General features: G+C 66.4%; 58 protein-coding genes (2 of these 58 cut by a window edge). 27 read left to right on the forward strand and 31 right to left on the reverse strand.

Annotated elements, in window-relative coordinates:
* Positions 1–184, reverse strand: partial view of a zinc-binding metallopeptidase family protein gene (locus tag E2K76_RS12930; protein WP_136684732.1) — the 5' portion only. It extends 815 nt beyond the left edge of the window; the window shows 184 of its 999 coding nt (coding positions 1–184); it begins with the start codon at positions 182–184; the stop codon falls past the left edge of the window.
* A 65-nt stretch (positions 185–249) separates the two neighbouring features.
* Here E2K76_RS12930 and E2K76_RS12935 point away from each other — a divergent pair, with 65 nt between their 5' ends.
* The 3 genes from E2K76_RS12935 (at position 250) to E2K76_RS12945 (ending at position 4,911) form a co-directional block, all read left to right on the forward strand.
* A complete protein-coding gene (locus E2K76_RS12935; RefSeq protein WP_136684733.1) occupies positions 250–600 on the forward strand; it encodes a winged helix-turn-helix domain-containing protein in 351 nt (116 codons plus the stop codon).
* Between the two features lie 73 nt (positions 601–673).
* Complete coding sequence (locus tag E2K76_RS12940; RefSeq protein ID WP_169053302.1) at positions 674–1,795, forward strand: efflux RND transporter periplasmic adaptor subunit; 1,122 nt, start codon at positions 674–676, stop codon at positions 1,793–1,795.
* A 41-nt stretch (positions 1,796–1,836) separates the two neighbouring features.
* Positions 1,837–4,911 carry an efflux RND transporter permease subunit gene (locus E2K76_RS12945; protein ID WP_246032960.1) on the forward strand — a complete coding sequence of 1,025 codons (3,075 nt, stop codon included), beginning with the start codon at positions 1,837–1,839 and terminating at the stop codon, positions 4,909–4,911.
* 1 nt (position 4,912) lies between these two features.
* Here the strand turns inward: E2K76_RS12945 and metG are convergent, their stop codons facing one another.
* On the reverse strand, positions 4,913–6,622 hold the full coding sequence (gene metG / locus E2K76_RS12950) for a methionine--tRNA ligase (protein WP_136684735.1): 1,710 nt from the start codon (positions 6,620–6,622) through the stop codon (positions 4,913–4,915).
* 64 nt (positions 6,623–6,686) lie between these two features.
* Positions 6,687–7,646 carry a Bug family tripartite tricarboxylate transporter substrate binding protein gene (locus tag E2K76_RS12955; RefSeq protein ID WP_136684736.1) on the reverse strand — a complete coding sequence of 320 codons (960 nt, stop codon included), beginning with the start codon at positions 7,644–7,646 and terminating at the stop codon, positions 6,687–6,689.
* A 185-nt stretch (positions 7,647–7,831) separates the two neighbouring features.
* Here E2K76_RS12955 and E2K76_RS12960 point away from each other — a divergent pair, with 185 nt between their 5' ends.
* Both E2K76_RS12960 and E2K76_RS12965 read left to right on the forward strand, forming a co-directional pair.
* Positions 7,832–8,869, forward strand: coding sequence for an aldo/keto reductase (locus E2K76_RS12960; RefSeq protein ID WP_136684737.1), 1,038 nt, complete (start codon positions 7,832–7,834; stop codon positions 8,867–8,869).
* Positions 8,866–9,342: a lipocalin family protein gene (locus E2K76_RS12965; protein WP_136684738.1), complete on the forward strand. Its 477-nt coding sequence runs from the start codon at positions 8,866–8,868 to the stop codon at positions 9,340–9,342. The genes E2K76_RS12960 and E2K76_RS12965 overlap by 4 nt, the downstream gene beginning before the upstream one ends.
* Here the strand turns inward: E2K76_RS12965 and E2K76_RS12970 are convergent.
* Positions 9,329–9,697 (reverse strand): DUF983 domain-containing protein, encoded by a 369-nt coding sequence (locus tag E2K76_RS12970; RefSeq protein ID WP_136684739.1) that lies wholly within the window; start codon positions 9,695–9,697, stop codon positions 9,329–9,331. The two genes, E2K76_RS12965 and E2K76_RS12970, sit on opposite strands and share 14 nt — an antisense overlap.
* Before the next feature lie 147 nt (positions 9,698–9,844).
* On the opposite strand from E2K76_RS12970, the gene E2K76_RS12975 reads away from it, so the two are divergent.
* From E2K76_RS12975 to E2K76_RS12990, 4 genes are read left to right on the forward strand one after another with little or no spacing between them, the layout of a single operon-like run.
* Positions 9,845–10,306, forward strand: coding sequence for an EF-hand domain-containing protein (locus E2K76_RS12975; protein WP_136684740.1), 462 nt, complete (start codon positions 9,845–9,847; stop codon positions 10,304–10,306).
* Between the two features lie 39 nt (positions 10,307–10,345).
* On the forward strand, positions 10,346–10,930 hold the full coding sequence (locus tag E2K76_RS12980) for an RNA polymerase sigma factor (protein WP_169053303.1): 585 nt from the start codon (positions 10,346–10,348) through the stop codon (positions 10,928–10,930).
* Positions 10,923–11,234: a dihydroorotate dehydrogenase gene (locus tag E2K76_RS12985; RefSeq protein WP_136684741.1), complete on the forward strand. Its 312-nt coding sequence runs from the start codon at positions 10,923–10,925 to the stop codon at positions 11,232–11,234. The genes E2K76_RS12980 and E2K76_RS12985 overlap by 8 nt, the downstream gene beginning before the upstream one ends.
* Positions 11,235–11,288: 54 nt before the next feature.
* Complete coding sequence (locus E2K76_RS12990; protein ID WP_169053304.1) at positions 11,289–11,696, forward strand: periplasmic heavy metal sensor; 408 nt, start codon at positions 11,289–11,291, stop codon at positions 11,694–11,696.
* On the opposite strand, the gene E2K76_RS12995 is transcribed toward E2K76_RS12990, so the two are convergent.
* On the reverse strand, positions 11,693–13,057 hold the full coding sequence (locus tag E2K76_RS12995; protein WP_136684745.1) for a diguanylate cyclase: 1,365 nt from the start codon (positions 13,055–13,057) through the stop codon (positions 11,693–11,695). The genes E2K76_RS12990 and E2K76_RS12995 overlap by 4 nt on opposite strands.
* A 90-nt stretch (positions 13,058–13,147) precedes the next feature.
* Between E2K76_RS12995 and E2K76_RS13000 the strand changes: the two genes are divergently transcribed.
* The 5 genes from E2K76_RS13000 to E2K76_RS13020 all read left to right on the forward strand — a co-directional run bounded on the left by E2K76_RS13000 (position 13,148) and on the right by E2K76_RS13020 (position 18,897).
* Positions 13,148–13,444, forward strand: coding sequence for a DUF3572 domain-containing protein (locus E2K76_RS13000; protein WP_136684747.1), 297 nt, complete (start codon positions 13,148–13,150; stop codon positions 13,442–13,444).
* A 1-nt stretch (position 13,445) separates the two neighbouring features.
* The gene (locus E2K76_RS13005; RefSeq protein WP_136684748.1) at positions 13,446–14,132 is read left to right on the forward strand and encodes an HAD family hydrolase; all 687 of its coding nucleotides are present in this window, start codon (positions 13,446–13,448) and stop codon (positions 14,130–14,132) included.
* Positions 14,133–14,347: 215 nt separating this feature from the next.
* On the forward strand, positions 14,348–16,309 hold the full coding sequence (gene acs / locus E2K76_RS13010; RefSeq protein WP_136684847.1) for an acetate--CoA ligase: 1,962 nt from the start codon (positions 14,348–14,350) through the stop codon (positions 16,307–16,309).
* Entirely contained in the window at positions 16,306–16,983 is a 678-nt protein-coding gene (locus E2K76_RS13015; protein ID WP_136684749.1) for an adenylate kinase, read from the forward strand. Before acs ends, E2K76_RS13015 begins: the two co-directional genes overlap by 4 nt.
* Before the next feature lie 123 nt (positions 16,984–17,106).
* Positions 17,107–18,897, forward strand: coding sequence for an MFS transporter (locus tag E2K76_RS13020; RefSeq protein ID WP_220432234.1), 1,791 nt, complete (start codon positions 17,107–17,109; stop codon positions 18,895–18,897).
* Here the strand turns inward: E2K76_RS13020 and E2K76_RS13025 are convergent, their stop codons facing one another.
* Positions 18,898–19,215: a hypothetical protein gene (locus E2K76_RS13025; protein WP_136684750.1), complete on the reverse strand. Its 318-nt coding sequence runs from the start codon at positions 19,213–19,215 to the stop codon at positions 18,898–18,900.
* A gap of 3 nt (positions 19,216–19,218) precedes the next feature.
* Positions 19,219–19,995 (reverse strand): tRNA pseudouridine(38-40) synthase TruA, encoded by a 777-nt coding sequence (gene truA / locus E2K76_RS13030; RefSeq protein WP_136684752.1) that lies wholly within the window; start codon positions 19,993–19,995, stop codon positions 19,219–19,221.
* Between the two features lie 79 nt (positions 19,996–20,074).
* Between truA and E2K76_RS13035 the strand changes: the two genes are divergently transcribed.
* Both E2K76_RS13035 and E2K76_RS13040 read left to right on the forward strand, forming a co-directional pair.
* Positions 20,075–21,484, forward strand: coding sequence for a YcjX family GTP-binding protein (locus tag E2K76_RS13035; protein WP_169053306.1), 1,410 nt, complete (start codon positions 20,075–20,077; stop codon positions 21,482–21,484).
* On the forward strand, positions 21,481–22,467 hold the full coding sequence (locus E2K76_RS13040; protein WP_136684753.1) for a YcjF family protein: 987 nt from the start codon (positions 21,481–21,483) through the stop codon (positions 22,465–22,467). Before E2K76_RS13035 ends, E2K76_RS13040 begins: the two co-directional genes overlap by 4 nt.
* 52 nt (positions 22,468–22,519) lie before the next feature.
* Here the strand turns inward: E2K76_RS13040 and E2K76_RS13045 are convergent, their stop codons facing one another.
* Together E2K76_RS13045 and E2K76_RS13050 are read right to left on the reverse strand one after the other, a co-directional pair.
* Positions 22,520–23,416, reverse strand: a complete 897-nt coding sequence (locus tag E2K76_RS13045) for an MBL fold metallo-hydrolase (RefSeq protein ID WP_136684755.1) — start codon at positions 23,414–23,416, stop codon at positions 22,520–22,522.
* A 10-nt stretch (positions 23,417–23,426) separates the two neighbouring features.
* On the reverse strand, positions 23,427–23,858 hold the full coding sequence (locus tag E2K76_RS13050; RefSeq protein ID WP_246032961.1) for a metallopeptidase family protein: 432 nt from the start codon (positions 23,856–23,858) through the stop codon (positions 23,427–23,429).
* Between the two features lie 50 nt (positions 23,859–23,908).
* Here E2K76_RS13050 and glpD point away from each other — a divergent pair, with 50 nt between their 5' ends.
* The 4 genes from glpD (at position 23,909) to purU (ending at position 28,234) form a co-directional block, all read left to right on the forward strand.
* A complete protein-coding gene (glpD, locus tag E2K76_RS13055) occupies positions 23,909–25,468 on the forward strand; it encodes a glycerol-3-phosphate dehydrogenase (RefSeq protein WP_136684757.1) in 1,560 nt (519 codons plus the stop codon).
* Positions 25,416–26,861: a glycerol kinase GlpK gene (gene glpK / locus E2K76_RS13060; RefSeq protein WP_394343935.1), complete on the forward strand. Its 1,446-nt coding sequence runs from the start codon at positions 25,416–25,418 to the stop codon at positions 26,859–26,861. Before glpD ends, glpK begins: the two co-directional genes overlap by 53 nt.
* Positions 26,862–26,904: 43 nt before the next feature.
* A complete protein-coding gene (locus tag E2K76_RS13065; protein ID WP_136684760.1) occupies positions 26,905–27,255 on the forward strand; it encodes a DUF1428 domain-containing protein in 351 nt (116 codons plus the stop codon).
* Between the two features lie 94 nt (positions 27,256–27,349).
* Positions 27,350–28,234, forward strand: a complete 885-nt coding sequence (gene purU / locus E2K76_RS13070) for a formyltetrahydrofolate deformylase (protein ID WP_136684762.1) — start codon at positions 27,350–27,352, stop codon at positions 28,232–28,234.
* Between the two features lie 70 nt (positions 28,235–28,304).
* Here the strand turns inward: purU and E2K76_RS20360 are convergent, their stop codons facing one another.
* Positions 28,305–28,457 (reverse strand): hypothetical protein, encoded by a 153-nt coding sequence (locus E2K76_RS20360; RefSeq protein WP_169053307.1) that lies wholly within the window; start codon positions 28,455–28,457, stop codon positions 28,305–28,307.
* Positions 28,458–28,549: 92 nt separating this feature from the next.
* The gene (gene ychF / locus E2K76_RS13075) at positions 28,550–29,647 is read right to left on the reverse strand and encodes a redox-regulated ATPase YchF (RefSeq protein WP_136684764.1); all 1,098 of its coding nucleotides are present in this window, start codon (positions 29,645–29,647) and stop codon (positions 28,550–28,552) included.
* A gap of 118 nt (positions 29,648–29,765) precedes the next feature.
* Between ychF and E2K76_RS13080 the strand changes: the two genes are divergently transcribed.
* On the forward strand, positions 29,766–30,170 hold the full coding sequence (locus E2K76_RS13080) for a VOC family protein (protein WP_136684765.1): 405 nt from the start codon (positions 29,766–29,768) through the stop codon (positions 30,168–30,170).
* Between the two features lie 63 nt (positions 30,171–30,233).
* The gene (trpA, locus tag E2K76_RS13085) at positions 30,234–31,022 is read left to right on the forward strand and encodes a tryptophan synthase subunit alpha (protein ID WP_136684766.1); all 789 of its coding nucleotides are present in this window, start codon (positions 30,234–30,236) and stop codon (positions 31,020–31,022) included.
* 45 nt (positions 31,023–31,067) lie between these two features.
* On the opposite strand, the gene E2K76_RS13090 is transcribed toward trpA, so the two are convergent.
* The 10 genes from E2K76_RS13090 to E2K76_RS13135 form a co-directional block, all read right to left on the reverse strand.
* Positions 31,068–31,829, reverse strand: a complete 762-nt coding sequence (locus tag E2K76_RS13090) for a TIGR02186 family protein (protein ID WP_136684768.1) — start codon at positions 31,827–31,829, stop codon at positions 31,068–31,070.
* Positions 31,826–32,746, reverse strand: a complete 921-nt coding sequence (locus E2K76_RS13095) for a sulfite exporter TauE/SafE family protein (RefSeq protein WP_136684770.1) — start codon at positions 32,744–32,746, stop codon at positions 31,826–31,828. The genes E2K76_RS13090 and E2K76_RS13095 overlap by 4 nt, the downstream gene beginning before the upstream one ends.
* A gap of 41 nt (positions 32,747–32,787) precedes the next feature.
* On the reverse strand, positions 32,788–33,579 hold the full coding sequence (locus E2K76_RS13100) for a purine-nucleoside phosphorylase (protein WP_136684772.1): 792 nt from the start codon (positions 33,577–33,579) through the stop codon (positions 32,788–32,790).
* Entirely contained in the window at positions 33,579–34,547 is a 969-nt protein-coding gene (locus E2K76_RS13105; protein WP_136684851.1) for an ABC transporter permease, read from the reverse strand. Before E2K76_RS13105 ends, E2K76_RS13100 begins: the two co-directional genes overlap by 1 nt.
* Positions 34,547–35,629 (reverse strand): ABC transporter permease, encoded by a 1,083-nt coding sequence (locus E2K76_RS13110; protein ID WP_136684774.1) that lies wholly within the window; start codon positions 35,627–35,629, stop codon positions 34,547–34,549. The genes E2K76_RS13105 and E2K76_RS13110 overlap by 1 nt, the downstream gene beginning before the upstream one ends.
* Positions 35,629–37,131 carry an ABC transporter ATP-binding protein gene (locus tag E2K76_RS13115; RefSeq protein WP_136684776.1) on the reverse strand — a complete coding sequence of 501 codons (1,503 nt, stop codon included), beginning with the start codon at positions 37,129–37,131 and terminating at the stop codon, positions 35,629–35,631. Before E2K76_RS13115 ends, E2K76_RS13110 begins: the two co-directional genes overlap by 1 nt.
* Complete coding sequence (locus tag E2K76_RS13120) at positions 37,131–38,120, reverse strand: BMP family lipoprotein (RefSeq protein ID WP_136684777.1); 990 nt, start codon at positions 38,118–38,120, stop codon at positions 37,131–37,133. The genes E2K76_RS13115 and E2K76_RS13120 overlap by 1 nt, the downstream gene beginning before the upstream one ends.
* Before the next feature lie 92 nt (positions 38,121–38,212).
* Complete coding sequence (locus tag E2K76_RS13125) at positions 38,213–38,602, reverse strand: GNAT family N-acetyltransferase (RefSeq protein WP_136684779.1); 390 nt, start codon at positions 38,600–38,602, stop codon at positions 38,213–38,215.
* Complete coding sequence (tsaB, locus tag E2K76_RS13130) at positions 38,592–39,164, reverse strand: tRNA (adenosine(37)-N6)-threonylcarbamoyltransferase complex dimerization subunit type 1 TsaB (protein WP_136684781.1); 573 nt, start codon at positions 39,162–39,164, stop codon at positions 38,592–38,594. The genes E2K76_RS13125 and tsaB overlap by 11 nt, the downstream gene beginning before the upstream one ends.
* Positions 39,154–39,717 carry a NifU family protein gene (locus E2K76_RS13135; RefSeq protein WP_136684783.1) on the reverse strand — a complete coding sequence of 188 codons (564 nt, stop codon included), beginning with the start codon at positions 39,715–39,717 and terminating at the stop codon, positions 39,154–39,156. Before E2K76_RS13135 ends, tsaB begins: the two co-directional genes overlap by 11 nt.
* Before the next feature lie 143 nt (positions 39,718–39,860).
* Here E2K76_RS13135 and E2K76_RS13140 point away from each other — a divergent pair, with 143 nt between their 5' ends.
* A complete protein-coding gene (locus E2K76_RS13140; RefSeq protein WP_136684785.1) occupies positions 39,861–41,159 on the forward strand; it encodes an MFS transporter in 1,299 nt (432 codons plus the stop codon).
* Here the strand turns inward: E2K76_RS13140 and E2K76_RS13145 are convergent.
* The 6 genes from E2K76_RS13145 to trpS form a co-directional block, all read right to left on the reverse strand.
* Positions 41,156–41,419, reverse strand: a complete 264-nt coding sequence (locus E2K76_RS13145) for a hypothetical protein (protein ID WP_136684787.1) — start codon at positions 41,417–41,419, stop codon at positions 41,156–41,158. The genes E2K76_RS13140 and E2K76_RS13145 overlap by 4 nt on opposite strands.
* Positions 41,420–41,468: 49 nt before the next feature.
* Entirely contained in the window at positions 41,469–42,581 is a 1,113-nt protein-coding gene (locus E2K76_RS13150; protein WP_136684788.1) for an MFS transporter, read from the reverse strand.
* A 1-nt stretch (position 42,582) separates the two neighbouring features.
* Complete coding sequence (locus E2K76_RS13155; protein WP_136684789.1) at positions 42,583–43,038, reverse strand: universal stress protein; 456 nt, start codon at positions 43,036–43,038, stop codon at positions 42,583–42,585.
* A 21-nt stretch (positions 43,039–43,059) separates the two neighbouring features.
* On the reverse strand, positions 43,060–43,914 hold the full coding sequence (locus E2K76_RS13160; protein ID WP_136684791.1) for a branched-chain amino acid aminotransferase: 855 nt from the start codon (positions 43,912–43,914) through the stop codon (positions 43,060–43,062).
* Between the two features lie 156 nt (positions 43,915–44,070).
* Positions 44,071–45,090 carry a hypothetical protein gene (locus tag E2K76_RS13165; protein WP_136684793.1) on the reverse strand — a complete coding sequence of 340 codons (1,020 nt, stop codon included), beginning with the start codon at positions 45,088–45,090 and terminating at the stop codon, positions 44,071–44,073.
* Entirely contained in the window at positions 45,087–46,130 is a 1,044-nt protein-coding gene (gene trpS, locus E2K76_RS13170) for a tryptophan--tRNA ligase (RefSeq protein ID WP_136684795.1), read from the reverse strand. Before trpS ends, E2K76_RS13165 begins: the two co-directional genes overlap by 4 nt.
* 73 nt (positions 46,131–46,203) lie before the next feature.
* On the opposite strand from trpS, the gene E2K76_RS13175 reads away from it, so the two are divergent.
* The gene (locus tag E2K76_RS13175) at positions 46,204–46,875 is read left to right on the forward strand and encodes a rhomboid family intramembrane serine protease (RefSeq protein ID WP_136684797.1); all 672 of its coding nucleotides are present in this window, start codon (positions 46,204–46,206) and stop codon (positions 46,873–46,875) included.
* On the opposite strand, the gene murJ is transcribed toward E2K76_RS13175, so the two are convergent.
* From murJ to E2K76_RS13190, 3 genes are read right to left on the reverse strand one after another with little or no spacing between them, the layout of a single operon-like run.
* On the reverse strand, positions 46,866–48,392 hold the full coding sequence (gene murJ / locus E2K76_RS13180) for a murein biosynthesis integral membrane protein MurJ (protein ID WP_136684852.1): 1,527 nt from the start codon (positions 48,390–48,392) through the stop codon (positions 46,866–46,868). The genes E2K76_RS13175 and murJ overlap by 10 nt on opposite strands.
* Positions 48,393–48,397: 5 nt before the next feature.
* Positions 48,398–51,178, reverse strand: a complete 2,781-nt coding sequence (locus E2K76_RS13185) for a [protein-PII] uridylyltransferase (RefSeq protein WP_136684800.1) — start codon at positions 51,176–51,178, stop codon at positions 48,398–48,400.
* On the reverse strand, positions 51,138–52,301 hold the full coding sequence (locus E2K76_RS13190) for a penicillin-binding protein activator (protein WP_136684802.1): 1,164 nt from the start codon (positions 52,299–52,301) through the stop codon (positions 51,138–51,140). Before E2K76_RS13190 ends, E2K76_RS13185 begins: the two co-directional genes overlap by 41 nt.
* Before the next feature lie 87 nt (positions 52,302–52,388).
* Here E2K76_RS13190 and rsmI point away from each other — a divergent pair, with 87 nt between their 5' ends.
* The 3 genes from rsmI to gshB are packed head-to-tail and all read left to right on the forward strand — an operon-like array spanning position 52,389 to position 54,514.
* Positions 52,389–53,216: a 16S rRNA (cytidine(1402)-2'-O)-methyltransferase gene (gene rsmI / locus E2K76_RS13195; RefSeq protein ID WP_136684804.1), complete on the forward strand. Its 828-nt coding sequence runs from the start codon at positions 52,389–52,391 to the stop codon at positions 53,214–53,216.
* Complete coding sequence (locus E2K76_RS13200; protein ID WP_136684806.1) at positions 53,213–53,554, forward strand: YraN family protein; 342 nt, start codon at positions 53,213–53,215, stop codon at positions 53,552–53,554. The genes rsmI and E2K76_RS13200 overlap by 4 nt, the downstream gene beginning before the upstream one ends.
* Positions 53,555–53,581: 27 nt before the next feature.
* Positions 53,582–54,514, forward strand: coding sequence for a glutathione synthase (gene gshB, locus E2K76_RS13205; protein ID WP_136684807.1), 933 nt, complete (start codon positions 53,582–53,584; stop codon positions 54,512–54,514).
* On the opposite strand, the gene E2K76_RS13210 is transcribed toward gshB, so the two are convergent.
* Positions 54,483–55,150 carry the 3' end of a YifB family Mg chelatase-like AAA ATPase gene (locus E2K76_RS13210; RefSeq protein ID WP_136684809.1) on the reverse strand. 844 nt of this gene lie beyond the right edge of the window, so 668 of the gene's 1,512 nt are visible here — the last part of the coding sequence; its start codon lies off the right edge, out of view; it ends in the stop codon at positions 54,483–54,485. The genes gshB and E2K76_RS13210 overlap by 32 nt on opposite strands.

Raw genomic sequence — 55,150 nt, forward strand, 5'->3', positions numbered from 1 at the left:
AGCCGCCGTCGCCTGCGGGCCAGTTGCAGGCGATCTGGTCGCGGTTGAGGCAGGGCGCGCTGCCGTCCAGCGGGGTCATCGTCGCCGCGAACGGGTCATAGACAAGGTCGGTCTGGCAATTCAGGCAGATCGTGTTTGCGAAATGGACCTGCTGCTGGCAGACCGGGCAGACGAGGCGCTTCATGGGGCAATCCTTAACGGGGGGACGGTGCCGAACGCCCCGCTCCGATAACGGTTCCGCGAGGGGTGATGGAACGTCTGCATCTGCGTATCGAGTTCGACGGGCTGCGCCTTGGCCCCGGCAAGGCCCGGCTGCTGGAGTTGATCCGCGACGAGGGCTCGATCTCGGCCGCGGGGCGCGCGATGGGCATGAGCTACAAGCGCGCCTGGTCGCTGGTGGAGGAGATGAACGCGGCGTTTGCCGAGCCCTTGGTGGCGTCCGCGCGGGGTGGGGCCAAGGGTGGCGGGGCAGAGGTGACCGCGGCGGGGCTGGCGGTTCTGGCGGCATACCGGCGGCTGGAGGCGATCCTGCTGGCCGAGGGCAAGGACGAGATCGCGCTGATCCGGGACGCGCTGCGACAAAACTTCACCGATCCGTGAGACGACGGGTCTTGGAGGATAGGTCCGCGTCAGGCAAACTGCGCCGGATACAAGGAAAAGGAAGCTGCGCCCCGTGCGGAAGGTTGCCACCCAAGGCCTTGCGGCCCTTGCCATGCTTGCTGCGGCATTTGCCGTCTGGGCGCTGTTCGTGCCGTCGGCGAAACCCGTGCTTCAGGCCTGGGGGCTGATCGCGCCTGCGCCCGAACGCGCAGCGGCGATGCAAGCGCAGGACAGTGTGCGCGTGGTGGCGGAAGCCGTGGTGATGGCCGCCGTGGACGACCGCGCCACCGCCATCGGCGACGGGCGCCCATTCCGCACCGTGACCGTCGTGCCCGAAGTGACCGGCGTGCTGGAAACGGTCGAGGTGACCTCCGGCATCATGGTCGAACCCGGTCAGGTCATCGCCACCCTGCGGAACGAGGCCGAAACGATCGCCCGCGACCGCGCCGCGCTGGTGCTTGCCGATGCCGAACGCACCCTGACGCGGGTTGAGGCATTGGCCGGGGCCGCGACCGAGTTGCAGCGGATCGAGGCGCGGCTGTCGCGCGAGACCGCCGCGCTGGCGTTGAGAGAGGCCGAACTGCACCTCGACAAGCGCCGCATCACCGCCCCGATCTCCGGCTGGCTGGGGATCCTGTCGCTGGAGCCGGGCGATCAGGTGACGCCTTCGACCGCCATCGCGCAGATCGACGACCGATCCTCGCTGCTGGTGGATTTCCGGCTGCCCGAACGGTTCGTCGCGCGGGTGTCCGAACGGATGGCGGTCAAGGCGCATCCGCTGTCGCGCCCCGACATGCGGCTGGAAGGCGCGGTCCGGGCGGTTGATAACCGCGTGGACCCGGCCAGCCGCACGCTTCTGGTGCAGGCGATGCTGCCCAATGGCGACGACGTGCTGCGGGGCGGCATGGCCTTTGGGATCACGCTGGATTTCCGGGGGCAGGATTTTCCCGCCGTGCCGCCGCTGGCCGTGCAATGGTCGGCGGATGGCAGCTTCGTCTGGGCAGTCCGGGACGGGCTGGCGCAGGTGGTGCCCGCGACGATCATCCAGCGCAATGCCGACAAGGTGCTGGTCGATGCAGCCTTGTCCCCCGGCGATCTGGTCGTGACCGAGGGTACCCAGTCGCTGCGCCCCGGCATTCCCGTTGCGCTGCGCGAACTTGCCCAAGGGGCGGGCGCATCCCCGGCGGGCGGTTGATGGAAGGCGCGCGCGAAAGGGCCGAGGAAGCCGGCCGGTCGATGACGGCGCTGTTTATCCGCCGCCCGGTGCTGGCTTTCGTTCTGAACGCGCTGATCGTGATCGCGGGCCTTGCCGGGCTGATGGGGGTCGAGATCCGGGAATTGCCCGAGGTGGACCGCCCCGTCGTCAGCATCAGCACCAATTTCGACGGAGCGTCCCCGGAAACCGTGGACCGCGAGATAACCGAGCGGATCGAATCCGCTGCCGCGCGGGTGTCGGGGGTGGCCGCCATCTCTTCGATGTCGCGCTTCGGGGAAAGCCGGGTGACGGTGGAATTCGGCGACGATGCCGATCTCAACATCGCCGCGACGGATGTGGGTGATGCGGTGGCGCGTATCCGCGGCCAGCTTCCCGACGACGTGGACGAGCCGCGCGTGGTGAAATCGGACGCCAATGCCGATCCGATCCTGCGCCTTGCGCTGACCTCGGCCACGCGCAGCCCGCAGGAGCTGACGCAACTGTCCGAAGATCTGGTCGAGGAACGCCTGCTGGGCGTGGCCGGGGTCGCCGATATTCAGGTCAGCGGCGGGCGCACCCCGGTCTTTCGGGTGGAAACGGACATGCTGGCGCTGGCCAGCCGGGGCCTGACCGTGGCGACCGTGCGCGAGGCGCTGGAGAATGTCGCTTTCGACAGCCCTGCGGGATCGTTGTCTTCGAACGCCAGCAGCCTGAGCGTCCGGACCACCGCCACCGTGCAGACGCCCGAACAGTTCGAACGCATCGTCATCGCGCCGGGGGTGGAGCTTGGAGATGTCGCCAGCGTCTCGCTGGGGCCGGACAAGGGCGAAAGCGTGCTGCGCTCGAACGGGCAGACGGGCGTCGGGCTGGGGATCATCCGGCAGGCGCAGTCGAACACGCTGGACATCTCGCGCGACGTCAAACGCGTGGTGGCAGAGTTGAAGCCGCTTCTGCCGCGCGATGTCAGCCTGTTCGTGACCAATGACAGCGCCCTGTTCATCGAAGGCGCGATTCACGAGGTCGAGCTGACGCTGACCCTTGCCGCGATCATCGTGATCGCCGTGATCTGGCTGTTCCTGCGCGACTGGCGCGCGACGCTGATCCCGGCGGTGGCGCTGCCTGTCTCGCTGATCGGAACGGTGGCGGCGGTCTATCTGGCGGGGTTCTCGATCAATATCCTGACCCTGCTGGCGCTTTTGCTGGCGACGGGGCTGGTGGTGGACGATGCCATCGTCGTGCTGGAGAACATCGTGCGGCGGCGGGCGCAGGGGATGGGGATGCGGGCTGCGGCGGTGCTGGGCACGCAGCAGGTGTTCTTTGCCGTGGTTGCGACCACGCTGACCTTGATCGCCGTCTTCGTGCCGCTGTCGTTCCTGCCGGGGCAGACGGGCGGATTGTTCCGCGAATTCGGTTTCACCATGGCGATTGCCGTGGCGCTGTCGGGCGTCGTCGCGCTGACGCTGTGCCCGGTGCTGTGCGCGCGCCTGCTGACCCGGCACGAGGAGCCGGACGGCCTGCTGGCCCGGATCGGCGGGCGGCTGGGGCGGTTGTATGCGTCGACCCTGCGGGTGGCGCTGGATGCGCCTTGGGTCGTGGTGCTGGCGACGGTGCTGATTTCCGGCATGGCATGGCTGCTGGCGGGCAATATCCGGCAGGAAGTGACCCCGCCGGAGGATCGCGCCAACATCGCGCTGTCCATCACCGCGCCGCAGGGCGTATCGCTGGACTATACCTCCGCCAAGATGGCGCAGATCGAAGCCGTGGTCGAACCGCTGCGCCGCTCGGGCGAGGTGCGTTCGGTCTTCTCGGTCGCCGGCAGCGGCGGGCGCGACAATCGCGGCTATATCGGCCTTTCGTTGGCGCCGTGGGGCGAACGCGACCGCAGCCAGCAGGAGATCCTCGCGGATCTGCGCCCGGCGCTGGAGGGGATCGTCGGCATCGACATTTCGGTGATGCAGCCGAATTCGCTGGGCATCCGGGGGGCTGGGCGGGGGCTCAGCTTTGCAATCACCGGATCGAATTACGACACCATCGCGGACAATGCGGCGCGGATCATGGCGCGGATGGAAGCAGAGCCGGAATTCGGCCGGGTGGAGCTGGGATACGAGCAGACGCAGGCGCAGCTTTTCATCGCCGTGGACCGCCGCCGCGCCTCGGACCTTGGCGTGTCGATCGAGGGGCTTGGGGACGCGCTTCAGGCGGTGCTGGACGGGCGCGCGGTAGGCGAGGTGTTCGTCGACGATAAAAGCTATGACATCAAGATGTTCCCGGCGGGCGAGCCGGTGGACGATCCGGGCGATCTGGAACGCATCTTTGCCCGCACGACCGATGGGTTGATGGTTCCGATTTCCGCCTTCGTCACGCTGGAAGAACGGGCGGTCGCGCCGCAACTGGGCCGCGAGGATCAGATGCGCGCGGTGGAGATTTCGGCCGACCTGACGCCGGAGCTTGGCCTTGGCGCGGCGCTGTCCCGCGTGCAGCAGATCGCGGCGGAAGAACTGCCCGAGGGCAGCGCCCTGATCCCCCTGGGCGAGGCCGCGACGCTGGGCGAGACGGCATCGGGCCTGACCATCACCTTCGGTTTCGCGATGCTGGTCGTGTTCCTCGTGCTGGCGGCACAGTTCGAAAGCTTCATCGCCGCCGTGATCGTGATGGCGACGGTGCCCTTCGGGCTGGCCTGCGCGATCTATGCCATGCTGTTAACCGGGACGTCGATGAATACCTACAGCCAGATCGGGCTGGTGCTGCTGGTCGGGATCATGGCCAAGAACGGTATTCTGATCGTGGAATTCGCGAACCAGTTGCGGGACGAGGGTGCATCCGTCCGCGATGCGGTCTGGCGGGCATCGACCATCCGGCTGCGGCCCGTGATGATGACGATGGCGGCGGCGATCGTGGGGGGCATCCCGCTGATCTTCTCTCACGGGGCGGGGGCCGAGGCGCGCGTGGCGCTGGGCTGGATCATCGTCGGCGGGCTGGGACTGGCGACGGTGGCGACGCTGTATCTGACGCCGGTCGCCTATCTGCTGCTGGCGGGCTTTTCCAAACCCAAGGCCGAGGAAGAAGCTCGCCTGCAATCGGAGTTGCGCGGGGCCTCGCAAAGCCCCGCGGAATAGGTCAGGCGCGAATCCCGGCGAAACTGGTCTGCCATTCCTCGCGCTGTTCGTCCGCGATCTTGGTGAACAGCACCTCTGGGACGGTGAAGGCGTGGCCGGGTTTCAGCGTGTCCAGCGCCGTTGCCACATCCTCGGGCCAGGTCCAGTCGTCGCAATGCAGCGCGTCCATCATCGTCTGCGCTGCGTCCGGGATGAACGGGCGCGAGATGACGGCATAGAGCCGGATCAGGTTCAGCGCGAGGCGGACCATCGCCTTGGCGGCATCCTCGTCGGTCTTGATGACGGTCCACGGCGCGGCGGATTGCAGGTATTCGTTGCCCGCGACCCAGATGGCGCGCAACTCGGTCGCGGCCTTGCGGACCTCCATCGCCTGCATATGGCCCTCGTAAGCGCGCAGGCGGGTGGTCAGTTCGGCCACCAGCGCCTCGCCCGTTGGGCCGCCTTCGGGGACGACCTCGCCGAATTTGGCGCGGCAGAACTTGGTGACGCGCGACACGAGGTTGCCCAGAACGTCGGCCAGATCCTTGTTCACGCTGCCCTGGAAGTTTTCCCACGTGAACTCGGCGTCCGAGGATTCCGGTGCGTGCGACAGCAGCCACCAGCGCCAGTAATCGCTGGGCAGGATCGACAGCGCCTGATCCATGAAGATCCCGCGCCCCTGCGACGTGGAAAACTGGCCGCCGTCATAGTTCAGGTAGTTGAAGGACTTGATGTAATCGACCAACTTCCACGGCTCTCCGCTGCCCATGATGGTGGCGGGGAAGGACAGGGTGTGGAAGGGAACGTTGTCCTTGCCCATGAATTGCAGATAGGTCACGTCATCCGCGCCCTTGTCGGTGCGCCACCAGCGTTCCCAGTCGGCATCGGTCTTGCCATTGGCATCCGCCCATTCGGCGGCGCAGGCGATGTATTCGATGGGCGCGTCGAACCAGACATAGAAGACCTTGCCTTCCATCCCCGGCCAATCCTCGGTGCCCTTTTTCACCGGCACGCCCCAGTGCAGGTCGCGCGTGATGCCCCGGTCCTGAAGCCCGTCGCCGTCGTTCAGCCATTTCTTGGCGATGGATGTCGTCAGGATCGGCCAGTCGGTCTTGCTATCGATCCAGTCCGACAGTTCGCCCTTCAGCGCGGATTGGCGCAGGTAGAGGTGCTTGGTTTCCCGCACTTCCAGAACCGTCGATCCCGAAATGGCCGAGCGCGGCTCGATCAGGTCGGTCGGGTCGAGCTGCTTCGTGCAATTCTCGCACTGATCGCCCCGCGCCTTGTCATAGCCGCAGTTGGGGCAGGTGCCCTCGATATAGCGGTCGGGCAGGAAGCGGTTGTCGGCGACCGAGAAGACCTGCTTTTCCGACACTTCGGTGATGTAGCCATTCTCGGCCAGCTTGCCGGCGAAATGCTGGGTCAGGTTGCGGTTCTGGGTGCTGGACGAGCGGCCGAAATGATCGAAGGACAGCCGGAAGCCCTTGGCGATCTCGGACTGGACGGCATGCATTTCGGCGCAGAACTCCTCGACCGGCTTGCCGGCCTTGGCAGCGGCGAGTTCGGCGGGCGTGCCATGTTCGTCCGTGGCGCAGAGGAACAGAACCTCGTGCCCCCGGCCGCGCATGTAGCGTGCGATCAGGTCGGCCGGAAGCTGGCTGCCGACCAGATTGCCCAGATGCTTGATCCCGTTGATGTAGGGGATCGCCGAGGTGATCAGATACCGTGCCATGCCCGCGCCTTCCTTGCCTGTCCGGGCAGGGTTTAACGCGGGCAGGGCAGTTGCGCCAGTGGGCTCAATCCATCCGCACGTCGGCGTCCCGCACCACGGGTTCCCACTTGGCCATCTCGGCCTTCACATGTTCGGCGAGCTCCTCGGGGCCCGATGCGACGATGGTGGCCGAGAAATCCGCCATGCGTTCCACCACCGCCGGATCGGCCATCGCGGCCTTTGCCGCCGTTGCCAGACGCTCGACCACCTCGGGCGGGGTGCCGGCGGGGGCGAACAGGGCGTTCCAGGTGTAGGTCTCGTATCCCGGAATGGTTTCGGCGATGGTCGGCACATCGGGGAAGGACGGCGCGCGCTCCGCCGTGGTCACGCCCAAGGCCCGCAGCTTGCCCGAACTGATGTGACCCGAGGCGGAGGGCAGGTTGTCGAAGATGATCGGCACCTGATTGCCCAGAACATCGGTCAGCGCGGGGCCTGACCCCTTATACGGGACGTGCTCGATCTCCACCGCCGCCATGGATTTGAACAATTCGCCCGACAGGTGCAGCGGCGTTCCATTGCCCGAGGACGCATAGGCCAGCGTGGTCGGATCGGATTTCGCCAGATCGATCAGCTCCTGCACCGTGTTCACCGGCAGTTCGGGGTTCACCGCCAGCACGTTCGGCACCACGACCAGAAGCGAGACGGGGGCGAAATCGGCCACCGGGTCGTAGGGCTTCTGCTGCAGGATCAGCGGATTCAGCGCGTGGGTCGCGACGGTGCCCATCAGGATCGTGTATCCGTCCGGCTCGGCGGCGGCGACGTTTCCGGCGCCGAGGCTGCCGCCCGCGCCGCCGACATTCTCGACGATCACCTGCGTTCCCAGATCGGCGCCCATCCGTTCGGCGACGATCCGGCCCACGACATCGGTCGATCCGCCCGCCGCGAAGGGGATCACGAGCGTGATCTGGCGTTCGGGATATTCGGCGGCGGCGGGCGATGCGGCCAGCATCAGCGCGGCAAGGGCCAGCGTCAGTTTCGGGGTCATCCGGTTTCTCCTCCCATATCTCTCCCGTTTCGGAGGATGCGGCATCGAGGGGCGTCGGCAAAGCCAAATCGCGGCGCGTGCCGCGCCACACCTTTCCTCTCGCCTTCACGCTGCGCGTTCCGGCTCGGGGGTTGCCAATGGCGGGCGGAAGGTTAGGCTCCGGTGCAAGAAGGAGACGCCTGAACATGAAACAGATTTCCCTCGGGCGCACCGGGCTCTCGGTGTCCGAACTCTGCCTCGGAACGATGACCTGGGGCACGCAGAACACCGAAAGCCAGGCCCATGACCAGATCGCGATGGCGCTGGAGCATGGCGTGAACTTCATCGACACGGCCGAGATGTATCCGACCAACCCCACATCCGTGGAAACGCTGGGCGGGACCGAGGCGATGCTTGGAAGCTGGCTGGCCAAGGGCGGGCGCGACAAGCTGGTCGTCGCCACCAAGATCACCGGCGAGGGAAGCGCGCTCATCCCCGGCGGCGAGGCGATCACCCCCGCCCGGATGCGCGCGGCGGTCGAGGCGTCGCTGGTGCGGCTGCGGACCGATTACATCGACATCTATCAACTGCACTGGCCGAACCGCGGATCGTATCACTTCCGCAAGATCTGGGATTTCGCACCCAAAGGCGATCGGGCGGCGGTCGAGGCGGACATGCTGGCCGTGCTGGAGGAGGGCGCCAAACTGGTGGCCGAGGGCAAGGTGCGCCATTTCGGCCTGTCGAACGAATCCGTCTGGGGCGCGGCACAATGGCTGCGTCTGGCCGAGGCGAATGGCCTGCCGCGCATGATGACGGTGCAGAACGAATATTCGCTGCTGTGCCGCCAGTTCGACAGCGACTGGGCCGAGCTTGCGGTGATGGAGGAGATGCCGCTTCTGGGCTATTCGCCGCTGGCGACGGGGCTTCTGTCGGGCAAATATGCGGGCGATGTGATCCCCGGCGGATCGCGGCGCGAGCGGACGCCGAACCTTGGCGGGCGCATCTCGCCCTATGTGTTCGAGGCGGTGGCGGGCTATCTGGGCATCGCCGCGCGGCATGGGCTGGACCCGTGCCAGATGGCGCTGGCCTTCTATCGCTCTCGTCCCTTCCCGACGGTGCCGATCATCGGGGCAACGCGGCTGGATCAGCTTTTGACCAACCTTACATCCGCTGGCGTGAACCTGTCGCCCGAGGTGCTGGCCGAGATCGACGCGGCGCATCGCTGCTGGCCGGCCCCGTATTGAAGCGGCTGGTCCTTCTTCTGGCGCTGGCCGCCTGCGGTCGTGCCGAGCCGCCGCAGCCGCAGGCGTTCCGCGACACGGCGGTGCCGATCTATTCCAACGCGACGTTCGATCCTGCGCGGCTGTCGGGCAACTGGCGGCAGGTGGGGCATTTCGGGGCCGGCTGCGCGCCCGGCGGCGTCAGCTTCGACCGGGGCGTCATGGCTGCGCGCCTGTGCCTGAACGGGCAGGAAAAACGCATCGGCGGCCCGTTCGTGACCATGGGTCCGGGCCGGTTCCTGCCGCCCGGAGAGGTGGAACCTTGGTGGATACTGTGGGTCGACGTGGGCGAGCGGAGCATGGCCATCGGCACGCCCTCTGGCAGCTTCGGGCTGCTGCTGGATCGCGAAGGGCCGATTCCGCAGGACCGGCTTGTCGCCGCGCGCGAGGTGCTGGACTGGAATGGCTATGACCTTGGGCGGTTCAGGTCCTACTGAACCCATGCATCCGGCGCGACCATTGAAGGGCGACGAAGGCACCTTTCAGCCGGGGCAGCAGGTAAAGCGACAGCGCCACCGTCCCGATCGAGAAGGCCGTGACCAGAACCCAGGGATCGGGCCGGTATTCCACGAAGACCCACAGGATCAGCGGGCCAAGGATATGCCCGACGATCAGGATGGTCAGATAGGCGGGGCCGTCATCGGCGCGGTGGTGGTGCAACTCCTCGCCACATTCGGGGCAGGCGGGGCGCACGGCAAGGTATCCCTGCATCATCCGGCCGGACCCGCAATTCGGGCACCGCATCCGCCAGCCGCGCAGCAGGGCCGGTTTCATGGGACGGTCTTCGATCATGATTTCCTCCGGGGGAACGGGGGCAATGTAAGGCAGATGACACAAAAAGTTTAGAGGACGGATTGTCCTGCGACGGAAATAGCCGCCATCCCCGTTTGTCATGTCGAGGCCGGGAAGAAACGCCCCGCCCGAAGCAGGAGACAAACGATGCAGAAAATGCTGACCGGACTGACCCTTGCCGCCATCGCCGCGGCCTCGCTTTCGACCGCCGCGCTGGCGCGTCCGGGCGCCGACGGGCCGCGCCATCACCCGATGCGGATCGACTTTGCCGAACTTGATGCCGATGGCGACGGGCGCATCACCGAAGAAGAAGCCAATGCCCGCCGCGCCGCGCAGGTCGGCACGCTGGACGCCAATGGCGACGGCCTCATCAGCGCCGAGGAACTGGCCGCAGCCGAGATCGCCCGCCTGACCGAACGCGCGAACGAACGTGCCGCGCGTCAGGTGGAGCGGATGGACGTGGATGGCGACGGGCTGCTGTCGGCCGCCGAGCTGGCCGTTCCCGCAGGGCACGAATCGCGGATGTTCGAGAAGCTGGACCGCGATGGCGACGGCGCGATCACCCAGCCGGAACTGGACGCCGCACATCGTCCGGGCCCCCGCGACTGACCGTTTGCCAGCATTCGCGAAGCCCGATAGCAGGGACGCATGACCATGCCGCTCGACACGCTTGCAGATGTGACCGACGAGGCGCTGCTGATCCTTTACGCCAATGGCGACGGGGCGGCGGCGCGGTCGCTGACGCTGCGGTTGACGCCGCGGGTGCTGGCCTATGCTGCGCGGATGCTGGGCGACCGGGCCGAAGCCGAGGATATCGCGCAGGAAGCGATGCTTCGGCTTTGGCGCATCGCCGCCGACTGGCGGCAGGGCGAGGCGAAGGTGTCCACATGGCTTTATCGTGTCGCGGCGAACCTGTGCACCGACCGGCTGCGCCGCCGCCGGGGCGTGGCGCTGGACGATGCGCCCGAGCCAGAGGATGGCGCGCCATCCGTGCTGCATGGCATGGTCGATGCCGATCGGATGAGGGCGCTGGACGCGGCGCTGGCGGCCTTGCCTGAACGCCAGCGGCAGGCGGTCGTGCTGCGCCATATCGAAGGGATGACGAACCCCGACATCGCCGAGATCATGGAGATCGGGGTGGAGGCGGTGGAAAGTCTGACCGCAAGGGGCAAGCGCGCATTGGCGGCGGCGCTGTCCGGCAAGCGCGCCGCTTTGGGATACGAGGATGTCTGAGATGAACGATCTGGACGATCTTTTCGCCCTTGCACGGGCCGAGGAACCCAGCCCCGCGCTGCTGGCCCGGATTCTGGCCGATGCCGAGGCGGTTCAGGCAAAGCCCGCGCCCCGCCGGTCGCGCTGGCGGTTCCTGAGCGTGCTGCTGGCCGGGGCCGGGGCGTTCGGGGGCATGGCGACGGCGGCGCTGGCCGGGGTATGGATCGGCATGGCCGAACCTGCGCCGCTTGCCGCCGTGACCGAAGCCTTCCTGCCCGATACGGTCGATCTGATCCCCACATACGAATTTCTGGCAGAGGAATAGATGCGCCACCTGTTTCGATCCGTTCGCGCCCTGCGCATAGCCCTTGGGGTCTCCGTGCTCTTGAACCTTGCGGTGCTGGGCATCGTGGCAGGTGTTGCGATCAACCATCCGCGCGCCGAGGACCCCTCGCGCGGGTTCGCCTTCGGGCCGTTCAACGGCGCACTGACCCCACCCGAGCGGAAGGAACTGCGCGAGGCGTTCCGTCGCGAAGCACCCGATCTGCGGCAGGCCTGGGGCAAGATGCGCGAAGAATTCGGCCAGATGCAGGGGCTGCTGCGCGCGCAGCCCTATGATCCGGCTGCATTCGCAGGGTTGCTGGAACGCCAGCGCGACCGGGGCGACCGGATGATGCGGATCGCGCAGAAGCTGATTGCGGACCACGTCGCCGCCCTGTCGCCCGAGGATCGCGCCGCCTTTGCCGACCGGCTGGCGGACCAGATGGACCGCCGCCACCGCGACTAATGCGGGCGATACCCCTGCGCGGGGCAGGTGCCGACGGTCACCTGGTTGCGACCGGCGGCCTTGGCGGCCAGCAACGCCTTGTCGGCGCGTTCGACCGTATCGGTCACAGGTTCGAACCCCCGGCGCCCGCGCGTTGCCAGCCCGATGGAGATCGTGACCTCCAACGCCTCGCCCGAGGGGAGGCGGATCGGGGTTGCCTGCACGGCGGCGCAAAGCCGGTCCGCCACGCCCCGCGCGGCGGCAAGGTGCAGATCAGGGAGGGCGATCAAAAACTCCTCGCCGCCGATGCGGGCGATCAGGTCGGACGGGCGCAGGTTCGTGGCCAGACGCCGCGCGACCTCGACCAGCACGGCATCGCCGACCGGATGGCCCCAGCGATCGTTGATCGATTTGAAATGGTCCAGATCCAGCATCAGGATCGCCATATCCGCAACATCGGTCGATGCGCGTTCGGCCATCGCCTCCAGTTGCGGCATGGCGAAACGGCGGTTGTAGAGGCCGGTCAGCGGATCGACCATCGCCATCCGCAGGCCATCCTCGACCGAGGCGCGGCGACGCTCCATCCGCTTTTTCAGCCGTGACAGCGATCCAAGGCGCAGCGCCAGTTCCGCCGGATCGAACCGCGCGGGAACCACGTCGTTCGCACCGATATCGAAGGCCATCGCCGCGCCTTCGGCGGTGAAGCGCGGCTGCACCATGCAGACCGGGATCGCCCGCGTCGCGAGGCGCGAACGCAGGTCGGACAGAAAGCGCAGCCCCGCACCGGGGCCGCCCAGATCGCCATCGACCAGATAGACGTCGGGCGGGCAGCGCGCATCCGACAGCGCCTCCTCGCGGGTCAGGGCCAGCGTGCGGTGACGGCCCGTTCCGGCCAGCGCCGCCTGCCACCGCTGCGCCAGATCGGCCCGTTCGGTCACGAGGCCGATCAGCGGCGGGCCTTCGAACGGCTCGGCCTCCTCGGCCATGCCCAAAGGCGTCACTTCCTCGGTCGAGGGGCGCATCCGCAGCAATGCGCGGATGCGGGCCAGCAGCAGCGCATCGTCCACCGGGCGGGCGAGGCAATCCTCGGCCCCCGCGCGCAGAAGGGCGACGCGCAGCGCCGGGTCCTCGGCGCCGGTGACGATGACGGGGGCGGCGCGGCTGCGCGGATCGGCACGCAGGCGGCGCAGGACGTCCAGTGCCGGCATGTCGGGCAGGTTGGTGTCCAGAAGGATCACGCCCGGACGCAGGCGCGCCGCAGCGTCCATCCCGTCGGCGCCGGTCGAGGCAAGCAAAGGCGCGTAGCAGGCAGCCGCCAGCTTCACCTTGGACACGGTCCGGTTGGTCTGGGAACCGTCTATGACAAGGATTTCGTCAACCATGGTTTACCTCGCGTTCGCCGCCTGCCACCATTGCGCCATGAATGGTTAACATTTCCTTTCCTCATCCCTTTCGACGCCGCAGGACGACCCATGAACACCCCCCCGCTTCCCCCCCGCGAGCAGGCAGAAAAGCTTGCCATCGGCGCGCTTGTCTGGCTTGCCGCACAGCCTGACCTTCTGCCAGAATTCCTAACGAACACAGGGGCTTCGGTGGACAATCTGCGCCTTGCGGCAGCGCGCCCCGAATTCCTTGGCGCGGTCCTGGATTTCATCCTGGCCGAGGATGCGCGGGTTGTCGCCTATTGCGATCAGGCGGGTGTTCCCTATGCCGAGCCGATGCGCGCACGGGCGGTTCTGCCCGGCGGCGACCTGCCGCATTGGACCTGACATGATCGAGGGTATCATCTTCGACAAGGACGGCACGCTGTTCGATTTCCGCAAAAGCTGGGGCGGCTGGTCGCGCCGTCTGTTGGAGGCGCTTTCGGACGATCCGCGCCAGCAACACGCGATGGGCCGCGCCATCGGTTACGACATCGACACGCAGGATTTCGACGCGGGCAGCCCGGTGATCGCCGGCACCCCGGACGAGATCGCGGCCCTTCTGCTGCCGTTCCTGCCGCATCAGCAGCCGGAGGCATTGATCGCGCGCATGAATACGCTGGCGGCATCGGCCCCGATGGCCGAAGCGGTGCCGCTGGACCCCCTGCTGACGCGGCTGCGCGAGCGCGGATTGCGGATCGGGCTGGCGACCAATGATGCCGAAGCACCCGCCCGCGCGCATCTGGCGGCGCATGATCTGACCGGGCATTTCGATTTCATCGCCGGGTTCGACTCCGGGTTCGGCGGCAAGCCTGCGCCGGGGCAGCTCGTGGCCTTCACCCGCGCGACGGGAATCGATCGGTCGCGCGTTGCCATGGTGGGCGACAGCCGCCACGATCTGGAGGCGGGCCGCCGCGCAGGAATGCATACCGTCGCCGTGCTGACCGGCATCGCCGGCGAGGCCGAACTTGCCCCACATGCCGATACCGTGCTGGCCGATATCGGCGCTTTGCCCGGATGGCTGGATTCGCTGTAAATCCGGCGCCGGGAAAATGCCGTGAAATCAGGGCCATTGCGTTGCGGATTTACGGATGCGCGGCGCGGACCGTCAATGAATTTACAGAAAAACCGCATGTTCAGAAAATGTTAGCGTCTCGTTGACATCCGCGTTACCATCATCCGCAGGGAGGCCGGTTCGCCGGCATGGTCGCTGCCCGCAAGGGCTGCCACCGAAATGGAGGAGAGTGGATGTTGGACCACGGTCAGGCGGTTTATGCCGCTTCTGATGATTTCATCGCGAATGCACATGTGAAACCTGCGGATTACGACCGGCTCTATGCCGAGTCGATCTCGGACCCCGAGGGGTTCTGGGGGCGCGAGGCGAAGAAGCTGGACTGGATCACCGCGCCGACCAAGGTGAAGAACACCGATTTCACGCATGGGCAGGTGTCGATCAAGTGGTTCGAGGATGGTGTCCTCAACGTCTCGGTCAACTGCATCGACCGGCATCTAGCGACGCGCGGCGACCAGACCGCGATCATCTGGGAGCCGGACGATCCCAAGGCCGAGGCGCTGCACATCACCTACAACCAGCTTTCGGAAAAGGTGAACCGTTTCGCCAACGTGCTGCTGAGCCAAGGCGTGATGCGCGGCGACCGGGTGGTGATCTATCTGCCGATGATCCCCGAGGCGGCCTATGCGATGCTGGCCTGCGCGCGCATCGGCGCGATCCATTCGGTGGTGTTCGCGGGCTTTTCGCCCGATGCGCTGGCGAACCGCATCAACGACTGTCAGGCAAAGCTGGTCATCACCGCCGATACCGCCCCGCGCGGCGGCAAGCGCACGGCGCTGAAATCCAACACCGACGCGGCCCTGCTGCGCTGTTCGGACAAGGTGCGCTGTCTGGTGGTGAAACACACCGGCGATCAGACGACGTGGATCGACGGGCGCGACGTGGACGTCAAGGCGCTGATGGATCATGCCGCACCCGATTGTCCGCCGCGTCCGATGGGGGCGGAGGACCCGCTGTTCATCCTTTACACGTCGGGGTCCACGGGGCGGCCCAAGGGGGTGGTGCATACTTCGGGCGGGTATCTGCTTTATGCCGCGATGACGCAGAAATACGTCTTCGATTACCATGACGGTGACGTTTACTGGTGCACGGCGGATGTCGGCTGGGTCACGGGGCACAGCTATATCGTCTATGGCCCGCTGGCCAACGGCGCGACGACCGTGATGTTCGAGGGTGTGCCAAGCTATCCCGACGCGGGCCGCTTCTGGGAAGTGTGCGAGAAGCACAAGGTCAACCAGTTCTACACCGCGCCCACCGCGATCCGCGCGCTGATGGCGCAGGGGCCGGAATGGGCGGACAAGTATGATCTGAAAAGCCTGAAGGTGTTGGGTTCGGTGGGCGAGCCGATCAACCCCGAGGCGTGGGACTGGTTCAACACCCATGTCGGCAAGGGCCGCTGCCCCATCGTGGACACGTTCTGGCAGACGGAAACCGGCGGGCATGTCATCACGCCGCTGCCGGGCGCGATTCCGGCGAAACCGGGGTCGGCGACCAAACCGTTCTTCGGCGTGAAGCCCGCCGTGCTGGACCCGACCAGTGGCGAGGAATTGGAAGGCACGGTCGAGGGCGTTCTGGCCATCTCGGACAGCTGGCCGGGGCAGATGCGCACGCTTTGGGAGGATCACGAGCGGTTCGAGGAAGCCTATTTCAGCCAGTACAAGGGCTACTACTTCACCGGCGACGGATGCCGCTGCGACAAGGATGGCTATTACTGGGTCACGGGGCGCGTCGATGATGTGCTGAACGTGTCCGGCCACCGCATGGGCACTGCCGAGATCGAATCCGCGCTGGTCGCCCACCCGGACGTGGCCGAGGCTGCCGTCGTGGGATACCCGCACGACATCAAGGGGCAGGGCATCTATGCCTATGTCACGCTGATGAACGGGATCGAGCCGTCCGAGGATCTGCGCAAGGATCTGGTGAAATGGGTCCGGGCTGAGATCGGTCCCATTGCGTCGCCCGATCTGATCCAATGGGCGCCCGGCCTGCCTAAGACCCGTTCGGGCAAGATCATGCGCCGCATCCTGCGCAAGATCGCCGAGGATGACTTTGGCAGCCTTGGCGACACCTCGACCCTTGCCGATCCTTCGGTGGTGGATGATCTGATCGAGAATCGCGCGAACAAGAAGGGGGCCGCATGAGCGAGGTCTGCACCACCCCCGCCGTTCTGATCCTGCTTGGCCCCCCCGGTGCGGGCAAGGGCACGCAGGCGCGGATGTTGGAGGAGACGTTGGGCCTGATCCAGCTGTCCACCGGCGATCTGCTGCGCGCCGCCGTGGCCGCTGGCACCCCGGCGGGCATGGCCGCGAAATCTGTGATGGAGGCGGGGGGCCTCGTGTCCGACGAGATCGTGCTGGAAATCCTGCGCGACCGGATGATGCAGCCCGATGTGCAAAGCGGCGTGATCCTTGACGGGTTCCCGCGCACGGATGTGCAGGCCTCGGCGCTGGATCTGCTGCTGGCTGAAACGGGGCAGGGCGTGTCCCTTGCCATCAGCCTGGAGGTGGATGACGAGGCGATGGTCGCGCGTGTCGCGGGTCGCCACACATGCGCGAAATGCGGCGAAGGCTATCACGATACGTTCAAGCGTCCGACGAACGGCGCTTGCGACAAATGCGGCGGCACTGAGTTCAAGCGCCGCAGCGATGACAACGCGGACACAGCGCGGCAGCGTCTGGCGACCTATCACGCCCAGACCGCGCCGCTGATCGCGCATTACGCAGGCGCGGGGGTTCTTCGCCGCCTGGATGCAATGCAGGACATCGCGGCGGTCAGCCGCGATCTGACCCGGATGGTGGAACCCGTCATCCGGTAAGACCCGCCACAAAAGGCCCGGGGAGGGGTCGGCGGCAACAGGGAGGCGGTTTCACATACCGCAAGGAGCAACGGGGCATCAGGCCGCGAACGATACCGGCTTGCCCATAGGGAGGGATGCCAGATGGCAAACAATGTGGTGGATGTGGGCGAGATTCGCTCGCGTCCGATGACCGGAGAGGAGAAGAAGGTGATCCTTGCCTCCTCGGCCGGGACGATCTTCGAATGGTATGACTTCTACCTTTACGGCTCGCTTGCCGCGATCATCGGGGCGCAGTTCTTCACCGCGTTCCCCGAGGCGACGCGCAACGTCTTTGCGCTTCTGGCCTTTGCGGCGGGGTTCATCGTGCGGCCTTTCGGCGCGCTGGTGTTCGGGTCGCTCGGCGATCTGGTCGGGCGGAAATACACGTTCCTGATGACGATCCTGATCATGGGCTTTTCGACCTTCCTGGTCGGTCTGCTGCCCGGCTATGCAAGCTGGGGCGTGGCCGCGCCGATCATCCTGATCGTGCTGCGGATGCTTCAGGGGCTGGCGCTGGGCGGTGAATATGGCGGCGCTGCGGTCTATGTGGCCGAACACGCGCCTGCGAACCGTCGCGGATACTACACCGCGTTCATCCAGACGACGGCGACGCTGGGGCTGCTGCTGTCGCTGATCGTGATCCTGTGCGTGCAGGGCTATGTCAACGGCAACTATCCCATGGTGGGCGTGGTCGATCTGCAGGGCAATCCGGTGCTTGGGGCCGATGGCCAGCAGACGATGATCACCGCGTTCAACTCTTGGGGCTGGCGGATTCCGTTCCTTGGGTCGATCTTCCTGCTGCTGATCTCGCTCTATATCCGGTTGCAGATGGAAGAATCCCCGGCCTTCAAGAAGATGAAGGAAGAGGGCCGCACCTCCAAGGCACCGATGCGCGAGGCGTTCGGCAACTGGAAGAACGGCAAGATCGCCCTGATCGCGCTGTTCGGCCTGACGGCGGGGCAGGCCGTGGTCTGGTATTCGGGCCAGTTCTATGCGCTGTTCTTCGTGCAGAACGTGGTCAAAGTCGACAGCTTCAGCGCCAACGTGTTCGTGGCATGGTCGCTGATCCTCGGCACGGCGGGCTTTTTGTTCTTCGGATCGCTTTCGGACCGGATCGGGCGCAAGCCGATCATCCTTGCGGGCTGTCTGCTGGCCGCCGTCACCTATTTCCCGGTGTTCGAGCATCTGACCCGCACCGCCAACCCTGCACTTTACGCGGCGCAGCAAGTGCCGGTGACCGTCACGCACGGGGCCGAGGACTGCTCGTTCCAGTTCAACCCGACGGGGACGGCCAAGTTCACCTCCAGCTGCGACATCGCCAAGGCGGCGCTGGCCAAGGCCTCGGTGAATTACGATTCCGTCGATGGCAGCGGTGTGACGACCGTGACCATCGGGGAGACGGTGATCCCGTCCTATGACGGCGCGGCCCTGACCGGCGATGCGCTGGCGGCAGAGAAGGCGCGCTTCGACGGCGCGGTGACGGCGGCGCTGACCGAAGCCGGCTATCCGCTGACCGCGGCGGACAACCAGACGGTGGCGAAGGCGAACCACTTCTTCGACATCTTCACCGGCCAGAAGCTGATGATCGTCATCACGCTGACCTATCTGATCCTGTTGGTGACGATGGTCTATGGCCCGATTGCCGCGGCGCTGGTGGAGCTGTTCCCGACGCGCATCCGCTATAGCGGCCTGAGCTTGCCCTATCACATCGGGAACGGCTGGTTCGGGGGGCTGCTGCCTGCGACGGCCTTCGCCATCTCGGCGCAGACCGGCAACATCTATGCCGGCCTGTGGTATGCGATCGTCGTGGCGCTGATGACGGTGGTGATCGGGACGATCTTCGTGCCGAACGGCACCCACAAGAAGGACATCTTCGCCGACGACAAGGTCTGATTATTCGACCGTTACTGCGGTGTAGTGCACCAGATCGAAGCTGATGTTCACTGCAAGGGCCGAGGGGGCCGCCACATGCGGGCGGATCACCTCGGCCAATTTCTTGCCAAGCTCTGCCGCATAGGCCGCGTCGCGGTGCGGTTTGGGCAGCAGCGACAGGCGCAGGAAGACGTGGCTGTGATGCCCGTCGACCGGATGCAGGCGGCCCTTGCACACGCCCGCCGCGGTGTCGAAAGCGGCGATGGCCCCCTCGATCTCGGCCAGCACGGAAGCGGGGAGGGTTCTGTCCTTGGTAAAGTAGAGGTCGGCCTGCGGCATGGTTCACTCCTTTGCAAATGGATCGGTGGGGTATCCTACCCCCGTCAGGTAAAGCCCCTGCGGCGGGCAGACGGGGCCACAGGCGGCGCGGTCCGCCGCGTCCAGCACGTCCTTCACGCGGTCCGGGTGCCATGCGCCCGCGCCGACCCGTTCCAGCGTGCCGACGATCGACCGGACCTGATTGTGCAGGAAACTGCGGGCGCGCAGGCGAAAGCGGTATTCGGTGCCGGCGGGCAGGGCGACGTCCTCGATCGTGATCTCGTCGATGGTCTTTACCGGCGATTTCGCCTGGCACATCGTGCTGCGGAAGGTGGTGAAATCGTGCAGCCCGATCAGATGCGCCGCCCCTTGCCGCATCGCTTCGGCGTTCAGCGGGTGGCCGACCTGCCAGGCCAGCCCCCGGTCATGGGTCAGCGGCGCGCGGCGGGCGATCAGGCGGAACAGATACCGCCGCTCGACGGCCGAGAACCGCGCGTGAAAATCGTCCGGCACGAGGGCGCAGAGGGTGATCGCAACAGGCAGCGGTTTCAGGTGCTGGTTCAGCGCGCCCATCAGGCGGAACGGGTCCCAATCCTTCGACAGATCGCAATGCGCGACCTGTCCGGTGCCATGGACGCCCGCATCCGTGCGACCCGCGGCGGCGATGGTGTGCGGCCCCGGCTCCAGCCGTGCCAGCGCATCCTCGATGGCGCCCTGAACCGAGGGCTGGCCCTGCGCCTGCCGCTGCCAGCCGTTGAACGGGCCGCCGTCGTAATCCACCATCATCGCATATCTGGGCATGGCGCCTGCTACCATGCCGCGCCGGGGCTACACAAGCGGTGCGCCGCCGCCTACATTCCGAACGTCAAAGGAGAATAGCGTGGTCCTGAACACCCTTGCCGACACATTGGGCCGCAGCGTCAGCGGCACGGCCGCCAGCCTTGGCGGGCTGTTTGCCGATACCACGATCCGGCTGGGGGTCACAGGGTTGTCGCGGGCGGGCAAGACGGTGTTCATCACCGGGCTGGTCGCCAACCTGCTGGACCGGGGGCGGATGCCGCAGCTGAAGGCGAATGCGCGGATCGAGTCGGTCTGGCTGCAGCCCCAGCCCGACATGACCCTGCCACGCTTCGATTACGAGAACCATCTTGCCGCGCTGACGGGCGACGATCCGCGCTGGCCGGACTCGACCCGGTCGGTGTCCGAACTGCGCCTGTCGTTCAAGGTGCGTCCCTCGGGGCTGCTGGCGGGGCTGCAAGGGATGCAGACGGTGCATCTGGACATCATCGACTATCCGGGCGAATGGCTGCTGGACCTGTCGCTGCTGGAGAAGTCGTTCGAGGAGTGGTCCGATGCCACCTTCGCCCGCATTGCGAAACGGGCGCAGGCGCGGGCGTTTCTGGCGCAGGCGCGGGCCGAGGATGGATCGCTGCCGCTGGAGGAAGTGCGCGCGCAGGCGCTGGCGGCCAGCTTCACCGATTACCTGAACGCGGCGCGAAAGGACGGATATTCCGACTGCACGCCGGGGCGGTTCCTGCTTCCGGGCGATCTGGCCGGATCGCCGGTGCTGACCTTCGCGCCTTTGCCCAAACCCGCCGATCCCAAACGCGGCAGCCTGTGGCGCGAGATGGAGCGGCGATACGAGGGATACAAGGACAAGGTCGTCCGCCGCTTTTTCCGCAACCATTTCGCGCGGATCGACCGGCAGGTGGTGCTGGTCGACGGGCTGGGCGCGATCCATGCCGGCCCGCAGGCGCTGGAGGATCTGCGCCGCACGATGGCCGAGATCCTGCATGCGTTCCGCCCCGGTGCGAACAGCTTCCTGTCGCAGATCCTGCTGGGCAAGCGGGTGGAGCGCATCTTGTTCGCCGCGACCAAGGCCGACCATATCCATCATACACAGCATCCTGCGCTGACCTCGATCATGGAGGCGCTTCTGCGCGAGGCGCGGGATCGGGCATCGTTCGCAGGTGCGCAGACGGCGGCCATGTCTTTGGCATCCCTGCGTGCGACGGTCGAGGAAACGGTGACGCGCCACGGCCAGACGGTCGAGGCGGTGCGCGGGCGGCTGCTGGGTTCGGACCGGCAGGCGGCGATGTATCCGGGTGAATTGCCGACCGACCCCGCACGGCTGTTGTCCCCCGCGCGCGAGGGGGCGGAGCGCTGGCTGGATGCCGAATTTTCGCTGATGGGGTTTGCCCCCGCCCGCGTGAACCTGCGGCCCGGCGAGGGGCCGCCCCATATCCGCCTTGATCGCGCGGCAGAGTTCCTGATCGGAGACCGGCTATGAAAAAACCCCTGATCGTCGATTGGGAGGATGCGGCCGATCCGTCGATCGCACCGCCGGTGCCGGATACGGTCGCCTTGCAGACGGTGATGCGGGTGGGGGCGAAGCGGCCCTCGCGTCTGTGGAAGTTCGCGCTTTGGGCCTTCGGGGCGGCGTTCAGCTTCGTTCTGTCGGTCGCAGCCTATGATTTCGTGGCGACGCTGCTGTCGCGCAATACCGTGCTGGGGGCGGTGGCCTTCGCGTTGCTGGGGCTGGCGGCGCTGGCGGCGTTCATGCTGGCGGGGCGCGAGGCACTTGCCTATCTGCGGCTGGGGCGGCTGGACCGCCTGCGCGTGCGGGCCGAGGAGGCGCGGGTGACGGCGGATGTCAAGGCCGCGCGGTCGGTGGTGCAGGGGATCGAGGCGCTTTATGCCCACCGACCCGAGATGAAGGGCAGCGTTGCGGCGCTGCGCGAGCGGCAGGCGGATGTGTTCGACGCCGACGCGTTGCTGGCGATGACCGAACTGGAACTGCTGGCCCCGCTGGATCAGGCGGCGCGGCGCGAGATCGAAGCGGCGGCGCGGCAGGTGGCGACGGTGACGGCGCTGGTGCCGGTGGCGCTGGCCGATGTGGCGACGGCGCTTTATGCGAACCTGCGGATGGTGAGGCGGATTGCCGAGATCTATGGCGGGCGGGCCGGGAACGTCGGGTCATTGAAGCTGATGCAGCGGGTGTTCGGCTATCTGGTGGCGACGGGCGCGCTGGCGGTGGGGGATGACCTGATCGGGTCGGTCGCGGGTGGGGGGCTCTTGTCCCGCGTGTCGCGCCGGTTCGGCGAGGGGGTCATCAACGGCGCGCTGACGGCGCGGATCGGGGTGGCGGCGATGGAATTGTCGCGCCCCATGGCCTTCCATTCCGCGCCGAAGCCGAAGATCCCGAACCTTTTGTCGCGATCCTTGACCGGGCTGTGGGAGAAGGCGGAAGCGGAGGCTCCCGCCACTCGTTGACGCGCTTCGCGCATCGCCTCGACGTTGGGCCGGGCCGGAGCTTCGCTCCGGCTTAGAGGTCGAATTGATAGGTCGCGGGCATGTAGCGGAAATTGTCGCCGTCGCGCGCGACATAGCCCACGGCGGGGAAGGGCATGTGATAGCCGATGAAGGGCAGGCGTTCATCCGCGATCATGCCGAAGATGCGCCTGCGCGTTGCGGCGGCGGCGGCCTTGTCCATGTCAAAGCGCACCTCCCAATCCGGACGGCCCAGCGAGAAGGCGTAGTGGTTCGCGGTGTCGGCGGTCAGGATCAGGCGCCGGCCTTCGGATTGCAGGTCGAACGCCATGTGCCCGGGGGAATGGCCGAACGCCTCGATCGCGGTGATGCCGGGGGCGACCTCCTGATCGCCATCCAGCAGGGTGAAGGCATCGGCGAAGGGGCGGACCTTGGCGTCGAAGGTCTCGTTCCCGGCGCCCAGCCAATATTCCATCTCCACCCGCCCGGTCACGAGGTTGGCGTTGGCAAAGGTCAGCGTGCCGCCTTCCGACAGCCCGCCGATATGGTCTCCGTGCATGTGGGTGATGACGACGGTGGTGATGCTGGCGGGGTCGATGGCGGCAGCCTCCAGCGCGGCCAGAAGGCCGGCAGGGTTCGCGCCGGTGTCGAACAGGATCACCTCGGACCCGGCCTCGACCAGGACGGGGGTGTAGTAGGACATCGCACGATCGGCAGGCAGGAAGTTTTCGGCGGCGAAGGCTGCGAATTCTTCGGGCGGGGCATTCAGCGCGAAGGTGCCCACCGGCTCGGACGCCTGCGATCCGGCCAGCAGCGCAGTCACGCGAAAGCTGCCCAGCGTCAGGCTGCGGGACAGTGCGGGCGGCGGGGCGGTCTGCGCGCGGGCGGCCATGGGGGTCAGGGTTGCAAGCGGCATCGCGGCTCCGGTCAGGATGGCCTGGCGTCGGTTCATGTCGTTCCTCCTATTCCCACCACGGGTCGATGGCGGCGATGTCATCGTCGCTCCATCCGAAATGATGCGCGAATTCGTGAACGGTGACATGGGTGACCAGTTCCCGCAGGGTCACGTTTCCGCGATCCACCCATTCGTCAAGGATCGCGCGCCGGAACAACCACACCGTATCCGGCCCCATCGGCTGGTCCATCACCGATTTTTCCGTCAGCGGGATGCCGTCGTAAAGGCCGGTCAGCTCGAACGGGTCCTCGATGCCGAGGCCCGCCAGCATGTCCTGCGGCGCGAAGTCTTCGACGCGCAGGACGACCTTCGCCGCCTGTGCCTGCCACGGGGCGGGCAGGGCGGCGACGGTTTCGTGGGCAAGCGTTTCGATGGTGGAAAGGTCGGGGGCTGTCTGATCCATGCCGCCAGAGATAGCGGCGCGGCGGGCGCTTGTCATCAAAGGGTCACGACCCTAGGCTTATCGGGGGCGAAAAACGAAAGTTTCCCATGGACGTGGCAGATATCTTCATCATCGGTGGCGGGATCAACGGCACCGGAATCGCGCGCGACGCGGCGGGGCGGGGGCTGAAGGTGGTCCTTGCCGAACAGGGCGATCTGGCGCAGGCCACCTCGTCATCCTCGACCAAGCTGTTCCATGGCGGGCTGCGGTATCTGGAGTATTTCGAGTTCCATCTGGTGCGCGAGGCCCTGCGCGAGCGCGAGACGCTGCTGGTCGCGATGCCGCATATCAGCTGGCCGATGCGCTTCGTGCTGCCTTACAGCGAGGGGATGCGGTTCGAGGGGACGACCCCGACCTCGCGCCTGATGCCCTGGACCAAGGGTCGGCGTCCGGCATGGCTGATCCGGCTGGGCCTGTGGCTGTATGACAATCTGGGCGGGCGAGAGATCCTGCCGGGAACGCGGCGGGTGGATCTGCGGACCGATCCGCTGGGCGCGCCGCTGAAGGACGAATTCAAGCTGGCCTTCGAATATTCCGACGCATGGGTGGACGATGCGCGGCTGGTGGTGCTGAACGCCCGCGATGCGGCGGCGCGGGGGGCGCGGGTGCTGACCCGCACGCCTGTGACCGCAGCGCGCCGCGAGGGCGGCGTCTGGCGGGTGGAGACCGAGGGCGGTGTCTTTCACGCCCGCGCCTTGGTCAATGCGGGCGGGCCTTGGGTGGACAAGGTGATCGCGGATACGGGCGTGGCCACTACCGAACGCATCCGTCTGGTGCGCGGCAGCCATATCGTCGTGCCGAAGCTGCACGATCACGACCGCGCCTATTTCTTCCAGGGCGAGGATGGGCGCATCATCTTCGCGATTCCATACGAGCAGGACTTCACCCTGATCGGCACCACGGATCAGGAACATCGCGGCGATCCTTCGGCAGCGGTCTGCACACCCGAGGAGCAGGAGTATCTGTGCGCCTTCGCCTCGCGCTATTTCAAGGTGCCGGTGACGCGGGATCAGGTGGTCTGGACCTATTCCGGTGTGCGCCCGCTTTATGATGACGGTGCGAAATCGGCCACGGCGGCGACGCGCGAATATGTGCTGTCGTTGAACGAGGATGGCCCGCCGCTGCTGAATGTGTTCGGCGGCAAGATCACGACCTATCGGCGGTTGGCGGAAAACGCGATGGCGAAGCTCTCGCCGTTCTTTCCCCATGCGACGGGCGACTGGACGGCCAAGGTGGCGCTGCCCGGCGGCGATTTCCCGGTGACCGAGGTGGCGGAGCTGCGCGAGGTGATCCGTCGCCGCTATCCTTTCCTTTCGGGGGCGTGGGCGGCGCGGCTGACGCGCACCTATGGCACCGAGGTTTGGCAGGTCCTGGGCGACGTGGCCGAGGCGGCCGAACTGGGCCGCGATTTCGGCGCGACGCTGACCGAAGCGGAGGTGCGCTGGCTGATGGCCCGCGAATATGCCCGCACCGCCGAGGATGTGATCTGGCGGCGCACCAAGCTTGGGCTACGGTTGACAGCGGCGCAGGTGGAGGCGCTGAGGGAGTATATGGATGATATTGGCAATCGATCAGGGCACGACATCGACGCGGTCCATCGTCTTTGACGAAAGGCTCCGGCCCATTGCCACGGCGCAGGCCGAATTCCCCCAGGCATTCCCGCGCCCCGGCTGGGTCGAACACGACCCCGCCGACATCTGGCGCACCGTGCAGGAGACGGCCCGCAAGGCGGCGGAAGGGCACCGTATCGGCGCCATCGGCATCACCAACCAGCGCGAGACGGTGCTGCTGTGGGACCGCGCGACGGGCGAGCCGCTGCACAACGCCATCGTCTGGCAGGACCGCCGCACGACCGACATCTGCGACGGGCTGCTGGAGCACGAGGCGCTGATCACCGAACGGACCGGGCTGCTGGTCGATCCGTATTTCTCGGGGACCAAGCTGAAATGGCTTCTGGATACCGTGCCGGATGCGCGGGCGCGTGCGGCGCGGGGCGAATTGGCCTTTGGCACGGTGGATTGTTTTCTGATCTGGAAGCTGACGGGCGGCAATCACGTCACCGATGCGACCAATGCGGCGCGGACGATGCTGTATGACATCGGGCGCGGGGAATGGGATGCCGAGATCTGCGCGTTGCTTGACATCCCGATGGGCCTGCTGCCCGAGGTGCTGGACTGCGCGGCAGAGTTCGGGGTGACGGACCTGCTGGGATATGACGTCCCGATCCTTGGCGTGGCCGGGGACCAGCAGGCGGCGACGCTGGGGCAGGCGTGTTTCGAGCCGGGGATGATGAAATCCACCTATGGCACCGGATGCTTCGCGCTGCTGAACACCGGGACCGAACGGGTGGCCAGCAAGCACCGGCTGCTGTCCACCATCGCCTGCCGTCTGGACGGGCGCGTGACCTATGCGCTGGAAGGATCGATCTTCGTCGCAGGTGCCGTAGTGCAGTGGCTGCGCGACGGGCTGGGCGTCATCGCGGATTCGGCGGAAACGCAGGCGCTGGCGGAACGAGCGGACCCGGCGCAGGATCTGGTGCTGGTCCCGGCCTTCACGGGCCTTGGTGCGCCGTGGTGGAAGCCCGATGCGCGGGGTGCGGTGTTCGGGCTGACGCGAAACTCCGGCCCTGCGGAACTGGCGCGGGCGGCGCTGGAAAGCACCGGGTTTCAGACACGCGATCTGCTGGCGGCGATGCGGGCGGACTGGTCGGGAGAGCCGGACGTGCTGCGCGTCGATGGCGGGATGGCGCGGTCGGATTGGGCGATGCAGTTCCTTGCCGATGTGATCGGCGCGCCGGTGGATCGTCCGGTGGTGACGGAAACCACGGCGCTGGGCGCGGCTTGGCTGGCCGGGATGCGCGCGGGGATCGGGCCGGATGCGGCGGCCTATGCCAAGGGCTGGGCGCTGGACCGGCGGTTCGAGCCGCAGATGGAGGCGGGGCTGCGCGACGCACGCCACGCCCGCTGGTCGCGTGCGGTGCGTGCGGTGATCGACGTCTGAGGCACCCGCGCTACCTTTCGCGGCAGCAGAGGAGGTCTGTGCGATGTATGTCGATGGTTTCGTGATCCCCGTCCCGACCGACCGGATCGAGGATTACCGCGAGATGGCCGAACTGGGCGCGACGGTTTGGATGGAACACGGCGCGATCAGCTATGTCGAGGCCTGTGCCGATGACGTCCCGCAGGGAGAGGTCACGTCCTTTCCCATGGCGGTGAAGCTGGAGCAGGGCGAGGTGGTGTTCTTTTCCTGGATCACCTATCGCGACCGGGCGCATCGGGACGAGGTGAACCGCAAGGTCATGGAAGACCCGCGCATGAATTGCGAACCCGACACTGCACCTTTCGAGGCGAAACGCATGATCTATGGCGGGTTCACGGCGATGGTCCAACGCTGAATGTCGGAAAGCGCGGCATGGATGTCGCGCGATGTGATTGCACCGGACGGCTCCCGGCGGCATGGTCCGCATCGGAGTTGACCAAGGATAGCCGATGACCCGCCATGTCTTGACCGTTCAGTGCCCGTCCCGCCGCGGGATCGTCGCCGCCATCTCGGGCTTTCTGGCCGAGCAGGGGTGCAACATCACGGATTCGGCGCAGTTCGATGACGAGCTGACGGGGATGTTCTTCTGCCGTGTCAGCTTCGTGCCCGAAACGGGCGCGGCGCTTCCGGCGCTGCGTGACGGTTTTGCGCCCGTCGCTTCGGATTTCGACATGGAATGGGCGATCCATGACGGCGCGCACCGGATGAAGGTGCTGCTGATGGTGTCGAACTTCGGCCATTGTCTGAACGACCTTTTGTATCGCTGGCGGATCGGGGCGCTGCCGATCGACATTGTGGGTGTGGTGTCGAATCACATGACCTATCAGAAGGTGGTGGTGAACCACGATCTGCCGTTCCACCACATCAAGGTGACGAAGGAAAACAAGCCCGATGCCGAAAAGCGCCTTCTGGCGCTGGTCGAGGATTCGGGGGCGGAACTGGTGGTGCTTGCCCGTTACATGCAGGTTCTGTCGGATGCGTTCTGCGAGAAGATGTCGGGACGGATCATCAACATCCACCATTCCTTCCTGCCGTCGTTCAAGGGGGCAAATCCCTACAAGCAGGCGTTCGAGCGGGGGGTGAAGCTGATCGGGGCGACGTCGCATTACGTCACCGCCGATCTGGACGAAGGCCCGATCATCGAGCAGGACATCGTGCGGATCACCCATGCCCAGTCGGCCGAGGATTACGTCTCGCTTGGCCGGGATGTCGAGGCGGCGGTGCTGAGCCGCGCGATCCACGCGCATATCCACCATCGGGTGTTCATGTCGGGGAACAAGACCGTGGTGTTTCCGGCATCGCCCGGCAGCTATGCCTCGGAACGGATGGGGTAGGGGGCGCGGCCCTCAAGCCCCCATCCGGGGGCCATCGGCCCGCGCCGCTGCCGCGGTCTTGTGGCAGCGGTCATTCATCCTTGGGATCGGCGTTCTCTGGCTCATCGTCCGGCGCGGGAGGCTTGGGCTTCCATGCGCCGCGACGGACGGATGCTTTCGGGCTGGCCTTCTGGGCCAGAAAAGCAGTGAGATCAAAGGGCGGTTTCGAGCTGAACATTCCCATGGGAAGCCTCCTTGCGCCGCCAGAGGAATTCCCACGGTCCTGTCATATATAGTGCAGCTGCCGGGATTTTACATCGGAGTTGCGGATTAAGTTCAGCCGTTGAACAGGAAGTGGAGCACGTCGCCGTCCTTCACCTCGTATGTCTTGCCCTCGACGCGGAACTTTCCGGCCTCCTTCGCGCCCGCCTCGCCCTTGCCGGCGATATAGTCGGGATAGGCGATGGTTTCGGCCCGGATGAAGCCCTTCTCGAAATCGCCGTGGATCACGCCTGCGGCCTGCGGGGCCAGCATCCCCTTGTAGATCGTCCACGCCCGCGCCTCTTTGGGGCCGACGGTGAAATAGGTCTGAAGACCCAACAGCGCATAGCCCGCGCGGATCAGCCGGTCGAGGCCCGCTTCCTCCAGCCCCATCTCGGACAGGAACATCCCGGCTTCCTCGGCGTCGAGCTGGCTGATCTCCTCCTCGATCCGGGCAGAGATGACGACGCTGCCGGCACCCTGCTTGGCCGCCATTTCCGCCACGCGGGCGGATTCGCCGTTGCCGTCGGCGGCCGAGGATTCCTCGACGTTGCAGACGTAAAGCACCGGCTTCGCGGTCAGCAGTTGCAACATGCGCCACTGTTTCAGGTCATCCTCGGCCACCTGCACGGTGCGGGCGGGCTTGCCGTCTTCCAGCGCGGCAAGGGCAGCGCGCAGCAGACGGTCCTGATCCAGCGCCTCCTTGTCGCCGCCCTTCAGCTTGCGGGCAAGGTTGGCCAGACGCCGTTCGACGGATTCGAGGTCGGCCAGCATCAGCTCGGTCTCGATCGTCTCGGCATCGGCGACGGGGTCGATCCGGCCTTCGACATGGGTGATGTCGCCATCCTCGAAGCAACGCAGCACATGGGCGATGGCGTCGCATTCGCGGATGTTGGCAAGGAACTGGTTGCCCAGACCTTCGCCCTTGGACGCGCCGCGCACGAGGCCCGCGATGTCCACGAAGGTCATGCGCGCCGGGACGATCTGTTTCGATCCCGCGATCGCGGCCAGCTTGTCCAGCCGCGCGTCGGGCACCGAGACTTCGCCCACGTTCGGCTCGATCGTGCAGAAGGGGAAGTTCGCGGCCTGCGCTGCCGCCGTCCGGGTCAGCGCGTTGAACAGGGTCGATTTGCCCACGTTCGGCAAGCCGACGATACCCATGCGAAAGCCCATGCCAGTCCCCTTTTGCTGCACGCGCGTTCATCTAGGCGGGAAAGCCCTTGCGCGCAAGGCACGCTTGATTTTCCGCGACGCTGTGGCACCCTTCCTGCAGGAGAAGGAGGACGCGGAAATGAGCTTCGATCCCTACCTGATGTTCAAAAGCAACTGCCGCGAGGCGATGGGTTTCTACAAGGAGGTGTTCGGCGGCGATCTTTACGTGATGACCTATGCCGAAGCGCCCGAAAGCCCGGACATGCCCAAATCGGACAGCGATCTGGTGATGCATGCCTGTCTGACGGTGGATGGGCGGATGCTGATGGCCTCGGACTTCCCGCCGGGGATGGAGGGAGAGTCGCAGCAGGGCGTATCCGTCAGCCACGGCTGCAAGACGCGCGCCGAGGCGCAGGCGATTTTCGACAAGCTGGCGGGCGAGGTGATCATGCCCTTTGGCGATGTGTTCTGGTGCGACGGTTTCGGCATGACCAAGGACCGTTTCGGCACACATTGGCTGGTGGGCGGCCCGTCGAAGATGTGACCCGTCGGCATTGCTTTTCCGGCCCGTATCCGCCAAGGAGAAGCATTGCTGCACGAGGACGCCATGACCCGCATCGACGCCAAGTTCGCCGCCCTGAAAACCGAAGGGAAGAAGGCGTTCGTCGCCTATGTCATGGCGGGCGATCCCGATGTGGACACGACGCTGGCGGTGATGCGCGGGATGCCCGCCGCCGGCGTTGACGTGATCGAGTTGGGGATGCCCTTCACCGATCCGATGGCCGATGGCGGCACGATCCAGTTGGCCGGGCAACGCGCGCTGGAGGGCGGGCAGACGTTGCAGAAGACGCTGGATCTGGTCGCCGCATTCCGCAAGGACGATCAGGTGACGCCGATCGTGCTGATGGGCTATTACAACCCGATCTATTCGCGCGGCGTGGACCGCTTCCTGACCGATGCGAAGGCGGTGGGGATCGACGGGCTGATCGTCGTGGACCTCCCCCCCGAGGAGGATGTGGAGCTTTGCATCCCGGCTCAGGCGGCCGGGCTGAACTTCATCCGTCTGGCCACGCCGACCACCGATGCGAACCGGCTGCCGCGCGTTCTGCAGAACACCTCGGGCTTCGTCTATTACGTGTCGATCACCGGGATCACCGGGGCGGCAGCGCCCAAGGCCGCCGATGTCGCGCCCGAAGTCGCGCGCATCAAGGCGGCGACCGACCTGCCGGTGATCGTCGGCTTCGGCATCACCACGCCCGAGGCTGCGCGCGACATTGCCGCGATTGCCGATGGCAGTGTGGTCGGCACCGCGATCGTCAAGGCGATCAACGAAAAGCCGGTGTCCGAGGTGCTGGAGATGGTCGCCGCCCTCGCCGCCGGTGCCCATAGCGCGTAAGCCGGGGCGCATCCCCCAGGGAAGCCGCAGGCATCGACGGAGGGTTTACGGCCTGATCAGCCGGAAGATCGTGGACGCGCCCCATCCTGCCAGCACCGCCAGCGCCAGCGACAAAAGGCCATACAGCGCAGATTGCTCGCGCGACATGGTATAGAGGAACCGCTCCAGCCCCGCCTTGCGCACGAAGATGGTGCGGTCGATGGTGTCCACCACCCGCCCGTCGCGTGTCAGGAAGATACGCACGCGGTAGTCGCCTTCGGTCAGGTCGGCCGGAAGCTCCACATCGGCGCGGAACAGCGTCTGTTCGTCCAGATCGACGGCGTGTTCATTGACGCGGTATCGCCCCTCCGCCTGCCGAATCCGCATCAACGCCTCGACGAATTGCGGGGCATCCTCGGCTTCGGAACTGATGCCGATGGCACGGATGACCGATGGGATGGTGATGCGGTGACGCAGATCCTCGGTTTCCGACAGGATGTCGCCCAGCGCCCCGGTCGTCGCGATGGCATAGAAGGTCGGCGCGCTGCCGATGCGGACCTTGTCGCGGTTGATCCAGATGCCGACGCGGCGCTCCTTCTTGCGCACGATGATGGGGGTGGCCGGACCTTCGACGGTGACGATCACCTCCAGCGGGTCCTCGGCCGGGGCGGGGGCGTCGCGGCGGACGGCGCCATAGACCAGAATCTCGGACCCGACGAAATCGGTGGTGATCGACACCGACGACTGCGACAGACCGACGACGATGCTTTCCTCCTGCGCGGCGGCGGGCAGGGCAAGCGCGATCAGGATGGCGAATGCGCGGATCATTCGGCCCCCATCACCTGAAGCGAGAACGGCTCCTTCGGCGTCAGAACCAGTTCCGTGCCGACCTTGACGCTGACCGCGATGACCAGCAGCGCCAGCAGGATGCGAAGCTGTTCCGCCCGCAGCCGCACGCCGATCCGTGCCCCGAATTGCGCGCCCACCACCCCGCCAAGGATCAGCAGCAGCGCCAGCATGATGTCCACCGTGCCGGAGGTCATCGCATGGGCCAGCGTGGTGAAGGCCGACACGAAGATGATCTGGAACAGCGAGGTGCCCACCACCACCTTGGTCGGCATCCCCAGCAGATAGATCATCGCCGGCACCATGATGAACCCGCCGCCGACCCCCATGATCGCCGACAGGAACCCCACGCCCGCGCCGATCATCATTGGCGGCAGCACCGAGATATACAGCCCCGAGGCGCGGAACTTCATCTTGAAGGGCAGCCGATGCACCCATGTATGCACATGCGCCCGCTTGATCGGCGCGCCGGGCTTCTTGGCGCGGCGCAGGGCGCGGATGCTTTCCTGAAGCATCATCGCCCCGATCGCGCCCAGGAACAGCACATAGGACAGCTGCACGAACAGATCGACCTGCCCCAGCACCGCCAGCCGCGCAAAGACCCAGATGCCTATGGCGGACCCGATGAGCCCGCCTGCCTGCAACACCATGCCCATGCGGAAATCGACCGCCTTGCGCTTCATCTGCGCCAGAACGCCCGAAACCGAGGATGCGACGACCTGGTTCGCCCCCGTCGCCACCGCCACGGCGGGCGGGATGCCGATGAAGAACAGCAAGGGCGTGATCAGGAACCCGCCCCCCACGCCGAACATGCCCGACATGAAGCCCACGATGCCGCCAAGCCCCAGCACCAGCAGGGCGTTGATCGAAACCTCGGCGATGGGAAGATACATCTGCATGGGCTTACCGGCAGCAAGGGGTTGGACGGCGGTCTAGTCCCTCATCGCAGGTGGCGCAACGTCTCGCGGATCACCTTTTCCAGCTTGGCCGCACCAAGGGGCGCCATAGCCTTCGTATGCTCGTGGCTGAGCCGTTCGTCCGACAGCCCCGCGCCCATGTTCGTGATGGTCGAGATCGCCGCGACCTTCAGCCCGAGGAAACGGGCAAGGATCACCTCCGGCACGGTGGACATGCCGACGGCGTCGATGCCCAGAACCTTGGCCATGCGAATCTCGGCCGGGGTTTCGAAGCTGGGGCCGGAGAACCACGCATAGACGCCTTCGGGCAGGTCCACGCCCGCCCGCGCCGCCGCCGCCTTCAGCTGCCCGCGCAGACCTTCGTCATGCGCGTCGGTCATCGGCACGAAGCGCGCGTCGGTCTTTTCCCCGATCAGCGGGTTCGCACCGGACAGGTTGATATGGTCAGACAGCAGCATCAGATCGCCCGGCGGGATGTCCGCCCGCAGGCTGCCCGCTGCATTGGTCAGGATCAGGCTGTCCGCGCCAAGACCTTTGAGCACCTCCAGCGGCAGTCGCATGGCGGCGGGGTTGCCGGATTCGTAATAGTGCATCCGCCCGCCGAAGACCGCGACGCGCACCCCCTCCAGATCGCCGATCACCAGCTTGGGGTTGTGGCCCGACACGCCGGCATGGGGAAAGCCGGACAGGTCGGTATAGGGGATCGCGACACCGTCCACAGCCTCGGCCAGATGACCGAGGCCCGAGCCGAGCACCAGACCGATGCGGACCGGTGCATCACCCGCCAGCCGTTTGATATGCGCGACCAGATCCATCAGCGTTCCTTCACATAGGGCTCGCCCCCGGCGCGGGGCGGAATGGCGCGTCCGACGAAGCCCGCCAGCACCAGCACGGTCAGCACATAGGGCAAAGCCTCCAGCGCCGGGACGGGGATGTCCAGCGTGGTCACGCGCGTCACCACGTCGGGTCGCAGCGCCAGCGCCTGAAAGAAGCCGAACAGCAGCGTGGCATACAGCGCCGCCCACGGCTTCCATTTGGCGAAGATCAGCGCCGCCAGCGCGATATAGCCGCGCCCCGCCGTCATCTCGCGCCCGAAGCCCGCCTGCAACGCCGTCGCCATATAGGCGCCCGCTATGCCGCACAGAACGCCCGCGATCAGCACGGCGGCAAAGCGCAGCCGCACGACCGAGATGCCCGCCGTATCCACTGCCGCCGGGTTCTCGCCCACTGCCCGCAGCCGCAGGCCGAAACGGGTGCGGAACAATACCCACCATGTCACGGGCACGGCCAGCGCTGCGACATAGACCAGCAACGGATGGCCCGAGATGACCTCGAAATACAGCGGGCCGATCACCGGCACCTCGCGCAGCGCCTCGGCGAAGGGCAGGGTGATCGCGCCGAACCGCGCATCGCCCGACAAAGGCGGCGTGCGCCCGCCCTGGCCGAAGGCCGCCTGCGCCACCAGAACCGTGATCCCCGAGGCGAGGAAGTTCAGCGCCACGCCGGAAATCAGTTGGTTCCCCCGGAACGTGATCGACGCGATGCCGTGCATCAGCGCCCAGACCAGCGACGCGCCGATCCCCGCCGCCAGCCCGATCCAGACCGACCCGCTGATCGCCGCCACCGCACCCGAGGTCATGGCCGCGATCAGCATCTTGCCTTCCAGCCCGATGTCGAACACCCCGGCGCGTTCCGAAAACAGCCCCGCAAGGCATGCCAGCAGCAGCGGCGTTGCCAGCCGCACGGTGCTGTCCAGCAGTTGCAGCAGCGTCGCGTAATCCATCACGCAGCCCTCCGCCGAAAGAACAGGCCAAGCAGCATCCGCACCATATGATCCAGCGCGCCCGTGAACAGGATCACCAGACCCTGAAGCACCACCCGCAAATCGATTGGGATCTGGGTCCAGAGGCCAACCTCGGCCCCGCCCTGATACAGAAAGCCGAACAGCAGCGCCGCCAGCACCACGCCGAACGGGTGGTTGCGGCCCATCAGCGCGACCGCGATGCCGATGAAGCCCGCGCCCTCGGACGCGTTCTGCAGCAGCCGCCCACTTTCGCCCATGACGTTGTTGATCGACATCATCCCTGCCAAAGCGCCCGAGATCATCATCGTGACGACGATGATCTTGGTGGGGTTGATCCCGGCATAGCGCGCGGCGGATTCCGATTTGCCAAAGGCGCGGATTTCATACCCCAAAGGGGTGCGGAACAAGAGCAGCCACACCGCGAAACAGGCCGCCAGCGCCACGAACAGCGACACGTTCGCTGGCACCTGATCGGTGAAGATCGACGACAGCACCGGAATATCGGTCAGCGTCGGCAGGCCATAGGTTGCGGGAAACCGCGCCGTCGCCGGTTCCGCCTGACCCGCCGGGCGCAGCACATCGACCAGCATCCAGACGATCAGCGAATATGCGATGTAGTTGAACATGATCGTGGTGATGACGATATGGCTGCCGCGCTTCGCCTGAAGATAGCCGGGGATCGCCGCCCAGATCGCACCAAAAGCCGCAGCGCCCAGCGTCGCCGCCAGAAGCGCGACCGTCCAATGCGGCCACGGGATGAACAGCAGCACCAGCGCGACGCCAAGGCCGCCGATCTGTGCCTGCCCCTCGCCGCCGATGTTGAACAGGCCCGCGTGATAGGCGACCGTCACCGCCAGTCCGGTAAAGATGAAGCTGGTGGCGTAATACAGCGTGTAACCCCAGCCATAGGCCGAGCCCAGGGCACCCACGACCATGGTGTTCAGCGCCTCGATCGGGTCCTGCCCGATGGCGAGGATCACGCCCGCCGCGCAGATCGCGGCCAGAAGAAGCGAGATGATCGGAACCAGCACCACATCGGCCCAGCGGGGAATGCGTTGCATCAGGCGGCCTCGTCGTTCACGCCGGCCATCAGCAAGCCAAGCTCTTTTTCATTGGTGGTGGCAGGATCGCGTTCCCCCACGATCCGCCCGCCGCACATCACCGCGATGCGGTCCGACAGCGACATGATCTCGTCCAGCTCGACCGAGACCAGAAGGATCGCCTTGCCCTGATCGCGCAGGGCGACGATCTGTTTGTGGATGAACTCGATCGCGCCGATGTCCACGCCGCGCGTCGGCTGGCCGATCAGCAGCAGGTCGGGGTTCCGCTCGATCTCTCGGGCGACGACGATCTTCTGCTGGTTTCCGCCGGAGAAGTTCTTGATCACCAAGTCGGGCAGCAGCGGGCGGACGTCGAAGCGTTTCATCGCCTCGGCGGTTTCGTCGCGCAGGGTCTTGTTGTCCATCAGCGCGCCCTTGGCGAAATGGCGGTGATAGCCGAAGGCCATGTTCTCCCACGCGGTGAAATCCATGATGACGCCAAGATGTTGGCGGTCTTCGGGGACATGGGCGATCCCGGCCTCGCGTGGGTCGGTGAAGGGGCGCCCGTTCATGGTGATCGTCCCTTCGGCGCGGGCGATGCCGCCCAGCACTTTCAGCAGTTCCGATTGCCCGTTCCCGGCCACGCCCGCCAGCCCGAGGATTTCTCCCCGCCGGATGGTCAGATCGACGCCCTTCAGCAATTCGACGCCCCCGCGCGTCAGGCGCAGGCCCTTGGCCTCCAGCACCACCTCGCGCGGGCGGGCGGGGGTTTTTTCGACCCGCAACAGCACTTTGCGGCCCACCATCAGTTCCGCCAGCTGCGGCGGCGAGGTTTCCGCCGTCTTCACCGTCCCCACGATCTCGCCCCGCCGCATGACCGAGACGTTGTCGGTGATCGCCATGATCTCGCGCAGCTTGTGCGTGATGAGGATGACCGTCTTGCCCTGTTCGCGCAGACCGCGGAGGATGCGGAACAGGTGATCCGCCTCGGCCGGGGTCAGAACGCCTGTGGGTTCGTCAAGGATCAGGATCTCGGCCTGCCGATACAGGGCCTTGAGGATTTCGACCCGTTGCTGATGGCCGACGGACAGGTCCTCGACCACTGCGTCGGGGTTCACGTCCAGCCCGTATTCCTTGGACAGCCGGGCAAGTTCCTTGCGCGCCTTGGACAGCGAGGGGCGCAGCAGCGCGCCATCCTCGGCCCCGAGGATCACGTTTTCCAGCACGGTGAAGTTCGGCACCAGTTTGAAATGCTGGAACACCATGCCGATGCCGGCGCGGATCGCGCTTTGGCTGTCGGGAATCGCGGTCTCGCGCCCCCCGATCAGGATCTGGCCGCTGTCGGCGCGATAGAAGCCGTAAAGGATCGACATCAGCGTCGATTTCCCGGCTCCGTTTTCACCGATGATGCCGTGGATCGTGCCCTTGGGCACGGTGATGGTGATGTCCTTGTTCGCCTGCACCGTCCCGAACGCCTTCGAGATGCCGCGCAGCTCGATCGCAGGCGAAGCCGTCTGGGTCATCAGAAACCGGGGACCGGGCAGGTGTCGTCGCTCATGTAGTCATGCACCGACACTTCGCCCGACGCGATCTGCGCCGTGGCGGCTTCCACCGCCGCCGTCATTTCCGGCGTGACCAGCGCCTGGTTCGCCTCGTCCACCGCGACGGACACGCCGCCATCGGCAAGGCCCAGCACGACCGTTCCCGGCTCGACCGCGTCGCCTTGGGTGAAGGCGTCGAACACGGCATTGTCCACGCGCTTCACCATCGAGGTCAGGACCTGTCCCGGATGCAGGTGGTTCTGGTTGCTGTCCACGCCGATGGACAGGATGTTTTCGTCCGCCGCCGTTTGCAGGATGCCGATGCCGGTGCCGCCCGCCGCGGCATAGATCACGTCAGCACCTTGGCTGATCTGCGCGCGGGTCAGCTCGCCGCCGCGCACGGGGTCGTTCCATGCGGCCGGGGTCGACCCGGTCCAGCTGACCAGCACCTTGGCATCCGGTTTCGTCGCCAGCACACCTTGGGCATAGCCGCAGCCGAATTTGCGGATCAGCGGGATGTCCATGCCGCCGATGAAGCCGAGCGTGTCCGATTTCGACGCCATCGCCGCCATGATGCCCGCCAGATACGAGCCTTCCTGTTCCGAGAAGACGACCGAGCGGATGTTCGGGCCTTCGACGACGGAATCGATGATGACGAATTTCGTGTCGGGGAAATCGGGTGCAACCTGCGTCAGCACGTCGGAGAAGGCGAAGCCCGTCATGACGATGGGGTTGGACCCCGACTGTGCCAGACGGCGAAGCGCCTGTTCGCGCTGGGCTTCGGACTGCATCTCCAGCTCGCGATAAGTGCCGCCGGTTTCCTCTGCCCAGCGGGCCGCGCCGGTATAGGCAGCCTCGTTGAAGGACTTGTCGAACTTGCCGCCCAGATCGAAGATCAGCGCCGGATCGGCATGGGCCGCGCCAGCCACGAGGGCCAGTGCCGCCCCGCCAAGAAGGGTCCTGAGGGTCATTGCGATACTCCCGAAGATGCCGTCCAGCGGCGGCTTGTTTTCCCCCTTGATAAAGCGCGGGAGCGCAGTGCGGCAATAGCTTTTTCCGAAGCTTAGAGGTCGCGGCGCATCACGAGGGCATCCACGCCCGCATAATAGCCGCGCCGCCGCCCGACCTGCGCGAAACCTGCCGCGACGTAAAGCCGGATCGCGGCGGCGTTGTCGGCCGCGACCTCCAGAAACGCGGTATCGGCAGCTTTGGCCGTGCGGGCAAGAAAGTCCGCGACCAGCCGACCGCCGATCCCCTGACCGCGCGCGGCAGGATGGGTGGCCAATGTCAGCAACTCCGCCTCGCCCGCGATGGCGCGTCCGATCAGGAAGCCCTGCGGCTCGTGCAGCAGGAAGCCGCCCGTGCCGGTGGCGGAGGCTTCCAGATCGCGGGCCGACCACGGGGGAGGGTTGGTGAAGCTGGCGGCATGGATCGCCGCAAGATCATTCCACATCAAGGATCACGGGCGGCGGGTCCGAAGGCGGGGCCGCATCCGCGCCGCGCAGATAGAAGGGCGCAGGGCGCGGGCCGGGTTCGCGCAGCGCCGCCTCGCGCGCGATGGCTTCGGCCAGCGGGAACAGGGGCGCGGGGCGGAGGCCGTCCGGAATGTCCGCCGCAAGACGGGCAGTGCCGGGAAACTCCTGCACGTAATGCTCGCCGCGCTTCGCATCCAGTGCCACGACCAGTGGGCGGGGCAGGCCGTGGGCCATCGCCTCCAGCGTCGTGATGCCGATGGCGGGGATGCCAAGGCCCAGCGACAGCCCCCGCGCCGCCGCGACCGAGATGCGAACGCCGGTGAAATTCCCCGGCCCGGTTCCGACCGCCAGCGCATCCAGATCGGACCACTTGCGCCCCGCACCCGCCAGAACCTCCTCCAGCAGCGGCATCAGGCGTTCGGCCTGACCTTTCTGCATCGGTTCTTCGACATGGGCCAGCAAGGTGCCGCCCGACAGCAAAGCGGCCGCGCAATGCGCGGCCGATGTGTCGAAGGCCAGGATCAGCGCGTCAGGCCGCAACCGGACGCACCTCCAGCACCTCGGGGATGTAATGGCGCAGCAGGTTCTCGATCCCCATCTTCAGCGTCAGGGTCGAGGACGGGCAGCCCGCGCAGGCACCCTGCATGTGCAGATAGACGATGCCGCGATCGAAGCCGTGGAAGGTGATGTCGCCACCATCCTGAGCCACCGCGGGACGCACGCGGGTGTCGAGCAGTTCCTTGATCTGGCTGACGATGTCGCCATCCTCGCCCGTGTGTTCGGCGTGGCCACCGGCGGGGCGGGCCTCGCCCTCCATCACCGGGATGCCGGACTGGTAATGTTCCATGATCGCGCCAAGGACGGCGGGCTTCACGTGATCCCAAAGCGCGGCATCGGCCTTGGTCACGGTCACGAAGTCATGGCCAAAGAACACGCCCGTCACGCCGTCCACCGCAAAGACGCGGCGTGCCAGCGGGGATTTGTCCGCCGCCTCGACCGAGGGGAAGTCCGCGGTCCCGATCTCCAGCACCGTCTGGCCGGGCAGGAATTTCAGCGTCGCGGGGTTCGGGGTGGATTCGGTCTGGATGAACATGGGCGGCCTCCGGGGTTGGGCACCGATATGCGCCCGAATGGCCGCCATGTCAAGTTTTGGAACGGTTCTAAATTGCTGTGCCGCCTTGCAGGATTGGCAAAGCGGCGCAATAAGGCGGGCGATTGCAGGCAGGGGGAACGCCGATGACGACAGATGCAAGGCCGCTGAACCGGAGTGACATGCGCGTGCTGGGGCTTTCGGCCCTTGGCGGGGCGTTGGAGTTCTATGACTTCATCATCTTCGTCTTCTTTGCGACCGTGATCGGGCATCTGTTCTTCCCGCCCGACATGCCCGACTGGCTGGTGACGATCCAGACCTTCGGCATCTTTGCCGCCGGATACCTCGTGCGGCCTCTGGGCGGGATCGTCATGGCGCATTTCGGCGACAAGGGCGGGCGCAAGCGGGTCTTTGCGCTGTCGGTGTTCCTGATGTCGATCTCGACGCTGGCGATGGCCTGCCTGCCGACCTACGAGACGCTGGGCGTCTGGGCGCCGATCCTGCTGGTCCTGTTCCGCATGCTGCAAGGCGCGGCCATCGGGGGCGAGGTTCCGGGCGCGTGGACCTTCGTGGCCGAACATGTGCCCGCGAACCGGGTCGGCATGGCCTGCGGCTTCCTGTGTTCGGGGCTGACCTTCGGCATCCTTCTGGGCTCGCTGATCGCGGCGGGGATCAACTGGATCTTCACGCCGGAACAGGTGTCGGGCTTCGCTTGGCGCATCCCGTTCCTGATCGGCGGGGTGTTCGGGCTGATCGGCGTCTATCTGCGCCGCTGGCTGGCGGAAACGCCGATCTTCACGCAGATGAAGAACAGCGACCTGCTGCAAAAGAGCCTGCCGCTGAAGACCGTGCTGCGCGACCATCTGCACGGGGTCATCATCTCGGGACTGCTGACTTGGGTGCTTTCGGCGGGGGTCGTGGTGACGACGCTGATGACCTCGACCTTCCTGCAGAAGCTCTATGGCTATTCCGCGCTGGAATCGCTGCTGGCGACCAGCTTCGGGTCGTTGTTCCTGATCTTCGGCACCGTATCGGCGGGGATGCTGGTGGACCGTTTCGGTAGCGGGCGGTTCTTTGCGGTCGCTGGGGTGCTTTTCGGCGCAGTGACCTTCACCTTCTACAGCTTTGCGGGCCAATCGCTGCCGGTGCTGTTCGGGCTTTATGCGCTGATGGGGCTGGTCGTCGGGCTGGTCGGGGCGACGCCCTATGTGATGGTGCGGGCGTTTCCGGCGCCGGTGCGGTTCACGGGGCTGTCGTTCTCCTACAACGTCGCCTATGCAATCTTCGGCGGGCTGACCCCGCTGGCGGTCAGCTCGCTTCTGCGGGTCAATCCGATGGCCCCGGCGTGGTATCTGCTGTTCATCGCGGCGCTGACGACCTGCATCGGGCTCTACCTGATGGCGAACGGGCGCAAGGTCGAAGGGGCGATCGGCCTCGCGGCCTAATCCCCCGCAACGAACTTGTTGAACCGGCTGGTGCCGCCATCGGCGACCTTGTCCTGATAGAGGAAGTCCAGTCCGCTGTCGTCGAAGATGGCGAAGAACTCGTCCCAGTCGATGCGGGTCAGGTTCTCCTCCGGTTCTCCGAAGTCGATGCGCAGGATACCGCCCTTGCCTTTGGTTTCGACCTTGGCGGGGTGGCCGTCGCGGGCCTCGGCCCATTTGCGGATGGTGTCGTGGTCGCGGGTGGTTTTGGATTCCGACATCGGTGCCTCCGTTTCCGGGGGCAACCAAGGGCTCGGCGCGATGTTCCCGTCAGCGCGCGACGGCGCGGGCCGACAGGGGCAGCAGGACCAGCAGCCAGAACGCGATGGGCAGGCTGGTAGGGTGCGAGACGAACCCGACCGTCGCAGGCCCGGCCAGCACGCCCGCATAGCCGACGGTCGTCACAGCCGCGATGGCAAGGCTGGCGGGCATGACACTTTGCCGCCCCGCCGCGCTGAACAGCACCGGCACGATATTGGCCGCGCCGATCCCGATCAGGCCGAAGCCCAGAAGGTTGGCCAAGGGCGATCCGGCGGTCTGGATGATGATGAAACCCGCGATGGCCAGCGCCGCGCCCAGCGTCAGCACCCGGAACGGACCCAGCAGCGCGGTGATCCGGTCCCCCGCCAGCCGCCCCGCCGTCATCGCGACCGAGAACATCATGTATCCCATCCCCGCCTGTTCCGCAGCCAGCACCCGCCGCTGCTGCATCAGCAGCGCGCCCCAGTCCAGCATCGCCCCTTCGACCAGAAAGGTGATCCCGGCCAGCACGGCGATCAGCAGCACGATCCCACGCGGCAGCACGAAGGCCGGGGGGGCGCCCGCCACGATCAGCGGAAGGCGTGGCATGGCGATGGCGATGGCCAGCGCGGCAAGCGCGGCGGCGATGGCCGATGCGGGGAAGGGGGGCAGGCCCAGCGTCAGCAGCAGCGTCACGCCGCCCGCGCCCGCCACGCCGCCAAGGCTGAACATTGCGTGAAAGCCCGACAGCATCGGACGGCCCGCGGCCTTCTCGACCTCGATCGACTGGATGTTCATGGCAACGTCGATGGTGCCCAGCGACGCGCCGAAGACCAGAAGCGCCAGCCCCAGCGAAAGCGGGCTGCCCCCCAGTGCCAGAACGGGCAGGATCGCCGCCAATGCAAAGCCGCCCAGCAGGATCATCGGCTTGGGCCCCGTCCGGGCGCTGACCACCCCGGTGACGGGCATTGCGATCAGCGATCCGACCCCGAGGCAGAGGAGCAGGATGCCAAGCTGCGCCTCGTCCGCGCCGACGCGGGCCTTGGCGAAGGGCACCAGCGGCGCCCAGCAGGCCATGACGAAGCCAGCGACGAAGAAGGCCAGGCGCGTGGCAAGCCGCGAGGAGGGCGATGCGACGTCCATGTCAGGTGATGGCTTCCAGCCGTTCCTTCGACATCTCGCCCGGGACGATGGTGACGGGGATCGGCAGCGCGCCGGACCCGCGGCTCATCTGCGTGACCAGCGGGCCGGGGCCGGATTTGTCGGTGCCCGCCCCAAGGACCAGGATGCCGATCTCGGGGTCTTCGTTCACGACGGCAAGGATTTCCTGCACCGGATCACCCTCGCGGATGATCAGGGTGGGGTTCACGTTCTGCCGGTCGCGCATCCATTTGGCGAAGACCTCGAAATGGGCCTCGATCCGCTCGCGCGCCTCGGCCCGCATCAGGTCGGCGACGCCCATGAAATGCTGGAACTCCTCGGGCGGGATGATCGACACGATCACGACCCCCGCCCCGGTATGCGAGGCGCGGAACGCGGCATAGCGCATCGCGTTCAGGCATTCGCGGCTGTCGTCCAGAACCACCAGAAACTTACGCATATCCGTCCCCCTGTCTGGTCTTTATGCCGAATGGGCGAAGTCCATGTAAAGCGCGCGGGCGCGTTTCGTGACGGGGCCATGCGCGTATTCGGTATCGTCGAAACGGGCAACCGGGGTGACCTTGGCGAAGTTCCCGGACAGGAACACCTCCTCCGCCGCATGGAAATCGTCGAAGGTCAGCACGGCCTCGCGCACCTCGATCCCGTCAGCGCGCAGGTTGGCAATGTGGCGGGCGCGGGTGATGCCCGACAGGAACGTGCCGTTGGCGATGGGGGTGAACACCACGCCGTCCCGCACCATGAACACGTTGGCGGTGGCGGTTTCGGCCACGTTGCCCATCGCATCGGCCACCAGCGCGTTGCCGAAGCCCTTGCGCTTCGCCTCGACCAGCATCCGGGCGTTGTTGGGATAGAGCGCGCCCGCCTTGGCATTGCAGACCGCATCCTCCAGCACGGGGCGGCGGAAGCGGGTGCGGGTCAGCGTGGTCATCGCGCCTTCGTCCGGCATCGGCACTTCTTCGAGGCTGATGGCGAAGGCGGTCGAATCCTCCTTGGGCGCGACGCCGAGTTCGGACCCGTCCACGGCCCAATACATCGGGCGGATATAGACGGCGTTCGCGTAACCCTTCAGCCCCTCGCGCACGATCTGCACCATGTCGGCGGGATCGACGGTGGGGGTGATCATCAGCGCCTCGGCCGAGCGGTTCAGGCGGGCGCAGTGCAGGTCCAGATCGGGGGTCACCCCGTCGAACAGCCGCGCGCCGTCGAAGACGTTCGATCCCTGCCACAGCCCGTGATCGGCGGCGCGCATGACGGGGATGTCACCCTCGTGCCACTTGCCGTCGAAAAAGGTGCGGATGTTCTTGCCGAATGCCATGGTCGTGCCCTTCCTTTGCGCGGGTGTTAGATCATCCGCAGGCGGGATGGGCAAGATGCGCCCCCGGGCAGTCTTGGGGGACAGGTGGACCCGGGGGACGCCGATTCTGGCCGTCTGGGGGACAGGTGGCCAGGTTCAGGGTGCCGCGATTCGGATTCAGCTTCGTGACAGGCGGCGCAGCGCCCAGCTTTGCACGGCGTTGCCGACCATGCCCGCCAGCGCCATCGCAAATCCCATGATCCCGGCCAGCAGCGACCATGCGACGTTCGACACACGCCATGTCGCGCGCAGGAAGCGGGCCTTGCCCAGCACCTCCATCCGGCCGACGGTGCGGGGGCCAAGCGCCTCGGACGCGTTGGCGATGCGGCGGGCGTCTGCGGGGGTGTCGATGTGGCGCATCAGGTGCAGCGCCTGCGCGGGCGGCAGGGCGGTGCCGATGCGGCCTGCGCCCCGCGCGATGTCGGCCACCGGGGCCAGCACGGCAGGGCGCATCAGCGCGGCCAGATCGTCCGTGCCACGCACGGCGGGCAGGCGGGCCCAGTCGATCCCCTCGCGCGCGGCGCGGGTCAGGGTGGCGGTCAGGCGCGGCGACAACAGGCGCATCTTGCGCGCGATCCCGGTCATGGCCGCGCCGAGTTTCACCACAGCGCTGGACCCGCCCGAGGCGACGACGAAGACCGTCGCCCCCAGCCCGATCGCCGACAAGGTCACGTCCAGCGTATCCACCTCGGCCCCGGTGACATAGGCCTGCCCGCCCCGCGCCAACCCCGCGATGTCGCCAAGGCTGGTCAGTGCGACGGGGGCCTGACAGATCAGCACCGGCGAAAGCGTGCAGGCGGCGGGATCATAGGCGCAGGCGGCGCAATCGGCGGCGTTCTCCAGAAAGCCGGGGCGGGGCAGGTCGGGAACGGGGAGGCCGCGCTCCGCCGCGACCTCGGCCACCGCGTCGATCGCGACCCAGTTGCGCGGGTCCTCGGCCAACAGCGCGTCCAGCCGGGCCGCGATGGTTTCGGGGGCAGTGCGGGCCATCTCGGCCTCCACCGCCGCCTCGATCTCCTGCGCCCCCCGGTCGATGAAGGGGCGCAGGGTGGGGTCGCGCATGATGCGGACCCCGGTCAACAGGGTCGCGCAAAGCGACAGCGCCAGAAGCGCGGTCAGGGCGACCCGCGCGATCACACCTGACGCGAGCGGATCATGCCGACGATGTCCTTCACATCGTCAAAGATCGGACGCGCGATGGCATCGGCGCGTTCGGCCCCGCGGCCAAGGATGGCGTCGATCTCGTCCGGTTCCGCCATCAGGCGGTTCATTTCCGCCGTGATCGGTCCCAGCTTTTCCACCGCCAGATCGGCCAGCGCCGGTTTGAACGTGCCGAACTGCGCGCCCGCATACTGCGCCATCACCTGCGCCGGGGTCAGATCGGCCAGCGCGGCATAGATGTTCACGAGGTTCTTGGCATCGGGACGCCCGTCCAGCCCCTCGACGCTTTCGGGGAGCGGCTCGGGATCGGTCTTGGCCTTGCGGATCTTTTTCGCGATCGTATCGGCATCGTCGGTCAGGTTGATGCGGCTGGCATCCGAGGGGTCCGACTTCGACATCTTCTTGGTGCCGTCGCGCAGGGACATCACGCGGGTGGCGGCGCCTTCGATCAGCGGTTCCGGCACGGGAAAGAACTTCACGCCGTAATCATGGTTGAACTTGTTCGCGATGTCGCGCGTCAGTTCCAGGTGCTGCTTCTGATCCTCGCCCACCGGAACGTGGGTGGTCTTGTAGGCCAGAATGTCGGCAGCCATCAGCGACGGATAGGCCAGCAGCCCCAGCGACGAATTTTCGCTGTTCGCACCCGCCTTGTCCTTGAACTGGGTCATCCGATACATCCAGCCGATCCGCGCGACGCAGTTCAGCACCCAGGCCAGTTCCGCATGGGCCGAGACCTGCGACTGGTTGAACAGAACCGATTTCTTCGGATCGATCCCCGAGGCGATGAAGGCGGCGGCAATCTCGCGCGTTTGCTGGCGCAGCTTGGCAGGCTCCTGCCAGACGGTGATCGCGTGCAGATCGACCACGCAATACAGCGTCTCGATCCCCTCGTTCTGCTTTTGGGCAAAGCGTTTCAGCGCACCGAGGTAGTTGCCAAGCGTAAGGCTTCCCGAGGGTTGGATGCCCGAGAAGACGCGCGTGGGAAAGACCTGAGGCGTTTGGACCGGCTCGGTCATGATGTTCTCCATCTGGAAAGTTTCAGGCTTTCGGCTTAACGCTGGCGGCAAGCCCGAAGCAAGAGGAACCCGCATGAAAGAAGCCCCGATCAACCCGCTTCCGCTTGTCGTCTGGGCGCTCGCCCTGTCGATGATCGCGATGGAACTGGTCATGTCGCTGGGCGCGACGGGCCTGACATCGGACCCTGCCGCGATCGGCTGGCGGCTTTCGGCGGTGGAAGGTTTCGGCTTCTTTCCCGGCATCCTGCGGGCGATGGTCGAACAGAACGTCTGGCCGTGGCAGCATGTGATCCGGCTGCTGACCTATCCGTTCATCCATGGGTCCATCACGCATGCGCTGTTTGCGGTGGTGATCCTGCTGGCACTGGGCAAGATGGTGGCCGAGGCGTTTCGGGCATGGGCCGTGCTGGCGGTGTTCTTCGCATCCGCCATCGTCGGGGCCTGCGTCTATACCCTGATCCCATGGGCCGAGCAGCCGATCTTCGGGGCCTATCCGCCGGTCTATGGCCTGATCGGGGCGTTCACCTTCTTGCTCTGGGTGAAGCTGGCCGGCAGCGGGGCGCAATATCGGGCGTTCTCGCTGATCGGGCTGCTTCTGGGTGTGCAGCTTCTGTTCGGGGCGCTGTTCGGCGGGACGCTGGAATGGGTCGCGGACCTTGCAGGGTTCGCGACCGGGTTCCTGATGTCCTTCGTCGTCAGCCCCGGCGGGGCGGCGCGGGTGATGGAAAAGATCCGTCAGCGCTGACGCCGAAGCGCGGTCTTCAGGTCCGAAGGCCGCAGCGCACCGAAGACATAGGCGCTGCCGAAATAGCTGGCGATGCCAAGCGCGACCAGCCCCGCCAGCGCGGCATAGCGCAGACCTCCCGTGGTCAGCGCATCCGCCAGCAGCCATGACGCCCCCCACAGCACCGCACCCATGAGGGCCGAGGCCGCGACGATCCGCGGCAGGCGGGCCTTCAGCCGGTCGTCGATGCGGACCGCCTCGCCCATCCCGCGCGCGCCCCACCAAAGCTGCGCGACCATCACCCAACCCGAAACCGTGGTCGCCAGCGCGGCGGCAAGAAAGCCGATCACCGGCATCATCAGCACCGCGAAGGCGACGTTTACCACCATCGACCAGACGGCGAAGCGGAACGGGCTGCGCGTATCCTCGCGCGCATAATACAGCGGTTGGAACAGCTTGTGCAGCACGAAGGCCGGAAGGCCGATGCCATAGGCCCCAAGCGCCAGCGCCGTGTTCAGGCTGTCATGCGCGTCGAACTGCCCGCGTTCATACAGCACCTGCGTCAGCGGCAGCGCGATCACCACCAGCGCCACGGCGGCAGGCAGGGTCAGCAGCAGCGCGAACTCCATCCCCCGGTTGAAGCTGTGGCGGCCCCCGTCGGTATCGCCAGCGCGCAGACGGCGCGACAACTCCGGCAGCAAAACGGTGCCGATGGCGATGCCCACGACGCCAAGGGGAAGCTGATACAGACGGTCGGCATAGGACAGCCAGCCAACGGCGCCCTCGGTGAAGCTGGCCACCTGACGACCCACCAGCAGGTTGATCTGCACGACGCCCCCCGCCAGAACCGCAGGTCCGGCGATAACCACCAGCCGCCGCAGGTCCGGCGTCAGGCGGGGAAGCCCCGGCAGGAACGTGTATCCCATCCGCCGCGCCGCCCACCATGTGAAGGCGAATTGCGCGACACCCGTGACCGGCACCGTCCATGCCAGCGTCATCCCCATATCCCAGCCCTGCCAGTCGGCCAGCAGCATCGCGGCGATGAAGATCACGTTCATCAGCACCGGCACCAGCGACGCTTCGGTGAACGAGCCATGGGCGTTCAGCACCCCCGACATCAGCGCCACAAGCGAGATGAACAGGATATAGACGAAGCCGATCTGCCCGTATTCCACCGCCAGCCCGAACCGTTCGTCGCCCACGAAGCCCGAGGCCATCGCCCAGACCAGCCATGGCATCGCCAGCGTTCCGATCAGCGTCACCAGCAGCAGGATCGAGCCCAGCCCGTTGAAGGCGTCGCGTGCGAAGCCGTGCGGGTCCTCGCGTCCCTCGACCTTTTTCGCGAACATCGGCACGAAGGCCATGTTGAACGCGCCCTCGGCAAAGAACCGGCGGAACATGTTGGGCAACGAGAAGGCGACAAGGAACGCCTCGGCCGTCGGCCCCGCGCCCAAGTAGGCCGCCATCATCACATCCCGGATGAAGCCCGCGAGCCGAGAGCCGAAGGTCCAGCCCCCGACCGTCAGAAAACCACGCATCAGTTTCAAACGGCAGCCCTCGCCGCGCCTTCGGAGATCGCCTGGCGCAGCTTCCTCTCAAGGCTTTCCTGCCTTGATTTCGTATGGAGTTTCAAACCGAACATGTCTTTCACATAGAAGGTATCGACCACCTGCGCGCCATAAGTCGCGATGACGGCGGAGGCGATATAGATATTGTCGGCGGCCAGCGTCCGCGTCAGATCGTAAAGCAGCCCCGGACGGTCGCGGGTGTCGACCTCGATGATGGTATAGATTTCCGATCCCTCGTTGTCGAAGGCGATATGGGTGGGGAAACGGAAGGCGCTTTGGCGTTTGGGCAGCTTGTCGCGGTCCTTCAACGCCTCGCGCGCGACAACCTCGCCCTTCAGGGTCTTGTCGATCATCTGGCTGAGGCGGGGCAGGCGGCTTGCCTCGTAAGCCGCGCCGTCGGCGTCCTGTATCCAGAACACGGCGGTGGCATAGCCGTCCTTGGAGGTATAGGTCCGCGCATCCACCACGTTCGCGCCGACCAGTGCCAGCGCCCCGGAAAGGCGCGAGAAGATGCCCGGATGGTCGGCCAGCGCGAAACAGGCGCGGGTCGCGTCGCGGTCGGGTTCGGGGGACAGGTCGATCCGGATCTCGTCATCGCCAAGCCCGCGCAGAAGACCCGCGAAAACCACATGCGTCGCGGTGGGCAGCCCCTGCCAATAGGTTGGATAGTGGCGCGCCATCTCGGCCCGCAGGTCTTTCTGGTCCCATCCCGCCAGCGCATCGCGCAGCGCGCGGCGACCCTCGCCCTCGCGATGCTCGCGGTTCAGCGTCTCCAGCCCTTCCTCCAGCGCGGTGCGGGTGTCGCGGTAAAGGGTGCGCAGAAGCTGGGCCTTCCAGTTGTTCCACGTCCCCGGACCCACGCCGCGAATGTCGCAGACCGTCAGCACGGTCAGCAGGTCCAGCCGTTTGCGCGATTTGACCACCTTGGCGAAGTCGCGCACCGTGCGGGGGTCGGAAATGTCGCGCTTCTGCGCCACGTCGGACATGACCAGATGATTGCGGACCAGCCATTCCACGGTTTCCGATTCCTCGGGGGTCAGGCCGAGGCGGGGGGCCACGCGGCGGGCGATGCGCGCGCCGACGATGGAATGATCCTCGGGGCGGCCCTTGCCGATGTCGTGCAACAGAAGCGCGATATACAGCGTCCGGCGGTTGACCCCTTCGGTCAGGATGGCGCTGGCGATCGGCAGATCGTCCGCCAACTCTCCCCGCTCGATCTCGGACAGGGTCGAGATCGTCTGGATCGTGTGTTCGTCAACGGTATAGTGGTGATAGACGTTGAACTGCATCATCGCCACGATCCGTTCGAAATCGGGGATGAAGGCACCCAGCACGCCAATCTCGTTCATGTGGCGCAGGGCGCGTTCCGGGTTGCCGTGTTTCAGCAGCGTGTCGAGGAAGATGCGGTTCGCCTCGCGGTCGGTCTGCATCTCGTCATCGATCCGGTCGAGGTTCAGCGCGACCAGCCGCATAGCGTCGGGGTGGATCAGGTATCCGGTCCGCAAAGACTCCTCGAAGATGCGCAGCAGGTTCAGCTTGTCGGCCAGAAAGGCGTCGGCATCCACGACCGAGATGCGCCCCTGCACCAGACGATATTCCGGGCGCAGCTTGCGGCGGCGGGGAAGCGAGAACATCGGCTCGCGCTTCGCATGGCGGGCTTCGAGTTCGGCCAAGAAGATGCGGGTCAGCTCGCCCACCTTGGTCGCGTGGCGGAAGTAGTCCTGCATGAACAGCTCCACTGCCCGCCGCCCCGCCCGATCGACATAGCCGAGGCGCGATGCCACCTCGACCTGCATGTCGAAGGTCAACTGGTCGGCGGCGCGGCGGGCGATGTAATGCAGATGACAGCGCACGCACCACAGGAAATCCTCGGCCCGGCGGAAGGTCTCGTATTCCTCCTGCTCGAACAGGCCCGCCCCCACCAAGCCGGCGGCACGCGGGACGCGATGCAGGTATTTGCCGATCCAATACAGGGTTTGCAGATCGCGCAGCCCGCCCTTGCCCTCCTTCACGTTCGGCTCCAGCACATAGCGCTGGTTGCCTTGGCGCTTGTGGCGGATGGCGCGTTCGCTCAGCTTCGCTTCGATGAATTCGGGGCCGGATTTTCGGAACAACTCGTTCCACAGCCGTTCGTCCAATTCCAGCGCCAGCGCCTTGTCGCCGGTCAGGAAACGCTGCTCCAGCAGGGCGGTGCGGATCGTGATGTCCTCGCGCCCAAGGCGGAGGCAGTCCTTGATCGACCGGGTGGAATGGCCGACCTTCAGCTTCAGATCCCACAGGATATAGAGCATGGATTCGATGGCCGCCGCAGGCCCGTCCGCCGCGCCCGAAGGCACGAGAAACAAAAGATCCACATCGGAATGCGGCGCCATTTCGGCACGGCCATAGCCACCGACCGCGATCACGGCCATGCGCGCGGCCGAGGGGTGCAGATGCGTGACCGCCACGTTGAACGCGGTCATCACCAGCGCATCGACCAGAAGCGACTGGCCGGTGATCAGCGCGCGGGCGGCGCGCGGCGTGTCCAGAAACGCCTCGGTCAGCCGCTTTTCCGCGTCGGTGCGGGCGGCTGACAGATGGCGCACGGCGATGTCGCGGATGGCGCGGGCGTCGGTTGCGCCCTCGGTCCGGATCGCGTCGGTGATGGCGGCGGTCAGAACCCCCGCCTGCGCGATCCGCTCGGGCGGGAGGATGGGATGTTCGCTTTGCGCCGGCTCAGAAGCCGGCACCGCCGAAGCTGCGCGGAGCAGGGTCAATCACGGTCACCTGGTTGTTGGTAATCTGCGCGACGGCAAGGCCGCGTTCGTTGCTGCCATCGGCCAGCAGGCGGAAGACGCCGCCGACGCCAGCAAAGCCCGACCCTTGGGTCAGCGCCTGCGCGGTGGGCGCGTCGCCGCGTTTCGCCAGCGCGCCGATCGCGGCAATCCCGTCATAGGCAAGGCCCGAGATCGGATGCGGCGCGACGCCGTAGGCGCCCTGGTAGCGGGCGACGTATTGGCCATACAGACCCGGATCGGGCTGTGCGAACCAGCCGCCCTGCACGCCCGGAAGCGACAGCGTGGCCGCCGGAATGTCCCAGCGGGTCAGGCCGATGAAGCGTTCGTTCGTCAGGCCGTTTTCGCGCAGAAGCTGGCTGACCAGCGGCAGCGCGCCATCCGACCCTGCGGTCAGGAACACGGCGTTGGCGCTTGCGTCCCGCGCGGCTTGCGCGATGCGCGGCGCTGCCTGAGTGATGCCGTTCTGCGAAAATTCATAGCCCTGCGCGCCGACGACCGTGCCGCCCGCTTGGCGCACGCCCGCCTCGATCGCGGTGCGTCCGGTGTTTCCGGCGGCGTTCTGGTCATAGACGACCATGATCTGCCCGGCATTGTTGCGCACCGCATATTGCGCCAGCCGCGAGGCGGTGTTGCGGAAGGTCTGGCCCAGCACGAAGACGTTGCCGCCCGCGATGTCGGTGTTGTTCGAGAAGGACAGAACGTTCACGCCGCGCTGCGCGACGGCAACCCCCGCCGCATTCGCCTCGGCGGCGAAGACCGGGCCGAGGATGACCTGTGCGCCTTCGTCCACGGCGCGGGCGGCTTCGACCGCCGCGCGCGACGGCTGCCCTGCGGTGCGATAGACGCGCAGGTCGACGGCACCCGGCCCGAGGTCGGCAATCGCCAGACGCGCCGCGTTCTCAAGGCTTTTCGCCAGCGCCTCGTCATTGGCCTGACCAGACCCTGCGGGCACCAGAAGCGCCACGGGCACCGGGCCGCCGCGCGATGCACCGGGACCTGTGCCGGACAGGGCGACAGGTTCGCACGCGGCCAGCGCGAGGGCGGAAAGGGCGATGACTGTGCGGCCCAGCGACTTGCGGGCCAACCTGAAAACGGACAACATACGGAGATTCCTCATCCCTTGGGGCGCAGCAGACGGGTCGAACCTATGCCGATCACGGGGTGTTGGCAACTTTTTGAAGGATGACCGATGCTCGCGCCGGGACTGCACTTCGTCGCCACGCCCATCGGGGCGGCGCGCGACATCACCTTGCGGGCGCTGGATATCCTGCGCGACGCCGATGTTCTGGCTGCCGAAGACACGCGCACCCTGCGTCATCTGATGGAGATTCACGGCATCCCGCTGGGCGGACGTCCGCTGGTCGCCTATCACGATCACAACGGCGATTCCGCCGGCCCGCGCTTGATCGCCGCGATGAAGGATGGCAAGTCGGTTGCCTATGCGTCCGAGGCGGGAACGCCGCTGGTTTCCGATCCGGGGTTCGAATTGTCGCGCGAGGCGATTGCGGCGGGGCTGACGGTGCTGACCGCACCGGGGCCGTCGGCGGTTCTGGCCGCGCTGACCATCGCGGGCCTGCCGAGCGACCGGTTCCTGTTCGCGGGGTTCCTGCCCAGCACATCGTCTGCCCGCAAGAAGGCGCTGGCCGAAGTCGCGCCGATTCAAGCCACACTGGTCTTCTACGAATCCCCCAAACGCATCGCCGCCACCCTGCGCGACATGGCCGAGGCTTGGCCCGACCGCCGCGCCGCCGTCTGCCGCGAGCTAACCAAGAAGTTCGAGGAAACCACGCGCGGCACTGTCGCGGAACTGGCAGAGGCCTTTGCCGACCGCAGCGTGAAGGGCGAGATCGTGCTGCTGGTGGATCGCGGCGCACCCGAGGTCGCGTCGGAGGAGGACGTCGAAGCCGCCCTGCGCCGCGCGCTTGAAACGCTTTCGGTCAAGGATGCCGCCGCCGAAGTGGCGCAGCGCCTGGGCCTGCCGAAACGTGACGTCTATCAGATGGCGCTGAAGCTGTGAGCCTTGTGAACCACCATGCGGGTTTGGCGGCGGAAGACATCGTCGCGCGGCACTATGCGCTGCCCGTCGCCGCGAAGCGCTGGAAAGGGCCGGGCGGAGAGGTCGATCTGATCCTGCGCGATGGGGCGACCGTGATCTTCGTCGAGGTGAAGAAGTCCCGCAGCCACGCCGCCGCCGCCCTGCGTTTGACCCCGCGCCAGATCGCCCGCATCCATGCCAGCGCGAGCGCCTTTCTTGGCGGCGAACCCGCAGGCCAGCGCACCGACTGCCGTTTCGACGTCGCGCTGGTCGATGGCACGGGCCGGGTCGAGGTCATTGCCAACGTGCTCGGCCCCTGACACAAAAGCGCCAAAAGGAGAAGACGCATGAAGGTCGCATTCCAGATGGACCCCATCGGGTCGGTCAATATCGACGGCGACAGCACCTTCCGCATCGCGCTGGAGGCGCAGGCGCGGGGGCACAGGCTGTTCCATTACCACCCCCAGCATCTGGCCTATGACGAAGGGCGGATCACCGCGCGCGGCCAGTGGATGACGCTGCGCCGCGAGAGGGGAAATCACGTCGATCACGGCCCGGACGAGGTGGTGGACCTGAGCAGCTTCGACGTGGTCTGGCTGCGTCAGGACCCGCCCTTCGACATGGGTTACATCACCACGACGCATCTTCTGGACATGCTGCCGAAATCGGTGCAGGTGGTGAACAATCCGTTCTGGGTGCGGAACTTCCCGGAAAAGCTGCTGGTGCTGCGCTTCCCCGAACTGACGCCGCCGACGATGATCGCGCGTGACCTCGCGACCATCCGCGAGTTCAAGGCCAAGCACGGCGACATCATCCTGAAGCCGCTTTACGGCAATGGCGGCGCGGGCGTGTTCCGGCTGGACCCGAACGACCGTAATCTGGCATCGCTGCACGAGCTGTTCACTTCGATGAGCCGCGAGCCGCTGATCGTGCAGAAATACTTGCCCGCCGTGACCAAGGGCGACAAGCGCGTGATCCTGGTCGATGGCGAGCCCATCGGCGCGATCAACCGCGTGCCGCAAGAAGGCGAAACGCGGTCTAACATGCATGTCGGCGGACGGGCAGAGAAGGTCGAGCTGACCGAGCGCGACCGCGAGATCTGCCGCATCATCGGCCCCACCTTGCGCGATAACGGCCAGATCTTCGTCGGCATCGACGTGATCGGCGACTGGCTGACCGAGATCAACGTGACCTCGCCCACCGGCCTTCAGGAGCTGGAGCGGTTTGACGGCACCAACGGGGCCGAGATCATCTGGCAGGCGATCGAAGCGAAAGCCTGAAGCTGACGGCCTCGGCGATATGGGGCTGGCGGACCTCGTCTTCGCCCGCCAGATCGGCGATGGTCCGCGCCACCCGCAGGATGCGGTGATAGGCGCGGGCCGAAAGACCGAACCGCTCTGCCACTTTCGACAAAAGCGCGCGGCCCGCATCGTCGGGGGTGGCGACGGCTTCCAGCAAATTGCCCTCGGCTTCGGCATTCACGCGGGCGCGGGTGCCGTCATAGCGATCCGCCTGAATGGCCCGCGCCGCCGCCACCCGCGCCGCGATCTGGGCCGAGGTATCCCCGGTCGAAGGACGGTCTAGGTCGGTATAGGCCACCGGCGGCACGTCCACGCGCAGGTCGAACCGATCCATCAGCGGGCCGGAAATGCGGCCAAGGTAATCCTCGCCGCAGACCGGGGCGCGGCTGCAGGCTTGCGACGGATCGGAAAGGTAGCCGCAGCGGCAGGGATTGGCCGCCGCCACCAGCAGGAACCGGCAGGGATAGCGGATATGGGCGTTGGCGCGGGCGACCATGATCTCGCCCGTCTCGATCGGTTGGCGCAGGGTTTCCAGCACGTTGCGCGGAAATTCGGGAAACTCGTCAAGGAACAGCACGCCGTTATGGGCAAGGCTGACCTCGCCCGGTTTCGCAC

The sequence above is a fragment of the Falsirhodobacter xinxiangensis genome, from assembly GCF_004959935.1.
Classification (GTDB): domain Bacteria; phylum Pseudomonadota; class Alphaproteobacteria; order Rhodobacterales; family Rhodobacteraceae; genus Falsirhodobacter; species Falsirhodobacter xinxiangensis.

Coding starts and splice junctions, on each gene's coding strand:
- glpD (WP_136684757.1), top strand. CDS start 23,909: ATGGACGTGGCAGATATCTTCATCATCGGTGGCGGGATCAACGGCACC.
- metG (WP_136684735.1), bottom strand. CDS start 6,622: ATGGCACGGTATCTGATCACCTCGGCGATCCCCTACATCAACGGGATC.
- E2K76_RS13175 (WP_136684797.1), top strand. CDS start 46,204: ATGAAAGAAGCCCCGATCAACCCGCTTCCGCTTGTCGTCTGGGCGCTC.
- E2K76_RS13020 (WP_220432234.1), top strand. CDS start 17,107: ATGGCAAACAATGTGGTGGATGTGGGCGAGATTCGCTCGCGTCCGATG.
- E2K76_RS13065 (WP_136684760.1), top strand. CDS start 26,905: ATGTATGTCGATGGTTTCGTGATCCCCGTCCCGACCGACCGGATCGAG.
- E2K76_RS12980 (WP_169053303.1), top strand. CDS start 10,346: ATGACCATGCCGCTCGACACGCTTGCAGATGTGACCGACGAGGCGCTG.
- truA (WP_136684752.1), bottom strand. CDS start 19,995: ATGCCCAGATATGCGATGATGGTGGATTACGACGGCGGCCCGTTCAAC.
- E2K76_RS13190 (WP_136684802.1), bottom strand. CDS start 52,301: ATGTTGTCCGTTTTCAGGTTGGCCCGCAAGTCGCTGGGCCGCACAGTC.
- E2K76_RS12935 (WP_136684733.1), top strand. CDS start 250: ATGGAACGTCTGCATCTGCGTATCGAGTTCGACGGGCTGCGCCTTGGC.
- E2K76_RS13090 (WP_136684768.1), bottom strand. CDS start 31,829: ATGATCCGCGCATTCGCCATCCTGATCGCGCTTGCCCTGCCCGCCGCC.
- E2K76_RS13015 (WP_136684749.1), top strand. CDS start 16,306: ATGAGCGAGGTCTGCACCACCCCCGCCGTTCTGATCCTGCTTGGCCCC.
- E2K76_RS13125 (WP_136684779.1), bottom strand. CDS start 38,602: ATGTGGAATGATCTTGCGGCGATCCATGCCGCCAGCTTCACCAACCCT.
- E2K76_RS13050 (WP_246032961.1), bottom strand. CDS start 23,858: ATGACAAGCGCCCGCCGCGCCGCTATCTCTGGCGGCATGGATCAGACA.
- E2K76_RS12975 (WP_136684740.1), top strand. CDS start 9,845: ATGCAGAAAATGCTGACCGGACTGACCCTTGCCGCCATCGCCGCGGCC.
- E2K76_RS13160 (WP_136684791.1), bottom strand. CDS start 43,914: ATGGCATTCGGCAAGAACATCCGCACCTTTTTCGACGGCAAGTGGCAC.
- E2K76_RS12945 (WP_246032960.1), top strand. CDS start 1,837: ATGACGGCGCTGTTTATCCGCCGCCCGGTGCTGGCTTTCGTTCTGAAC.
- E2K76_RS12970 (WP_136684739.1), bottom strand. CDS start 9,697: ATGATCGAAGACCGTCCCATGAAACCGGCCCTGCTGCGCGGCTGGCGG.
- E2K76_RS13100 (WP_136684772.1), bottom strand. CDS start 33,579: ATGGATCTGGTCGCGCATATCAAACGGCTGGCGGGTGATGCACCGGTC.
- E2K76_RS13115 (WP_136684776.1), bottom strand. CDS start 37,131: ATGACCCAGACGGCTTCGCCTGCGATCGAGCTGCGCGGCATCTCGAAG.
- E2K76_RS13105 (WP_136684851.1), bottom strand. CDS start 34,547: ATGGATTACGCGACGCTGCTGCAACTGCTGGACAGCACCGTGCGGCTG.
- E2K76_RS13150 (WP_136684788.1), bottom strand. CDS start 42,581: ATGGACGTCGCATCGCCCTCCTCGCGGCTTGCCACGCGCCTGGCCTTC.
- trpS (WP_136684795.1), bottom strand. CDS start 46,130: ATGACCGAGCCGGTCCAAACGCCTCAGGTCTTTCCCACGCGCGTCTTC.
- E2K76_RS13000 (WP_136684747.1), top strand. CDS start 13,148: ATGAACACCCCCCCGCTTCCCCCCCGCGAGCAGGCAGAAAAGCTTGCC.
- E2K76_RS13005 (WP_136684748.1), top strand. CDS start 13,446: ATGATCGAGGGTATCATCTTCGACAAGGACGGCACGCTGTTCGATTTC.
- purU (WP_136684762.1), top strand. CDS start 27,350: ATGACCCGCCATGTCTTGACCGTTCAGTGCCCGTCCCGCCGCGGGATC.
- E2K76_RS12985 (WP_136684741.1), top strand. CDS start 10,923: ATGTCTGAGATGAACGATCTGGACGATCTTTTCGCCCTTGCACGGGCC.
- E2K76_RS13095 (WP_136684770.1), bottom strand. CDS start 32,746: ATGCAGATGTATCTTCCCATCGCCGAGGTTTCGATCAACGCCCTGCTG.
- E2K76_RS13140 (WP_136684785.1), top strand. CDS start 39,861: ATGACGACAGATGCAAGGCCGCTGAACCGGAGTGACATGCGCGTGCTG.
- ychF (WP_136684764.1), bottom strand. CDS start 29,647: ATGGGCTTTCGCATGGGTATCGTCGGCTTGCCGAACGTGGGCAAATCG.
- E2K76_RS13040 (WP_136684753.1), top strand. CDS start 21,481: ATGAAAAAACCCCTGATCGTCGATTGGGAGGATGCGGCCGATCCGTCG.
- E2K76_RS13145 (WP_136684787.1), bottom strand. CDS start 41,419: ATGTCGGAATCCAAAACCACCCGCGACCACGACACCATCCGCAAATGG.
- E2K76_RS12995 (WP_136684745.1), bottom strand. CDS start 13,057: ATGGTTGACGAAATCCTTGTCATAGACGGTTCCCAGACCAACCGGACC.
- rsmI (WP_136684804.1), top strand. CDS start 52,389: ATGCTCGCGCCGGGACTGCACTTCGTCGCCACGCCCATCGGGGCGGCG.
- E2K76_RS13135 (WP_136684783.1), bottom strand. CDS start 39,717: ATGTTCATCCAGACCGAATCCACCCCGAACCCCGCGACGCTGAAATTC.
- gshB (WP_136684807.1), top strand. CDS start 53,582: ATGAAGGTCGCATTCCAGATGGACCCCATCGGGTCGGTCAATATCGAC.
- E2K76_RS13080 (WP_136684765.1), top strand. CDS start 29,766: ATGAGCTTCGATCCCTACCTGATGTTCAAAAGCAACTGCCGCGAGGCG.
- E2K76_RS12960 (WP_136684737.1), top strand. CDS start 7,832: ATGAAACAGATTTCCCTCGGGCGCACCGGGCTCTCGGTGTCCGAACTC.
- E2K76_RS20360 (WP_169053307.1), bottom strand. CDS start 28,457: ATGGGAATGTTCAGCTCGAAACCGCCCTTTGATCTCACTGCTTTTCTG.
- murJ (WP_136684852.1), bottom strand. CDS start 48,392: ATGCGTGGTTTTCTGACGGTCGGGGGCTGGACCTTCGGCTCTCGGCTC.
- E2K76_RS13025 (WP_136684750.1), bottom strand. CDS start 19,215: ATGCCGCAGGCCGACCTCTACTTTACCAAGGACAGAACCCTCCCCGCT.
- glpK (WP_394343935.1), top strand. CDS start 25,416: ATGATATTGGCAATCGATCAGGGCACGACATCGACGCGGTCCATCGTC.
- E2K76_RS12955 (WP_136684736.1), bottom strand. CDS start 7,646: ATGACCCCGAAACTGACGCTGGCCCTTGCCGCGCTGATGCTGGCCGCA.
- trpA (WP_136684766.1), top strand. CDS start 30,234: ATGACCCGCATCGACGCCAAGTTCGCCGCCCTGAAAACCGAAGGGAAG.
- E2K76_RS13045 (WP_136684755.1), bottom strand. CDS start 23,416: ATGAACCGACGCCAGGCCATCCTGACCGGAGCCGCGATGCCGCTTGCA.
- E2K76_RS13120 (WP_136684777.1), bottom strand. CDS start 38,120: ATGACCCTCAGGACCCTTCTTGGCGGGGCGGCACTGGCCCTCGTGGCT.
- E2K76_RS13155 (WP_136684789.1), bottom strand. CDS start 43,038: ATGCGTAAGTTTCTGGTGGTTCTGGACGACAGCCGCGAATGCCTGAAC.
- E2K76_RS13110 (WP_136684774.1), bottom strand. CDS start 35,629: ATGCAACGCATTCCCCGCTGGGCCGATGTGGTGCTGGTTCCGATCATC.